This is a genomic window from Oleisolibacter albus (assembly GCF_003336875.1).
GTDB classification, from domain to species: Bacteria; Pseudomonadota; Alphaproteobacteria; order Azospirillales; family Azospirillaceae; genus Niveispirillum; species Niveispirillum album.
The window spans coordinates 1-56992 of the sequence record NZ_QGNJ01000012.1; the positions used below are offsets into that span (position 1 = coordinate 1).

Here is a 56992-nt window from a genome sequence, read left to right on the forward strand (position 1 = left end):
CGGCCTTCCTGGCCTATGTGGAGCAGGTGCTGGCGCCGACGCTGGCGCGGGGCGACGTGGTGGTGATGGACAATCTGCCGGCCCACAAGCTGGCCGGCGTGCGCGACATCATCGAGCGGACCGGGGCGGAACTGCGCTACCTGCCGCCCTACAGCCCCGACTTCAACCCCATCGAGATGGCCTTCTCCAAGCTCAAAAGCCTGCTGAAAAGGGCGGCAGCCAGAACCAAGGAGGACCTTTGGCAGGCCATCGCCACCAGCATCGATGCCTTCACCCCAACTGAATGCCAAAACTACTTTGCCGCTGCGGGATATGACCTCGATTGAAAGGAAAACGCTCTAGCGTATGCGCAAAATGTCAAATTCATATGGTTTTTACTTGTTATTTCTCACAGTAACTTTGAGTTCCGTTTTCTTGATATAGAAATCATTGATCCAGATCATCCACATCAATGCTGCATATTATAATTATTACATATAAATACATTTTCGGCAAAAACTTGATTTAATGTGGAGGCTCGATATGTCGGCCGACAAATAGAGTCGGATTGTTGGCATTTTCAAGCCTAAATTCTGAGCGCCTTGACCCGCTCAACTTTTCCCACGATAAAGGTAGCACCATCGATTTTGGTACTACCCAGAAGAGAGAATGCCATGAAGATCCGGGTGCTTTCGTCGATTGCAGCCGTTTTTCTGCTGAGCGCCTGCACCGATATGCCTCCTCTTAACTTCTCAGTACCCAATGTGGGCGTCTCTGAGACGAAGATCCCTGCCGAAGTGAAGGCAATCAACGTCAGCGTTGCGCGCCCCGATGAGAAGGCTGGTGAATTGGAGACCGGCGTCGAGACCATCGCACCGTACTGGCAAACTGCTTTGCAGGATGCACTTGGCCGCATGGCGATATTTAAAGACGACGCCCCCACAAAGATCAATATTTCTGTAAAAATTCTAAAACTAGACATGCCATCATTCGGCGCAGCAATGGATACAGATACGATCGCACGGTATGAAATCATCGACAGGTCCACTGGATCTATTGTCTATACGCAAGACATCTCTTCAAATGGCCATGTTCCCGGCGACTATGCTTTTGTCGGCGCCGTGCGGGCGCGTGAATCGGTCAATCGATCCGTCCAGAACAATATCCTGCAATTCTTGCAGGCCCTGGAGACGGTCGACATTAAAAAGCCCATGTTCCCGGTGAAGGACACCGGCAAGTCTTCCGCCACGCCCACCAGCTGAAACCCAAACATGGACGGAGAGAGCAAATGCTCAGGAAATCCGTTTCAGTTCTCATCTTCTGCATGGCAGCATCAGCCTGCACACCGAACGTATCGCCTGACAGCTATGCCGTTGGCTCTGTTGGACAGGTCAACCGGACCGTTATCGGAACCGTTGTTTCCGCAAGACCGGTTAAGATTGAAGGAACGTCGGGTGTAGGGACGGCTGCTGGCGCTGCGGCTGGCGGTGTTGCCGGATCGCAGATCAGCGGTGATGGTGCAGTTGCCGCTATCGGTGCCATCGGTGGCGCCGTCGCTGGCGGCATTGTCGGATCAATGGCCGAGAAATCCGCAACCGGCCAGAATGGTATCGAGTATGTGGTGGAAACGGCCAATGGCGCCCTGCTGACCGTGGTTCAGGGGGCCGAGCCAGCCATAGCTGTCAATGAGAAGGTCCTGGTTATCTACGGCCAGCGCTCCAGGATCATTCCGTACAAGGGGCAGCAGTAAGCCTGAGACGAGGCCTTTGACCATGTCATTGGCCTCGTCTCCTCCCCCTCACCCCTCCACACCGCCGGCCAGCACCTTCACGGCGAAGCCGCCCTTGCTGCGCAGGCAGTCGATGACGCGGGCGGCGTGGCGGGCGCTGCGGCATTCGATGGTCAGGTCCAGGTCGGTGGATTTCACCGTGGCCGTGGTGAACAGGCGCTGGTGCAGGGCCTCGATGATGTTGCCGCCGGCCTCGCCCACCAGGCTGGTGATCTTGCCCAGCGCGCCGGGGCGGTCGGGCACGACGACGCGGACCGAGATCAGCCGCCCGTCGCGCACCAGCTGGCGCATCAGCACCTGGGCCAGCATGCGGCTGTCGATATTGCCGCCACAGAGCACCAGCCCCGTGCGCTTGCCGCGGAACAGGTCGCCATGGTTCAGCACCGCGGCCAGACCGGCGGCGCCGGCCCCCTCCGCCACCGTCTTCTCGATATTGAGGAACAGGGCCACGGCCCGCTCCACCTCGGCATCGGGGACCAGCACCACCTCGTCCACCAGCCGGCGGCAGATCTCCAGCGGCAGGGTCCCCACATTCTTGACGGCGATGCCCTCGGCGATGGTGTCGCCGCCCACATCCAGCGGCTCGCCGCGCAGGCGCTGCCGCATGGCCGGATAGGCCTCCACCTCCACGCCCACCACGGTGATGCCGGGCTTCAGCGCCTTGGCCGCCGTGGCCATGCCGGCGATGAGGCCGCCGCCGCCCACCGGCACCACCAGCACCTCCAGATCCGGGCAGGCCTGCAGCATCTCCAGGGCGATGGTGCCCTGGCCGGCGATGACATCGGCATCGTCATAGGGGTGGACGAAGACCAGCCCCTCCTCGCGGCTCAGGCGCTCGGCCTCGGCCTGGGCCTCGACCAGCGTGGTGCCGGTCAGCACCACGCGGGCCCCGTGGCCCTCGGTCATCTCCACCTTGATGAAGGGCGTGCCCTCGGGCATGACGATGGTGGCCGGAATGCCCAGCCGGCCGGCGTGATAGGCCACGCCCTGGGCATGGTTGCCGGCCGACATGGCGACCACGCCGCGGCGCCGCTCCTCCGCCGTCAGTTTCCGCAGCTTGTTCAGCGCCCCGCGCTCCTTGAAGGCGGCGGTGAACTGCAGATTCTCGAACTTCACCCAGATCTCGGCCCCGGTGATCTGCGACAGCGTGCGCGACGGGATGCAGGGCGTCGCCACCAGATGGTCCTTCAGGGCGGCGGCGGCATCCTGGATATCGGCAAGCGTGACGGTCATGGCGGCTGTTCCAGATGAAACGGACAAGGCTCGTTCCATGCTGTAACCCATCGGCGCGGCTTTGACCACCGGCGCGGTGCGGCATCGGTCGCGGGTGGGCGGCGCGCCCCGCAGCGGGGCGGGCAGCGGGGCGGGCAGCGGGACGGGCAGCGGGGCGGGCAGCGGGGCGGGCAGCGGGGTGTCGGGGTTCGCTGGCGCTCACCCGCGACCTACGATATACAACCCTGATGGGATTTTCCGGGGGTGCGCATGGATTACCGGCGGAACCGGACCCCGGGAGCCATGTTCTTCTTCACCGTGGTCACGGCAGGGCGGCAGCCGGTCTTCGCCGATCCGGTGCAGGTGGCGCGGCTGCGGGCGGTGACGAAGGCCGTGCGGGCTCGGCTTCCCTTTGACATCGTGGCCGCCGTGGTGCTGCCGGACCATCTGCACAGTCTCTGGCAATTGCCGCCGGAGGACGGGAATTATGCGACGCGGTGGGGTCTGATCAAAGCCGGCTTCACACGGGGAAACGGCCTGCCCGATGCGGCACGTGGGCGCCCGGCGCGGGGAGAGCGGGGTGTCTGGCAGCCACGCTATTGGGAACACCGCATCCGGGACGACCGGGATCTGTCGAATCATCTGGATTACATCCACTTCAACCCGGTGCGGCATGGCTTGTGCGCGGCGCCATGGGAATGGCCGTGGTCCAGCTTCGGAAAATGGGTCCGGCTTGGAATGTATCCATCGCGGTGGGAGATGCCGACGCCCCCAACCGTGCCCCATTCACGCTTCGACCCGTAGGTCGACCCGTAGGTCGCGGGTGAGCGGAGCGAACCCCGACAGTGCAGAGCGGTGTGGCGTCTGGGTTCGCTGACGCCCCCCGTCCGCGCCCGCAGGTCCGTGTTGTCCGTGGTTCCGCCCCGCCACGGCGACGCCCGCCCCGGAATGGACAAAAGTCCTAGATCATGCTTTCCTGGACCGGGTCGCCCCGCGGCGGCCCGGATCTTGGACAGGGTGAAAGACAGACACCATGCGGCGTGCGCCCCGCTTGACGCAACCGGCGCGGCAAAGGCGACGGGTGGCGCAAAACCCGCCCCATGTCACTTTAAGGATATTATTCCTTAAAGAATCAACGGCTTGCGGCGCGACGTCCGTCACCTTTGCGTCACCTTAAGGTTACCTTAGTCGCCTTTACGTCGCCCTGGGGTCACCTTTGTCACCGTGACCGTCTCGTCCAGTACCGCGGGACTCAGACGAAGGGGAAGCGCGGCGGGCGCTTGTCCAGGAAGGCGTGCCAGCCCTCCTGGAAATCGGCTCCCTCCACCGTGTCCAGGAACATGGCCAGCGTCTCGGCATCGTCATGCCGCTGGCCGGCCAGGATCCGCCGGATCATGGCCTTGGTCTGGCGCACCGTCCATTGCGAGGCGGCGGTGATCTCGGCGGCATAGGCCAGCACCGCCGCCTCCAGCGCCGCCCTCGGGTGGACCCGGTCCACCAGCCGCAGGTCCCGCGCCTCGGCCGCGCCCAGCAGCCGGCCGGTGAACAGCAGGTCCTTGGCGGTGGCGGCGCCCACGGCCTCGACCAGCCGCCGCGTGTCGCCCAGCGGATAGAGCAGCCCCAGCCGCGCCGGGGTGATGCCCAGCCGGGCATCCTCGGCGGCGAAGCGCAGGTCGCAGGCCAGCGCCAGCCCCATGCCGCCGCCGACGCAGGCACCCTCGATCAGCGCCAGGGTCGGCTTGGGGAAATCGGCCAGACCGTCCATGGCCCGGGCGATGTCCCCCGCATAGGCTTCGGCGCCGGCGCGGTCGGCCAGGGCCGTGCGGAATTCGGCGATATCGGCCCCGGCGGCGAAGCAGCCGCCGGCCCCGCGCACCAGCAGGACCTTGACGGCGGGGTCGGCGGCGGCCTGCTCCAGCAGGCCGGGAATGGCGCCCCACATGGCCCGGGTCAGGGCGTTGCGCCGCTGCGGCCGGTCCAGCAAAAGGGTGGCGATGCCCTCGCGGGCCGGGGTCAGGGTAACGGGGGCGGGCTCGGTCATGCGCACGATATCCGGCGGGTCTGCTGAAAGAGCGCGATCCTAGCAGCAGGGCCGGACGGAGGCTGCGCGTAAAAAAGTCCCCTCCCCCGCGACGGCGGGAAAGGGGACAAGGAGCAACCGACTTGGGGGAGTAAGACCGGGGGCGGGCAAGCCCGCCTCCGGGAGATCCGTACCGGCCGCTGCGGGGCCGGTACGGGAGCCGGAGCCCTGTCAGGCTGGGCGGGGCTCCGGGAACCGGAAGGGATGGTGGAGCATCAGCCCAGCTTCACCGGCACGGCGATGAAGGCGGTGGCATCGCCGCGGCGGACCTGGACCAGGGCGTTCTTGCGCCCGGCCGCCTCCGCCGCCTTGATGTTCTTGGCCACGTCGGCAGGACGGGTGACCGGCTCGTTGTTGACGCTCTGGATCACGTCGCCCCGGCGGACACCGTCCAGGCGGCTGTCGACATCGACCACGACCACGCCGTTGACGGCGTCATCCAGGTTCAGCCGCTGCCGCCAGGCGTCGTCCAGGGCCGCCAGCTTCAGGCCGGAAACCTCCTCGCTGTGGTTGCCGCCGCCGGCATGGGCGACGCGCCCGCCCTTGCCCTCGCCCGGGGGAGCGGCCACGGTCACGGCGATATCGCGCTCGCGCCCATCGCGCCAGACGGCCAGATCGACCTTGGTGCCCGGCTTGACCGAGCCCACGGCGCGGGCCAGATCGCGGGTCTCCTTGACCGGCTTGCCATCGGTCTTCAGCACCACGTCACCGGCCTTCAGGCCGGCCTTGGCCGCCGGGCTGTCCGGCTGGACCGAGGCCAGCAGCGCCCCCTCTTCCGACTTCAGGCCCAGGCTGTCGGCCAGTTCCTTGGTCAGGGGCTGCAGCGACACGCCCAGCCAGCCGCGATCGACCTTGCCGCCGGCCTTCAACTGCTCCACTACCGGCTTGACGATGTTGGAGGGGATGGCGAAGCCGATGCCGACGGACCCGCCATTGGGCGAGAAGATGGCGGTGTTGATGCCGACCACCTGGCCGGCGGCATTGAAGGTCGGACCGCCGGAATTGCCGCGGTTGATGGCCGCATCGACCTGGATGAAATCGTCATAGGGGCCGGCGCCGATGGCGCGGCCACGGGCGGAGACGATGCCGGCGGTGACGGTGCCGCCCAGGCCGAAGGGGTTGCCGACGGCGATGACCACATCGCCGACACGCACCTTGTCGCTGTCGGCGAAGGGCAGGCTGGGCAGCGGCTTGTCGCTCTCCACCTTCAGCACGGCCAGATCGGTCTTGTCATCGTCACCGACGATGGTGGCCTTCAGCTCGCGGCCGTCCTGCAGGGTCACGGTGACGGCATCGGCCCCGTCGATGACATGCCGGTTGGTGACGACATAGCCGGTGGCGTCGAAGATGAAGCCGGAGCCCAGCGACCGGGCCTTCTGCGGCTGGGCCGGGCCGCCACGGAACGGCAGGCCGGGGCCGCCGAAACGGCGCAGGAACTCTTCCATGCCCGGCGGCAGCTCGCTCATCTGCACCGCTTCCGCCTCCTCCTTCTCCGCCATGATGGTGACCACGGCGGGGGAGATCTGCTCGACCAGATCGGCAAAGCCGCTGGCGGGCAAGGCGGACGGGGCGATGGCGGCGACGGCCGGGGCGGAATTGACGGTGAAACCGCCCACCAGGGCGGTGCCGGCCAGCAGAGCCGCGGCCAGACTGCGGCGGAGGCCAGCGATCGTGCGGTCGGTCATGGGGTCGTTCTCCATTGTCCTTCTTCCGGGCCGCATCAGGCCCGAACTGCCGCTCACTCTGCCGCGCCCTCCCCTGCGCGGCACTGACAGACAGATGAATTTCCTGTCATCCGGCAGGTGGCCCCGGACCGCCCCCCGGACCGCTCGGCCCGATGCATGACAGCGATTTCATGTTCTCGAAAGGGTTCGGTCACGCCCGTCCCCCTATGGTTCTGACACAGACCGCCGGGTATACGCCCCCCATCCCCGCCCGTCGGTCTGCGGCAGGGGTGCCCCCCATTCCCACCCCTGCCGCTTTCCTCTCTCATTCTCTTGAACCCCGCCTCACGGCCGGGCGGTCCCCCAACCGCCCGGCCGCCTTTTTTCCGGAGGCCACAGGGGGTAGGATCAGCGCCATGAAGATCCTGGTCATCGAAGACGACCGCGCCACCGCGGATTACCTGACCAAAGGCCTGCGCGAGGCGGGCCATGTGGTCGACCATGCCGACAATGGCCGCGACGGGCTGTTCCTGGCGGCGGCCGAACCCTATGACGCGCTGGTGGTGGACCGCATGCTGCCCGGCCGCGACGGCCTGTCGGTGCTGGAGGTGCTGCGCGCCACCGGCAACAGCACACCGGCCCTGATCCTGTCGGCGCTCGGCAGTGTCGATGACCGGGTCAAGGGGCTGCGGGCCGGCGCCGACGATTACCTGACCAAGCCCTTCGCCTTCGCCGAACTGCTGGCGCGGCTGGAGGTGCTGCAGCGCCGCGGCAAGGCCGGCGGCCCGCAGACCAAGCTGCAGGTGGCCGACCTGGAAATGGATCTGCTGGCCCGCACGGTGAAGCGTGCCGGCCGCGACGTCGATCTGCTGCCGCGGGAATTCCAGCTGCTGGAATATCTCATGCGCAATGCCGGCCATGTGGTGACCCGCACCATGCTGCTGGAAAATGTCTGGGATTATCATTTCGATCCCCAGACCAATGTCATCGACGTCCACATCGCCCGGCTGCGCCAGAAGATCGACAAGGACCATCCCGTGCCGCTGATCCAGACGGTGCGGGGAGCGGGATACGTGCTCCGTGCCCCGGATTGATCTCCTCCGCACCACCACCTTCCGTCTGGCGGCGTTCTATCTCGGCCTGTTCACCCTGTCGGTGATGGCGGTGCTGGCCGTGGTCTACTGGTTCACGGCCGGCTTCATCGAACGCCACACGGAGGAGACCATCCTCCGCGAGGTGAATGAGCTGCGCAACACCTGGGAGAACCGGGGCCGCGTCGGCCTGATGCAGCTGGTGTCGGAACGCAGCGAGAATCCGCGCACCGAGATGATCTATGCCGTGGCCACGCCGAACCTGGATGTGATCGCCGGAAATCTGGCCACCTGGCCCATGTCCACCGGTCAGGTCGGCTGGACGGCCTTCGATATCCGCTCGCTGCGCAAACCGGGACCGGTCCGCCCGGCGGTGGCCGTCGTCATATCCCTGGGCAGCAGCGGCTGGCTGCTGGTCGGCCATGACATGACCGAGCGCTACCTGCTGCGCGGCCAGATCCTGACCGGCCTGGTCTGGGCGGTGCTGCTCGCCGTCTGCATCGGCACGGCCGGTGCCCTGCTGATGGGACGACGGGTGGCCGTGCGCATCGAGACCGTCAACCGCACCATCGACCGCATCACCGCCGGCCATTTCGCCGACCGCATGCCCATCGCCGGCACCGGCGACGAGATCGACCGGCTGTCGCAGAATCTCAACCGCATGCTGGACGAGATCGGCCGCCTGATGCTGAGCATGCGGCAGGTCACCGACAATGTGGCCCATGACCTGCGGACCCCGCTGTCACGCCTGCGGGCCCGGCTGGAACTGGCCCTGCTGGAGGAGGAAATGACCTCGCCCCAGCGGGCGACGCTGGAGATGGCTATCGGGGAGATCGACCGGCTTCTGGGCGTCTTCGGTGCGCTGCTGACCATCGCCGCCGCCGAATCCGGGCGGGCCAGGACCGATTTCGCCGCCGTCGATCTCGGCGCCCTGGTGGCCGATGCCGCCGAGCTGTACGAGCCGGTGGCGGAGGAGCGCGGCCAGTCCCTGTCCGTCAGCGGACCATCCGGCATCCAGGTCCAGGGCAGCCGCCAGCTGCTGGCGCAGCTTCTGAGCAATCTGGTGGAGAATGCGGTCAAGTATACGCCGGAAGGCGGCACCGTCAGCATCGCCGCCGCGCAGCGCCCGGATGGTGCGGCCTGTCTGTCCGTGGCCGACACAGGTCCCGGCATTCCCGCGGGCGACAGGGAGCGCGTCCTCGACCGCTTCGTCCGGCTTGAGGAACATCGCGGCACGCCGGGGCACGGGCTGGGTTTGAGTCTGGTCGCCGCCGTGGCCCGGCTGCATGACGCGTCGCTGTCCCTGGAGGATAACGGCCCCGGCCTGCGGGTGGTGGTGGTCTTCCCCCGGGCGGTGGAACTACGGCCCTCGGGCCGTGCCGCACTGCCGGCTCCCGGTCCCCGCCCCGGACTCAAGCCTCCGCAGCCGACGTCCGCCGGCCGCTGACCCGGTCCGCCGGGAGGTCGAGAATGCAGACCAGGCCGGTGAGCCGCCAGTCCATGCGCGCCCGCCCGGACAGCTGTGTCTGGGCGTTGGTCTCGATCAGAAGCGAACCGAACCCCAGATGCGTCGGCGGATGCACCGGCGGCCCGCCGCTTTCCAGCCATTCCAGGCGCAGAAGACCGGCCGTCCGGTCCAGGTGCCAGGACACGGAAACACGCCCGTCGACACAGGAAAGGGCGCCGTACTTGGCGGCATTGGTCGCCAGCTCGTGCATGATCATGCCGATCGCCTGTGTGCTGTCCGGCTCCACCTCCAGCTCCGGACCGGAGAGGTGGACGCGATCGGTGTCGGCATAGGGAGCGATCTCGTCCCGCACCAGATCATGCAGAGCCACGCCCTCCCAGCGGTTGCGGGCCAGCAGGATATGGGTTCTGGCCAATGCGGCCACCCGCCCCTCCACCGCCTCGGCAAACGCCGCGGGACTATCGGCCCGTGTCACGCGGACCAGGGCCTGGACGACCGTGAGGGCGTTCTTGGCCCGGTGGTCCACCTCCCGCATCAGCAACCGCTGCCGGGCTTCCGCCTCCTTCGCGGCCGTGATGTCGCGGTTGACGCCGATCACCAATTCGGCGGCACCGGCCGCATTCCGGCGAATGGCCGAGTAGCTGGAGATCCAGCGGACCGGTTCGCCCGGCTGCCCGACCCGGAACTCCGCATGGAAGACGGATTTGCCGGCAATGGACGCCTCCAGTTCGGCGACGACGGCGGGGCGGTCTTCCGGATGGATGGCCTCGACATAGGCCGAGGCGGGCCAGTCCGTGTCCAGAGCCAGACCGAACAGCAGGGGAAGGGCGGGATCGCAGAGGACCCGGTCGCTGGCCAGATCAACCTCCCACAGCACCAGCTGCCCGGCATTCAAGGCCAGCCGCAGCTTCTGCTCGCTGTCGCGCAGCGCCTGTTCGGCCTGCTTCAGGTCGGTGATATCGACGGCAACGCCGTCCCAGACGATGCAATCCTCCGGAGTCCGCCTGGCATTGGCCCGGCTGCGGACCCAGCGCACGCTGCCATCGCTGCACTGGATGCGCCCTTCGACATCATAGGGTGTCAGGCCGCGGGCAGAGTCCGCAATCGCAGCCTCCCAGTAAGGCCGGTCCTCCGGAACCAGAACCCGGATCAGTGCGGCCTGATCTCCCGGTGCCGCGACCTCGCCGAAGCCGATCCCCAAGGCCGTTTCAATCGAAGGGCTGATATAGGGATAGGTGATGCGGCCATCGGGATGGAGGATGCGGCGGAAGATGACGCCGGGCAGATTGCCTGCGACCTCGGTAAGCCGGCGTTCCTGGACCCGCTCCATATCCAGCTCGGCCAGACGCCGCTCGGAATCCCGCTGCTCGACCAGCAGGCGCCCGATGGAGAAGGCCAGCAGAATGGCGGTCGCCAGCGCCATGCCGCCACCGCCGATGAGAAGCCAGCGCTGACGCCAGATCGGCGTTTCCACCAGATCGGCGGGTGCTCCGACGGCCACAGCCCAGCCGGTGCGGCTGGAGCGGTGGATGGCCGTGTAGACCCGTGCTCCGTCCTGGTCCAGTGCCAGGGACAGCGAATCATCGGGAACACGGGACAGTATCTCCGCCAGGGCTTGGGGCGCGGGCCGACCGATGAACCGGCCGGGTGCCGGCAGCCGGCCGGCGATGAGCGCGCTGCGGTCGAGAACGGCCACAGTCCAGCCCTCGGGCAGGCGCAGGCGGTGCAGGGCCGTCGTGAAGACCACGGGATCGACGGACGCCAGAATGATCCGGCGTCCGGGGACCTGCGGACCGCCGCCGTCAGGGGCCGGCCCCTCCTCCTCCGAGGCAGACGCATCCGGCACGGGGGCCGCCAGGACAATGGCGGACATCCCTTCGCAGCGCGACGGCGTATGGACACCCAGGATCATGGGCCGTTGCTGGACCAGGAGCGGGATCACCGGATCGGTGCCGGCCGGCGGTGCGGTCGGCTGCCCCGGCTCGCTCCGGCGTCGGCGCAGTTCCATCAGCCGGGAGCCGTCGGCCGCCATCAGGGCCAAACCGCACCAGTCGGGCCGGGTTTGCAGGACCCGGCGGCCGGGAACCAACATGATCTCGATACGTTGACTGCGCAGGCCCGGACTGGATGCCAGCGTTTCCAGCGTGGCCAGATGCCACCCCAGTTCCCCGTCGATAGCATCCATCGCCACCCGTGCGGTCTGCCGCAGGGAGTCTTCGACCGTCTCCTGACGACTTGCATCCAACTGAATGACAAGCACACCGGCGAAGGTGAGGATCGGCAGGGCAACGGCGGCAGCCAGACTGGCGATGCGCACACGGTGGAACATCCTGCTGGTGTACAGCAGCATCCCATCCCGCGGCGACTCCCCAAATGGTCGGGCATTCATCCGGATGCCATACCATTCATCGATGGCAACCTGGAATCATATGTCAAATCATGAACATGGTGATGGCGTGTCGTCTGCTGGACCACGGCTCGGATCTGCTCCATCCCGGCCGGATCAGGACATCACCTCTCTCTTGCCTTTTATCGAACCGCACCCAGGCCGGTCAGATGCCGGCATCTGTGTTTTATAAACACACTATGGCGTTCAGTCCGAAGATCCGCCGCGGCATCAGCCGTTGCCATAGGCCCGCACGATCGGCACATGCGCCGCCCGCCAGGCCGGGAACAGGCCCCCCAGAAGGCCAACGACCAGGGCCAGGACCACGCCCTGGAACACCAGCACCGGGCTGAGCCGGAAGGCGAAAACCACCTGGGTGAACCCGCTGCCGAGGGTGGAGGCGGTGACCCCATCGAACGCTGCCCAGGTCACCGCAGCCCCCAGAAGACCACCCAGCAGGGCAAGCAACAGGGACTCGATCAGAGTGCCGACGAAGCTGGGAATGCCGCCGAACCCCAGGCAGCGCAGGGTCGCAATCTCCTGCGCGCGGGCGGCAACCGCGCTGTACATGGTGTTCAGCGCCCCGGCCAGGGCCCCCACGGCCATGGCGATGGCCAGGGGCCAGCCGAGAAAGCGGATCAGAGTGATGGTGCTGGAGGCCTGATCGGCGAAATAGGCGACCTCGGACTTGGCGTCCAGCTTCAGGCGGGGATCGGCGTCCAGATAGGCCCGAAGCGCCGGCAGCCGGTCCGGCGCGTCCAGGCGCACGCGGATGCTCTGGAAGACATTGGTCCGGCGGAACAGGCTCTGCACCGTGGCGATATCGGCCCACAGCTCGGATTCGAAGACCGAACCGCCCATATCGAACACGCCGACCACGGTCCAGTCGGCATTGGCGATGCGGACACGGCTGCCCAGGTCGAACCCGGCGAACTCGCGGACCAGGCTCTGCCCCACCATCAGTTCGGCCGAACCGGGCTGCGCCATGCGGCCACCGACGATCCGGAATCCGGGGCGGATGGCGGCCCCTTCCGGCCCCATGCCCCGCAGCGTGACATTGGCCTTGCTGCCGCCGGCCCGCTTGCGCCCGTCCACCGTGACATAGAGCTCTGCCGACACCAGCGGGCGGCCATCGGCGCCGCGGGCGATGCCCGGCGCCTCCTCCACCAGCCGGACCTGATCGCGGCTGATGCTGCTGTTGATCTCCACACCGGCACCGCCGCGCAGCAGCACCGCCACCTCGGGCGAACCGGTGCCACGCAGGGTCTGCTCGAAACCGTTGGCCATGGCCAGGAAGGACAGGAGCACGGCCACCACCAGCGCCACGGCCACGACGGTGGAGGCCGACAGCCAGGCCCGCTGCGGCATGCTTTTGACATTGATGGCCGTCACGGCGGCGATCTGGGCCAGAAGGCGCGGCATGGTCTAATCCCGTCCCAGTCCGGTCACGATGTTCAGGCGCAGCGCGTTCAGCGCCGGCAGCGCCCCGGTGGCGAGGCCCAGCAGCAGCATCAGGCCGACCCCGGTCAGCGCCACCGGCGGCGCCAGCGCCAGGCCGGGGGCGAAGCCGGCCAGCAGGGGACGCAGGGCCGCCAATGCGGCCGCTGCCGCCAGCAGGCCGGGAATGCCGCCGAGAAAGGCCAGCAGCAGGCTTTCGCCCAGCACCAGACGGAAGATGCGCGGGCTGGGAAAGCCCAGCGTCTTCAGCACCGCCACCTCGCGCGTGCGTTCGCGGATGGCCATGACCATGGTGTTGCCGACGATCATCAGGATGGTGACGAAGGCGGCCCCGACCACCAGCCCGACGATCAGGGCGATGTTGCCGAACTGGGCCGCGAACTGCTTGTTGAAGGCGGCTTCGGTCACCGTCTCCGTTTCGGCGAAGGAGTTGGCGAACAGGGAATCGATGCGCGCCGCCACCGTCTCGTTCACGGCCGCATCCACGGTTTCCAGAACCACCACGCCGATGCTGTCGCGGGCCACGCCGCGCGTCTCGTTCAGGTAATCATAGTGGAAGACCACCAGATTGGTGTCGGACTGCGGCTTGCCCGGCCGCAGGATGCCGGCGATGGTGAAGTCCCAGCGCCGCCCGCCGGTGGAGCTGTTGGTCCAGATGTTGCTGGACAGGGGGATGCGGTCGCCGATTTTCCAGCCATATTTCGCCGCCACCACATCGCCGACCAGCAGGCTGCCCTGGTCGGCCAGGAACCGCGCCCGCTCCTCCGCCGTGACCCGCAGATCGTCACGGTAGATGTCGAGATAGCTGTCCGGCTCCACGGCGAAGGCGATCAGGAAGTTCCGCGGCTCCTGGTAATAGCCACCGAACCAGCTGAAATGGCTGGCCAGCCGCACCCCCTCGACCCCGCGCACCCGCCCCAGATAGGCCAGGGGCAGGGGCTGGGTGAAATTGATCTTGTTGTTGACGACCAGGCGGTTGGCGGCGGCCGTCGTCTCCCCGCTGCTGAAGGCGCGTTCGAAACTGGCCAGAACGCCGAAGATCAGGAAGGCGATGAAGATGGCCACGATCATCAGCATGGCCCGCAGCTTCCGCCGGAACAGGTTGGCGCGGACCAGGGTGAAATCGTTCATGACACCCTGGCCCCCGCCAGCTCGTTCTCGACGAACCGTCCCTTGTCCAGATGCAGGATACGCCCGGCATAGCGGGCGGCCTCCGGATCATGGGTCACCATGACGATGGTCTTGCCCATTTCGCGGTTCAGCAGCTGCAGCATGCGCAGGATCTCATCGGCCGTGCCGCGGTCGAGATCGCCGGTGGGCTCGTCGCAGAGCAGCATCTTCGGGTCGGACACGATGGCGCGGGCGATGGCGACGCGCTGCTGCTGTCCGCCGGACATTTCCCGGGGATAATGGCCCAGCCGGTCGGACAGGCCGACGATGCGCAGGGCGATCTCGGCCCGCTGCCGGCGCTCCGCCCGGCCCAGCGGGGTCAGCAGCAGCGGCAGCTCGACATTGCGCAGGGCCGTCAGGGTCGGCATGAGGTTGTAGAACTGGAAGATGAAGCCGACATTGTTGGCACGCCAGTCCGCCAGCCGTCCTTCCGGCAGCCGGTCGATACGGGCGCCGTCGAACCAGATCTCCCCGCCCGTGGGCTGGTCGATCCCCCCCAACAGGTTCAGCAGCGTGGTCTTGCCCGACCCGCTGGGTCCCATGATGGCGACGAAGTCCCCCCGCCCGATCCCCATGTCCAGATGGTCGAAGATGGTGATGCCCTGTCCGGCCTTGGTGAAGCGCTTGGCCACGCCGGACAGGCGGATCAGATCCGGCGCGGTCATGGTGTGCTCCGGGCGGTCCGGGCGGCATCGAGGAATGTCACCTTGGCCGCCATGTTGGGCAGGATGCGCGCATCGCGCAGCCCCAGCGCGATGCGCACCTTGATGGTGGCCTTGTCACGGTTGGCCGTGGGGATCACCGCGATGACCGAGGCGGGAATGGTCCAGTCGGGATAGGCGTCGAGCACCGCCTGCACCGGCTGCTCCGGCGAAACCCGGCCGATATTGGCCTCGTTCACATCCACCTCGATCTCCAGGCTGTCCATGTCCACCAGCGTGCAGATGCCGGTGCGGGTGAAGCCGCCGGAGGACATGGGACTGATGATCTCCCCGGGCTGGGCATTCTTCTCCGTCACCACGCCGGCGAAGGGGGCCCGGACCAGATGCCGGTCCACCGCCTCGACATTGCGGGCCACGGTCAGGCGGGCCGCCTCCAGCTCGGCACGGGCCGCCTGCAGCTGGGCCCGCAGCGACTCGGCCCGGGCCTTGGCGCGGATCAGGTCGGCATCGCTGGCCACCCGGTTGCCGGACAGGGCCGTGGTCCGGGTCAGGGTGCGTTCGGCATCCCGCAGATCTGCGGCCGTGCTGTCGATGGCCGCCGCGGCCGCGGTCACCTTGGCCCTGGACAGATCCAGGTCGATGCGGGCCAGACGGTCATCCAGCCGGGCCAGCAGGTCGCCCGCGGCGACGCTGACACCTTCCTGGACGCGCACCTCCTCGACTCGGCCGGTGATCTCGGCCGAGACCGTGGCCATGCGCCGGGCGACGATGAAGCCGGACGCCACCAGCGACCCGGCGGGCCGGGCCGCGGCAGCGGCGGGGGGTGCTGCCCCCTGCACCGGCGTCGGCTTGGTTTCCGCCGGGGGTTGTAGCGGCCGTTCCGCCATGGCGGCGGGCTTGGCCGCTTCGACTGTGGAGCGTGGCGGTGCCGATCCCCAGGCCAGATACGCTCCCGTCCCCGCCCCGGCAAGGGCAGAGACCGTCACCAGGACGGGCCAGACACGGTGCCGCGACCGCCGCTGCCAGTCGGCCCCACTCCGATCGATTTCCAGTGCCCGCAGAAGACGGGCGGTATCATCCTGCATGGTTCCCATTCCACCCACGCCGCCGCACAACCGCAGCGAGCGGCCGGCGTCTTAATCTTGGTCCGTGCCGGCAAATGGAAAGTGGCGGCACCCGACTTCTTTCCGCCCGCTCCAGCCGGCCCACACACACCGGGGCCACAGGCCCGGAACCGCGATCACAGGCGCGGGTAACGGTTTCGACTCCACCGGGCTCCCCTAGGTGGGGTACTTTCCTTTCACCGGCCGCTGTGGCACACGGGGACAAACCAGCCGGAATGCGATACGAATTGGAATCGTGAACCCGGGTTGCCGGACAGGTCAGCGGATGCGGACAGTTTATCACCACCCTTTGTCGCCTTACGCGCGGAAAGTCCGGGTGGCTCTTGCGGAAAAGCGGCTGGAGTTCAGTCTGGAACTGGAAAAGCCCTGGGACCGGCGGGAGGATTTCCTGCTGCTGAACCCGGCTGGCGAGGTGCCGGTTCTGGTCGAGGAGGATGGCGCGGTCATCGCCGACCACGCCGCCATCTGCGAATATCTGGAAGACGCCTATCCCGACACCACCCTGCTGGGCGCCCAGGTGGTGCAGCGGGCCGAGGTGCGCCGGCTGACCTCGTGGTTCGACGTCAAGTTCGTGCGCGAGGTGACGGACCTGCTGCTGGGGGAGAAGCTGTTCAAGCGCCTGTCCGGCCAGGGCACGCCCCACGCCGCGGCCATCCGGGCCGGCCACGCCAACATCCATTACCATCTCGACTATATCGGCTGGCTGACCGAGCGGCGGACCTGGCTGGCGGGGGATGATTTCTCCCTGGCCGACGTGGCCTGCGCCGCCCAGCTGTCGGCCATCGACTACCTGGGCGACGTGCCCTGGGACGATCACCAGGACGCCCGCGATTACTACGCCCGCGTCAAGAGCCGCCCCAGCTTCCGGCCGCTGCTGGCCGACCACATCGCCGGCGTGCCGCCGCCCAAGCATTACGCCGATCTGGATTTCTGACCGCCTCCGCGATCGGGCCAAGAGACTGACGCAATTCCGCCAAGAGCGGGGGCGATAAGGGGCAGACCACCGGCCGCGTCGCCCCCTTGGCGGCTGCCGGATCGTTTCAAGGAGACCACCTGATGCGCCGCACGCTTCTCCCCCTGGCCCTGGTGGCCGGCCTGACCGTCTCGGTGCCGGCCCTGGCACAGATGGCCCCGCCCGTCCTCGACACGGTGTCGCTGACCCTGTCGGCAGAGGATTGGGTGAAGTCGGAAACGGCCCTGGTGACGCTGGTGGTGGACGCAGCCGGCAACGGCACGGATGCCGGGACCCTGCGCGGTGACCTTGTGAAGGTGGCGGGCGCGGTCGCCGACAAGGCCGACTGGCGCATCGTGCGGCTGGACCGGGTGCCGGATCAGGCCGGCCTGGACCGCTGGCAGGCGGGATTGCAGGCACGCCTGCCGGAAGCCCAATTGTCGAACCTGGCCGAGCGGACCAAGAAGGCCAGCCGGCCGGGGCTGCAGGTCCGGGTGGGTGCTGTCGCCTTCGACCCCACCCTGGCCGAAATGGAAGCCGCCAAGGGCGCCCTGCGCGATCAGCTCTACCGCCGCGTCAACGAGGAACTGGCCAAACTGAAAACGGCCTTCCCCGACCGCGACTTCCGCGTGGGCGGTGTCGACTTCATGGAGTACGAGCCGCCGCAGCCCGTGCCGGCCCCCATGATGCGCGCCACGGCGGTGGAGAGTTTCGCCAAGGCTGATGCGGTACAAGGCGGCGTGCAGGAGAAGCTGCGCATCACCGCCCGCGTGACGCTGAGCGCCTTCGCCAAGGCGCCGGCCCCCTGAGGCCCTCATCCGGCTCCGCCCCTCTCGGCCCGCAGCTGGGCCGAGAGGCCGGCGCGGTAGTTGGGATAGCGCAGCCGCACCCCCAGATCCCGCTTGATGCGGCCATTGCCGACCCGCTTGCTTTCGCCGTAGAAGCTGGCGGCCATGGGCGACAGGGTGGCCGGATCGAACGGCTCCAGCGGCGGCGGCGGCATGCCGAGCAGGCCGGCCGCATAGGCGACGACATCGGCGGAGGACGCAGGCTCGTCATCCGCCACCGTGTAGATGGCACCGGGATCGGGCCTGTGCATGGACGCCCGCAGGGTCCCGGCGATGTCCTCCACATGGATACGGCTGAACAGATGGCCCGGCTTGTCGATGCGGCGGGCGGTGCCGGCCCGCAGCGCATCGAGGGCACTGCGGCCCGGCCCGTAGATTCCGGGCAGGCGGAAGATGTGCAGCGGCAGGCCCAGGCGGCGCCAGCCGGCCTCCGCCGACACACGCCGCCGCCCCCGCTCCGTCTTCGGCGCCAGGGGCGAGTCTTCGTCCACCCAGGCGCCGCCGACATCGCCATAGACGCCGGTGGTGGAGACATAGCCGGTCCAGACCAGACCGGTCAGGGCCGCCAGCGCGTCGCCATGCGCATCAAGCACCGGGTCGCCCGCCGCATCCGGCGGCACCGTGGACAGAAGATGGGTCGTTCCGGACAGGATTGCCGCCGCATCCTCCAATGGGCGCCCCCTGTCGAACAGATGGGCCGCGATGCCCTGGGCCCGCAGCTGTGCCGCCTTGTCCGGACTGCGGGTGGTGCCGGCGACGCTCCAGCCCTCCGCGGCCAGGGCGCGGGCCAGAGCCAGGGCCGTGAAGCCGAGGCCGAACACGAACAGGCGGCCGGGCACCGGATGAGGCATGGGAAACCTGCTGCTTTTGTCGTGGACTCTCACCATCGGATCAGGACTCTAGGCATCATGATGCTGCGCCTCAACCGTCTCGCCGTCCTTGTGGCGGTTCCGCTGCTGTCCGCCCTGCCGGCCAGCGCCGCCCCCTTCGCCAACCGGGCCGCCTGTCTGGCCCGCGCCGAACAGCTTCCCGATTTCGCCTATGAGGAGGCGCGCCTCTGGGAAAAGCAGGGTGGCGGGCTGGATGCCCGCCTGTGCCAGGGCGTGGCGCTGCTGCTGCGGGCGGACTGGCGTCCGGCGGCGGAGACGCTGGAAAGCGTGATCGGCCAGATGGACAAGGAACCGGCCGAACTCCGCGGCAATCTCTGGGGCCGGATCGGTCTGGCCTGGCAGAAGGCCAAGGAACCGGCCCGGGCGGAGAAAGCCTATGATCAGGCCCTCACCCTGCTGCCCGGCGATGCGCAGCTGCGGATGGACCGCGCCTATCTGCGGGCGGAACAGGAACGCTGGTGGGAGGTGATCCAGGATCTGGATCTGGTGATCAAGGCCCGCCCGAAACAGGCCGAGCCGTTCATCATGCGGGCCGAAGCCCATCGCAAGCTGGCCCTGTCCGGCGAGGCGCGGGCCGACATCGATCAGGCGCTGACACTCCAGCCCGAAAGCGCCGACGCCCTGCTTCTGCGCGGCAACCTGCGGGCCGATGCCGGCGATTATGCCGGGGCCAAGGCGGACTGGACCAAGGTGCAGCAGGTGGCGAAGACCGAGTCGTCCGCGGCCCGCAGTGCCGTCGATAATCTCAATGCCCTGATGCTCATGGAAGCCAAAGGCAAGTCCGAAGCCAAAGAGACGCGGTGACGACGCACGCGAAAGTGGCGCCCCGCCGCCGGAATTGCCCGATTTTGCCATAATCCGTCCCAACCGGTGCCCCACCGTGCCGGTCTTCTGATCCCGTCCTGCCGTTCAGGACAGGTCAGGAGAGACTGCCATGACACACCGGACCGACCTGCTGGTCATTCCCGCCATGCCCGCCTATCGCCGGGCCATGCTGGCGTTCGCCATCACCGCTGCCTGCATCATCGGCGGTGTCAGTGTTCTGGCCGTCGTCACCCGTCCCTCCGTTCACAGTGCCGCGGCCGGCACCGGCGCACAGGTCGCCATGGCCGACGTCAGAGCCTCCGGCCACCCCGGTTCCTGACGGCAGGCCCGTCGAATCCGCAGTCCATCGCCCCGCAGTCCCTGGGGTCGGGCTGCGGTGGGCGTGCCGGATCATGCCCCCCGGCGCGTCCTCTGCCATGAACGGTTCCGGCCGCCCCGCCGGGGCCGTTCATGGTTCCAGCCCACCGACGGCATCAGCGGGACACGACCTCCCGCTGTTCCCGGACCCCCAGCAACAGCAGCAGCCCGGCCAGGAACAGGACCAGCACCGTCGCCATGCCGCCACGCTGGCTGCCGCTGGCCGCCGTGGCGATGCCATAGGCGAAGGGGCCGATCATGCCGACGGCCCGTCCGGTCAGCCCGTACAGCCCGAAGATCTCCGCCTCCATGCCCGGCGGGGCCAGACGGACCACCATGGTCCGGGCCGAGGCCTGGGCCGGCCCGAAGAAGATGCCCAGCAGCAGCCCGAACAGCAGCAGCCATTGCTGCTCCTGTGTCCAGCCGGCCAGCGGCAGGGCCAGAGACGGCGCCCAGCCCCACCAGGGCGTCCCCACCAGCAGCAGGCCGGTGCTGGCGGCGATCAGGCCCAGGATGCTGATGATCAGGGTCGGCTTGGCCCCGGCCAGATCATCGACCCAGGCGAAGCCGATGGCGCCGATGCCGGCGGCCACATTCAGCAGGATGGCGAACAGGATGATCTGCGCCGTGTCCATGCCGAACAGGGCACCGGCCACGATGCCGCCGAAGGCGGTGATGGTGTTGATGCCATCGCGCCAGAAGGCGCTGGCCACCAGATAGCGCACCAGATTGCCATAGCGCCGGACCTGCCGGATGCTGTTGCCCAGCGCCGACAGCCCTTCGCGGATGACCGCCCCGGCCGGGCGCGCCACCGGCGGACGATCCGGGCAGAGCAGGAACAGCGGCAGCGCGAACACGGCATACCACAGGGCCACCAGCACCGCCGTGGCCCGGATATGCGCGGCGTCGGTCTTGTCCAGCAGCCCGAACAGCGGCGCATCCGTCTGCACCAGCAGCACCAGGCACACCACCAGCGCACCCAGCCCGCCGAAATAGCCGAGGCCCCAGCCCCAGCCGGAGACGCGGCCCGCCCAGCCCTGCGGCGCCACCCGCACCAGCAGGGCATTGTAGAAGACATAGGACAGTTCGAACGCCGTCGTCGCCACGCCCAGGGCGATCAGGGCCAGCAGCACCGAATCGGGCTGCGGGGTGACGAACCAGAGCAGGGCCGTCCCCAGCACGCTGATGGCCGTCATCAGCCCCAGCCAGGGCTTGGCCCGGCCGCCATGGTCGCCGATGGCGCCCAGGATCGGCGACAGGATGGCGACGACGATGCCGGACAGGCCCAGGGCCAGGCCCCATTGCTGGGTCCCCTGTTCCGGATTGATCGCCACCGCCTCGGTGAAGTAGCGGCTGAAGACGAAGGTGCCGATCACGGTATTGAAGGCCGACATGGCCCAGTCATAAAGGCACCAGCCGGCAATTCCCCGCCGGTACCCCCGCAGATCACCGCTCACCGGAATACCCTCCGTCCGTTGCGGCGCGAAGGTGGCACGACAGCGGCGGCTGGACAAGCCGCGCACGCAAGAGCCGGCCAGACACAGCCGCGGCAGAGTGGCTGAGGACCCGTGGCTGGGGGCTACCGCAGCAGAAACGACAGCAGGCGATCCATCCGCGGGCCATAGGGCGGCCGGCTCAGCCACGCGCCATTGACACGGGATTGCAGGAACACCGATTTGGCGTGGCTGAAACTGCGGAAGCCGGCCTCGCCATGATAGGCGCCCATGCCGCTCGCCCCGACACCGCCGAACGGCAGTTCCTCCTGCACACAGTGCAACAGCGTGTCGTTGACGGTGACACCGCCGGAGATGGTGCGCTCCAGCGTCCGCTCCACCGTGCCGGCATCATCGCTGAACACATAGAGGGCCAGGGGTCGCGGCCCGCTGTTGATGGCCTGCCAGGCCTGCTCCAGCCCGTCATAGGCGAGGACGGGGAGGAGCGGTCCGAAGATCTCTTCCGACCGGATGGCCGCCGTCTCCGGAACATCCGTCAGCAGAGTCGGGGCCATCCGCCGTCTGGCCGGGTCGGGCAGGTCTCCATCGGGGGTAATGACATGCAGTGTCGCCCCCTTGCCCGCCGCATCGTCCAGCAGATGGCGCAGACGCTGCATATGCCGGTCGCTGATGATGGCGCTGTAATCGGGATTGCCGGCCAGGGTCGGATAAAGACGGGTGGCCGCGCTGCGGAAGGCCGCGACGAAGGCCTGCTCCCGTCCCCGCGGCACCAGCACATAGTCCGGCGCGATACAGGTCTGACCGGCATTGAACAGCTTGCCGGCGGCGATGCTGGCCGCCGCCCGGTCCAGCGGATAGTCCGGCGCGATCAGGGCGGGCGACTTGCCGCCCAGCTCCAGCGTCACCGGCACCAGATTGTCGGCCGCCGCCCGCATGACCTGCCGCCCCACGCTCGTCGAGCCCGTGAACAGCAGATGGTCGAAGGGCAGCCGCACGAAGGCCTGGGCCACATCCGCCCCCCCCTGGATCACGGCCACCTCCGCCGGCTCGAACACTTCCGCCAACAGGCGCTCCAGCACGTCGGCTGTACGCGGGGTCAGTTCGGAAGGCTTAAGCAGGACCCTGTTGCCGGCGGCGATGGCCGCCGTCAGGGGGGCCAGCGCCAGCTGCACCGGATAATTCCAGGGGCTGACGATCCCCACCACCCCCAACGGCTGATACAGCACCCGCCCCCGCCCGGGGCGGAACAGCAGATCGATAGGCCGGCGGCGCGGCCGCATCCAGCGGCGGAAATGGCGGCGGGCATGGCGGATGCCCGCCAGCACGGGGAACAGGTCGGCCAGCTTCGTCTCGTGCGAGGACCGGTGGCCGAAATCCTGACGGACGGCATCGACCAGAGCCTCCTGGTACTTCCGCAGGGCGGCGGCCAGACCCGCCAGTCCCTCGTCACGACGGGCGGGGGACAGGGGGCCGCGTTCCAGCCAGGCCTTGCGCTGAAGCGCGAGCATGGGATGCAGGCGCTGATCGATATCGGGGAAGCGGCCGGGCAGCGGAAACTCGACCACCGCATCGTTCATGGACAATCTCCCCCTCGGATACACCTCCATCGGAGGCGTTGCCGAGATATGGTCCCGGAGCGGGGCGGAACAACCTCCAGCCCCGTCACCCGCCGCGGAAACGCCCGATCTTCAGGATGCGATAGCCTTGGCTGACCGGAAATCGTGATTCCACACGATGCCGGGCATCGCGGTCCAGGGCCGCGCCGAGCAGATAGATGCGGCCAGCCGCCCAGTCGGCCAGGGCCTCGGCGTTCCACGACGACTCGATGCGCGTGTTGATGACCGTGACTTCCCACAACTTGGCATGGGCCAATGTCGGCTTGTCGAAGAGATGAAGTCGCTGCTTCGGCGTGGCCTGAATGACCGCAAGCTCCGCCTCCGCCGTCTGGCGTTCCTCGATGGTCCGCCGCATCTCGGTCCTGATCCGGAGCATGTCACGGTCCGCAGCCGCGACCATGCTGTCCAGCGTCGAACAGGCCACACTGCCGCGGTGATGCTCGTCTTCGCTCCGCCGATGCTCGAGCTGGTACAGGCGTCCGTCCGCCTCGATGCCACGCAGGGTGGCGCCGACAAAGGCGATGGCCGAGACGATGAGGAGCAGACACGCGACGGCGACGATCATGGCCCCTACTCCGCCGCCGCCAGCGTGCCGCCCTGGACTGTCAGCCGCCCGACCACATATCCCGCGGACTCGGGGTAGATGCCCTGAGCCAGACGCTGGGCCTCGTTCCTGTCGGTGGCCCAGACCTCCAGGATATGACGGACACCGCGGAGCCGGCTGTCGCGGACCGACAGGGACGAATGGATGGCGAACAGCGGCCCCAGCGTCAGTATGCCGGCGAAAAGGCTCTGCCCCTGTCCCGCCTCGCCGACCTCATGGACGATCACATAATTCTCCTCGGCGGCCTGCCGCATCCGCCGCCGCAGATCGGCCAGTTGGGCAAGCTGGGTCGCCTGCTCCCGCTCCGCCTGGCGCACCGCCTCGAGCTTCTGCCGATAGGTATGAGTCTTCTCCTCCTGCTGGCGTTGAAGCCGCCGGATCTGGTCGCGCAGCCTGCGCAGGCGTCCCTGTCGCACCACCCGAAGACTCTGCCGGACCAGCGCGGCGCTGACGGCAGCGATCGCGGCCAGCAGGCTGCATACAAACAGCGTCAGATCCATTCCCTGTCCCTGCCGTGCGGCGGTCGTTTCCGACCAACGATCCCGAGGCCCCGACGCGCAGGTGCAAGACCGCACCCCTTCACGCCCAGGAATTGCACAGAGAGACAAAGTGGCAAACACCCTGTTGTGTCCAGAGAATTTACAGCCGATCCACAGGAGGAGTGAGCAATGGCAGAGCGCAAACGGCACGACCGTGTTGTGGTCATCACCGGCGCGTCCAGCGGCATCGGCCGCGCGACCGCCATCGCCTTTGCCGAACAGGGCGCCGCCGTCGTCCTGGCCGCCCGCCGTGAAGCTGCCTTGCATCAGGTGGCGGAGGATGTCCACCGGGCCGGCGGGCGGGCCATGGTGATCGCCACCGATGTGCGCGACGAGGGGCAGGTCCAGACCCTGGCCCGGCGGGCGACGGACGCCTTCGACCGGATCGACATCTGGATCAACAATGCCGGGATCGGAGCGTTCGGCAGTTTCGCCGACATTCCCGGTGAAGCCTTCAAAGCCGTCATCGACACCACCTTTTACGGATCGGTCCATGGCTTCCGGGCGGCGCTGCCCCAGATGAAGCGGCAGGGCTACGGCATCATCATCACCACCGCCAGTGTGGCCGGCCGCATCCCCACCCCCTATCAGGCCCCCTATAACGCGGCCAAGCATGCGCTGCTGGGCTTCGTCGAGACGGTGCGGCAGGAGCTGGACCTCGATGGCGAGGGGGACATCCATGTCTGCTCGGTCCTGCCCGGCCCGGTGGACACGCCGTTCTGGCAGCACAGCGCCAACTATTCCGGCCGGGATGTGCAGGCGCTGCCGAACCCGTCAGCCCCCGAGGATGTGGCCGCAGCCATGCTGCGGCTGGCCGATCATCCCAAGCGGGAGGTCGGGGTCGGTGCCCCGCCCTGGCTGCTGGAGATCGGCATGGGACTGGCCGGCGGCACGCTGGAACGGCGCATGGCCAGGAGCACCCGCCGGCATCTGTTCCAGGAGCGGTTCCATGGCCGCACCGATGGGGCATTGCTGCGCCCGATGCCCGAGGGCACGGGAACCTCTGGCGGCTGGCGGCCGCAGAAGAACGGCGATGGCGGCCGGCACAGCGGTATCGGCATCGGCAGCATTCTGGCCCTGGCGGTCCCCATCGGGGCCGCGGCCCTGTACCGCTACCAGCGCCACGGCAAGCTGTTCTGACCCCCGGGCGGCCCGGTCGGCTCAGTGCAGGGCCAGAACCGCGATGATGGCGGCCATCAGGATCAGCACGGCCCAGACGGGGCGCAGCTGGTGGTCGGTGCGGACCAGAAGACGTTGGACCAGATCGTGGATCGAGGCGGGATGGATGGGAACACCGCCCTGGGCGACCAGAGCGGCCGTCTGTTCCAGATCCCGCACCAGGGTCGGAAGCCGCACGGCGATGCTGGTCATGGCGGAGGCTGCCTCGGCCAGGCGGGCCTCGGGTCCGCGGTTCTCCCGCATCCATTGCTCGATCAGCGGACGGGCCAGCTCCCACATGTTGATGGCGGGGTTGAGGACGCGCCCCACGCCTTCCGCCGTCAGCATGCTCTTCTGCAGCAGCAGCAATTGCGGCTGCGTCTCCATCTGGAACTTCTCGGTCACGGCGAACAGCTGGGCCAGCAGCCGGCCGATGGAGATCTCGTTCAGCGGACGCCCGTGCAGCGGTTCGCCGATGGCGCGGCAGGCCTGCATGAACAGGTCCTGGTTCTGCGTCTTGGGGACGAACCCCGCATCGAAATGCACACGGGCGACCAGCCGGTAATCCCGGTTCAGGAAGCCGATCAGCATGTCGGCCAGATAAAGCCGGGTCTGCCGGTCGATCCGCCCCATGATGCCGAAATCGACGGCCACCAGACTGCCGGCGGCATCGACGAACATGTTGCCGGGGTGCAGGTCCGCATGGAAGAAGCCGTCGCGGAACACCTGGTTGAAGAAGGCGTTGGCCGCATGCTGCAGCAGGCGGTCCGGGTCGATACCGGCGTCGCGGATGGCATCGGTCCGGTCGACGGGAAGACCATCGACCCGGGCCAGGGTCAGCACGCGCTGGCTGGTGCGGTCCCAGTCGATGGCCGGTACCTTGAACGTCTCATCCCCCTGGAAGTTCTCGGCCAGCTCGGAGGCGGCGGCAGCCTCCATGCGCAGATCCATTTCCAGTGCCACCGTCTCGGCGAAGGTCTCCACCACGGCGACGGGCTTGAGGCGCTTCAAGCGCGGCTGCACCCGCAGCATCAGCCGGGCCAGCCAGAACATCAGGTCCAGGTCGCGTCGGAAAGCCAGCTCGATACCCGGCCGCAGCACCTTGACCGCGACCTGCCGCCCGTCCGGCGTTTCCGCGAAATGCACCTGGGCGATGCTGGCCGCCGCGACCGCCGCATCGTCGAAACGGCTGAACAGCAGACTGATCGGCCGTTCCAGCTCGGCCTCGATGATGGCCCGGGCCGCCGTGCCCGGAAAGGGCGGCAGCCGGTCGCGCAGCTGAGCCAGATCCGCCGCGATCTCATCCCCGACCAGATCGGCCCGGATCGACAGCACCTGCCCCAGCTTGATGAAACTTGGCCCCAACTCCTGCAGCGCACTGGCCAGGCGCTGGCCCGGCCGCCCCGGCGCCCGGTTGTTGTTGAGACGGCGCAGCACCCAGGCCAGGCCGGGAGCCGCATCCCGGAACGGGTCGGACAGCAGCGCACCATGCCGCCCCAGCGTCCGGGCGATGGCGACCAGACGCAACAGGTTGCGCAGGAGTCGGATCATGATGGACCCTTCAGATCCGCCAGCCGGAATGGATGCAGGCGATCCCGCCGGTCAGGTTGCGGGCGCGGGCCTTGACGAAGCCGGCGGCTTCGATGCGGCGGCAGAGCGCCTGTTGTTCGGGGAAGCGGCGGATGCTCTCGACCAGATATTGATAGCTGTCACGGTCCCCCGCCACCATCTGTCCCACCCAGGGCAGCACGCTGAAGGAGTAGCGGTCGTAGATTTCCCGGAAGACGGGGATGCTGACGTGGCTGAACTCCAGACAGAAGAAGCGCCCGCCCGGCTTCAACACCCGCCGCGCCTCGGCCAGGGCCTTGTCCATGTTGGTGACGTTGCGCAGACCGAAGGCGATGGTGTAGGCATCCATCGACCGGCTGGCGAAAGGCAGGTCCTCGGCATTGCCGACCGTCCATTCGATCCCGGTCAGCCGGCCCTGGTCGACGCCCCGATCCCGCCCGACCCGGACCATGGCCTCCGTCAGGTCGCACACGACGACGGCGGCGCCCGGCGCCTTGCGCTTCATGCGGAAGGCGATATCGCCGGTGCCGCCGGCCACATCCAGGATCGCCTCGCCATCACGGGGGCGCACCAGATCGACGAACGTGTCCTTCCACAGCCGATGGATACCGGCCGACATCAGATCGTTCATCAGGTCATAGCGGCTGGCAACGCTGGAGAAGACGCCACGGACCAGCGGCGTCTTCTCGCGCGGATCAACCTCACGGAAGCCGAAGAATCGGCCTTCCTCTCCGGGGGCGGGCTTGGGGGGGGCTTCGTTCGTCATGGTTCGGCACCATAGCGCCCGCCGCGCCCCAGTGAAAGCGGGCGCGGCATAGCGGCATGCAAATCTCTCCGTCCATGAACGAAAAGGGGGGCCGATGGCCCCCTTCCCTCACGGCCCCTTCTCGTCGAGGGCGTAGCCGGCCGAGCGCACGGTGCGGATCACATCCTGTTCATCCGTCTCGTTCAGCGCCTTGCGCAGCCGGCGGATATGCACATCGACGGTGCGCGGCTCGACATAGACATCGTGGCCCCAGACCACGTCCAGCAGCTGCTCGCGCGAGAAGACGCGGCCGGGATGCTGCATGAAATGCCGCAGCAGCCGGAACTCCGTCGGCCCCAGATGGATGTCGCGGCCGCCGCGGCGGACCCGGTGGGCCGCCAGATCCATGCTGATATCGGCGAAGCGCAGCAACTCGTCGGACAGGCCGGGCGCCGCCCGCCGCAACACGGCGCGGATACGGGCCACCAGCTCCGTCGGGCTGAAGGGCTTGGAGATATAGTCGTCGGCACCGCTGTTGAGACCGCGGACCCGGTCCGCCTCTTCCCCACGTGCCGTCAGCATGATGACGGGGACATCGCGGGTCTTGGGGCTGCGACGCAGCTGGCGGCAGACCTCCAGCCCGCTCATCAGCGGCAACATCCAGTCCAGCAGAACGAGATGCGGCGTCTGTTCCTCCGCCAGCAACAACGCTTCTTCGCCGTCGTTGGCGGTCAGAACCCGGAACCCTTCCTTTTCCAGGTTGTACTTCAGCAGAGTGACCAGGTCGACTTCGTCATCGACCACCAGGATCAAAGGCTTCAGGGCAGAGTTCATGATACCTGTTCTTGGTGGTGGCGACGCGAGACTTACTCGACGTCCTGCAGGTCGGGACCGACGGCGAAGCTGGTGGTATCGCCCTTGGGCCGGGCCCCGGTCAGCGGCTGACCCACGACCAGGAAATGCACGGTCTCGGCGATGTTGGTGGCGTGATCGCCAGCCCGCTCGAGATTCTTGGCGATGAACAGCAGATGCGTACACGGCGTGATGTTGCGCGGGTCCTCCATCATGTAGGTCAGGACTTCGCGGAACAGGCTGGTGTAGAGATCGTCGAGTTCTGCATCGCGATGCCAGGCGACGATCGCCTTCTCGACATCACGGTCGACATAGGCATCCAGCACATCCTTCAGCATCTCCTGCACCAGCCGCCCCATGCGGGGAATGGCGGTGGCCGGACGCACGGCCGGCAGCTGGGCCAGGGCGATCGACCGCTTGGCGATGTTGGCGGCATAATCGCCGGTCCGCTCCAGATCGGCCGACACCTTCAGCGCCGCCAGGATCTCGCGCAGATCGACACCCATGGGCTGGCGCAGGGCCAGCATGCGGATGGCTTCCTGCTCGATCTGGCGCTCGAACTCATCCAGCTGACTGTCGCTCTGCATGACCCGGCCGGCGAGATCCGTATCGCGGCGGGACACGGCCTGGACGGACGCCTCGACCTGGGCCTCGGCCACGCCCCCCATCTGGGCGATGAGGTTGGACAGGCGGCGCAGCTCCTGCTCGAAGGCCTTGACGGTATGCTCGGTGGCCATGGGCCAACTCCCTGAAACTAAACAATGATCGACGGATTGGAGCGGATCAGCCGTACCGGCCGGTGATATAGCCCTGTGTCCGCTCGTCGCGTGGGTTGGTGAAGATCTCCTCGGTCGCCCCGACCTCCACCAGATCACCCAGATGGAAGAAGGCCGTGCGCTGTGACACGCGGGCAGCCTGCTGCATGTTGTGGGTGACGATGACGATGGTGAAGTTCGCCCGCAGCTCGTCGATCAGCTCTTCGATATGAGCGGTGGCGATGGGGTCCAGGGCCGAGCAGGGCTCGTCCATGAGGATCACTTCCGGGCTGACGGCCACGGCACGCGCGATGCAGAGGCGCTGCTGCTGCCCACCGGACAGGCCGGTTCCCGGTTCGTTGAGGCGGTCTTTGACCTCGGTCCACAGGCCGGCACGCTTCAGCGACTGCTCGACAATGGCATCGAACTCGTCCTTGCGCGTGGCGAGACCATGCAGCTTCGGACCATAGACGATGTTGTCATAGATCGACTTGGGGAAGGGGTTGGGCTTCTGGAACACCATACCCACCCGGGCCCGCAGCTGCACCACGTCCAGCTTCGGGTCATAGATGTCCTGGCCGTCCAGGGTGATCTTCCCTTCGACCCGGCAGATGTCGATGGTGTCGTTCATGCGGTTCAGCGTCCGCAGGAACGTGGACTTGCCGCAGCCCGAGGGGCCGATCAGGGCCAGCACCTCGTTCTGGTAGATGTCCACATCGATGCCGTGGAGGGCGCGCTTTTCGCCGTAGAACACCTTCACGCCACGGCCGGCCATCTTGGCGCGCTTGGTCCCGGCCTCGCCGGAGGTCTTGGTCATGGTCTGGGTATCCATCGTCTTACCACCGACGTTCGAATTTCTTGCGGAGCCAGATGGCCGTGCCGTTCATGGCCACCAGGAAGACCAGCAGCACCATGATGGCGGCCGAGGTCAGTTCAACGAAGCCGCGCTCGGGCGCATCGGCCCAGATATAGACCTGCACCGGCAGCACCGAGGCGCTGTCGAGGAAGCCCGACGGCGCGCTGGTCACGAAGGCGTTCATGCCAACCATCAGCAGCGGGGCCGTCTCGCCCAGCGCATGGGCCATGGCGATGATGGTGCCGGTCAGGATGCCTGGCATGGCCAGAGGCAGCACATGGTGGGCCACGGTCTGGAGCCTCGATGCCCCCATGCCCAACGCCGCCTCGCGGATCGAGGGCGGCACCGCCTTCAGGGCCGCCCGGGCCGAGATGATGATGGTGGGCAGGCTCATGAGGGCGATGACCATGCCGCCGACCAGCGGCGAGGACCGGGGCAGGCCGAAGAACTGCAGGAACACCGCCAGGCCCAGCAGACCGAAGACGATGGACGGCACCGCCGCCAGATTGTTGATATTGACCTCGATGAGATCGGTCAGCCGGTTCTTCGGCGCGAACTCCTCAAGATAGACCGCCGTGGCGATGCCGATGGGCAGGGCCAGGGACAGGGTCACGATCAGGGTCAACACCGATCCCACCACCGCGCCGAACAGGCCGGCAAGCTCGGGATAGTTGCTGTCGGACGAGGTGAAGAAGGTGGAGTTGAAGATTGGGCCGCTGTCGCCGTCCTTCTTCAACTGGTCGAACCAGGCCAGCTGGCGATCATTGATCGGCCGGTTCGCCTCTTCTTCGTTGCGGTCGATGCGACCCTTTTCAATCTGGTTGATGGCATCGGACGCCGGAATCCAGACCTGGATGGTGCGGCCCAGCATGGCCGCATCGTCACCAACCTCCTTGGCCAGGAAGACGCCGGCGACCGGACTGATCAGGCCGCGCAACTCCTTGCGCGCGATCCGCCCCTCCGCCTGCGGGAAGCGCGTATAGAGCGCCTCGTGGATGACATCCTGGAAAGCGGCCCGGTCGAAGTCCGCGGGATTGCGTGTCCCCTTCGGATCGATCTTGGCCGGGTCGATGGTGACCTCAAGCCGGATCGCCGTCTGCCAGAACGCCGTCATCCCCTCGCGGGTGATGGTGAACAGCAGAACGACAAGCATGAGGCAGGCCACGGCAATGGCCAGGATGCCATAGATCTTGAATCGCTGTTCAGCCGCATAGCGGGCACGCAGCCGCTTCTCGGCCTCGACAGAGGTGTGGAACGAATGGGTCGCCGTCATCGGAGCTGCGATCTCAGTCATACTTTTCCCGATACTTCTGGACGACGCGCAGGGCGACGACGTTGAGCAGAAGGGTGGCGAAGAACAGCACCAGCCCCAGGGCGAAGGCGGACAAGGTCTTGGCGCTGTCGAATTCCTGGTCCCCGACCAGAAGCGCGGCGATCTGCACGGTCACGGTGGTCACCGCTTCCAGCGGGTTGGCCGTGATCTTGGCGGCCATGCCGGCGGCCATGACCACGATCATGGTCTCGCCGATGGCGCGGCTGATGGCCAGCAGGAAGGCCCCGACGATCCCCGGCAGCGCGGCCGGCAGGATGACCTGACGCACCGTCTCCGACCGGGTCGCGCCCAGCCCCAGGGACCCGTCGCGCAGGCTCTGTGGCACAGCGTTGATGACATCGTCCGAAAGCGAGGAGACGAAGGGAACGATCATCACCCCCATGACGACACCCGCCGCCAGGGCACTGTTGGAGGAGACACTGAGGCCCAGCAAGGACCCGACATCGCGGATCACGGGGGCCACGGTCAGAATGGCGAAAAACCCGTAGACCACGGTGGGGATGCCCGCCAGGATCTCCAGCACCGGCTTCACCGTGTTGCGAACGCCCCGCGGCGCATATTCGGACAGGTAGATGGCCGACAGCAGCCCCACCGGCCCGGCCACCATCATGGCCACGACCGCGATCAGCAGGGTGCCGGAGAAGAGCGGGACGGCCCCGAAGGCCCCGGATGATCCGGCCTGATCGGCGCGCAGTGCCGTCTGCGGGCTCCAATGCGTACCGAACAGGAACTCGACGGGCGACACACGGGCGAAGAAGCGCACACTCTCGAACAGCAGCGACAGGACGATGCCCAAGGTGGTGAAGATGGCGATCAGCGAACAGACGATCAGAAGCGCATTGACCACCTTTTCGACGCCGTTGCGCGCCCGGAGATCCGGCGAGATGCGCGCGCGGGTATAAACCAGACCGCCCACGGCCAGCACCGCGGAAATGGCGAAGAGCGACCAGTTGGCCAGAGACAGCAGCGTGCTGTAATGCGCCGCTGCCGGCTTGAGAATTCCCAGGACATCCGGATTGACATACTGGGACTGGCCGGCCGCAATGTTACGGATATTGATCAGAAGCAGCTGCTTCTGGTTGTCGCTGAGGAGATCGCTGCCCCCGGCGGCCAGACGCTCCATCAACTGGGCCAGATCCTGCGGCGGCAGCATCTGCTGCCCCCAGGCACGGATGGTGTCCACATCGAGCCCGGCCAGGACCAGCGCCTCGGTCACCGGGAACTTCAGGGCCAGCCAGAACAGCACCAGCACCAGCGCCGGCAACCCGGCCCAGATCGCAACGAACGAGCCGTAATAGTTGGGAACGGAATGCAGCGAGGCGATGCGCCCGCCGGACACGGCGACCGCACGGCTGCGCCCCATCCAGAAGCCGATGAGGGAAAGCAGCAGGATCAAGGCAACGGTGACCGATGCGGACATCGCCGGACTCACGACAATTGAGGCAATATCAAAGAAAACTATCAAACCGATACCGGCAGGCGCGAACGGCGGCGCCCTTGTGGGGCACCGCCGCCGCAGGCACCGGAGTGCCAGCCTTACGACGCCGGCTTGGCCATCGGCTGCAGCTTGGCCGCCGCGGCACTGACCTTGGCGTACTCATCCTTCGGCAGGGCGATCAGGCCCTTGTCGACCAGATAGCCATCCGCACCCATGGCGCGCTCGGAGGTGTACTCGGCGATGAATTCCTTCAGGCCGGGGATCACACCCACATGCTGCGCCTTGACATAGACGAACAGCGGACGGGAGATCGGGTACTTGCCCGAGGCGATGCTCTCGTAGCTGGGGGTCACGCCGCTGACGGAGTTGCCGGCGATCTTGTCCAGGTTCTCTTCCAGGTAGCTGTAGCCGAAGATGCCGAAGGAATTCGGATTGGCCTGCAGCCGCTGAACGATCAGGTTGTCGTTCTCGCCAGCCTCGATGAAGGCACCATCCTCACGCATGGTCTTGCAGACCACGCCGTGACGGGTGGCGTCCAGCGCCTTAATGGCCGGGAATTCCTTGCAGCCCGTCTCCATCACCAGCTCGACCCAGGCGTCGCGGGTGCCGGAGGTCGGGGGCGGACCCAGAACCTCGATCTCGACCTTCGGGAACTTCGGGTTGATCTGGTCCCAGGTCTTGTAGGGGTTGGCGACGATCTGGCCGTTCACCTCGACCTCCTTGGCCAGGGCCTGGAACAGCTCGGCCTTGGTCAGATCGAAGGAGGGGCGGGCCTTGGAATGGGCGAAGGCAATGCCGTCATAGCCGATGCGGATCTCGGCGATCGACTCCACGCCGTTCTTCTGGCAGGTGTCGAACTCGCTGGCCTTCATCGGGCGGGAGGCGCCGGTGATGTCCGGGGTCTCGGAACCGATACCGGTGCAGAACAGCTTCATGCCGCCGCCGGTGCCGGTGGACTCCAGGATCGGGGCCGGGAACTTGGAGGTCTGGCCGAAGCGTTCCACGACCGTGGAGGTGAAGGGGAACACGGTGGAGGACCCGACGATGCGGATCTGCTCACGGGCCTGGGCAATGCCGGTCATCGCCACGGCAGACACGGCGCAGAGCATGGCGGCGAGGGCAAGCTTCTTGGTGGTCACGACTGTGCCTCCGGTTTTTGGCTTACGATCACGGGGGGTGGCACCAGCCACCACCCATGCGGGTGGGGTCCCGACAGGGTGACCGGACGATAGCGCTCCCGCGCTACTCAAATACTACAGCTGCATGACAGTTCGATGACAGCGGCCAACTTTGTTCCCGCCGCCGGTCACAGCGGCCGGGAGGCCCGGTCCCACCTACCGAAAACCCCGCTGCGGCGGACTGTCACTGGGCCGCCGCCCGTGCCGCAGCCACCACCTCCTCCGTGGCGACAGGCAGGTGGACGGCAAAGGTGCTGCCCTTGCCGACCTCGCTGTCGATGGTCAGCCGCCCCCGATGGCGGTTGATGATGTGCTTGACGATGGCAAGCCCCAGGCCGGTTCCCCCCAGGGCACGGGACCGGGCCGGATCCACGCGATAGAACCGCTCGGTCAGGCGGGGCAGATGCGTGCGCGCAATCCCCTCGCCCCGGTCGGTGACGGAGACACGGAGCATGCGCTCGGCGCGATGGCGGCCGGGCAGGAGCGGCAGGGCGGCGGCGGCACTGCCCGGCGCCGGCTCGCACAGGGCAAGGGACACCGTCACCTCGGTCTGCTCCTTGCCATACTTGATGGCGTTGTCGATCAGGTTCTGGAACACCTGGGCCAACTGATCCTCATCGCCCTGAACCGGCGGCAGGCCCCCCGGACCGTCAATCTTCAGCTTCACCTTGCGCGCCGCCGCCCGCAGTTCCAGCCCGGTGACGACGGTGCGCACAATCGTGCCCAGATCGGCCAGACCGGTCGGCGGCGTATGCTCATCCATCTCGATCCGCGACAGGGACAGCAGGTCATTGACCAGGCGGGACATGCGGTTGGACTGCTCGAACATGATGCCGAGGAAGCGATCCCGCGCCTCGGCATCGTCGCGCGCCGGCCCGCGCAGCGTTTCGATGAACCCGATCAGCGCCGCCAGCGGGGTGCGCAGCTCATGGCTGGCATTGGCGACGAAGTCGGCCCGCATCTGCTCCGACCGCTTCAGCAGCGTGATGTCGTGCAATGTCAGCAGGACGGCGGGTCCCTCCACCGTATCCAGGCGGAACGGCTTCACGCGCGCCTGCAGGGTGCGCTCCACCGGAACGGGCAGCACCATCTCGACACTGCGGGAGGCGCCCCCGGCCAGAACCCCGGCGACCGCATCCAGAAGTGTCGGATTGCGCAAACTGACCGCCAGTTCGCGGCCGACCATGCGCTCGCCGAACAGGCTGCGGGCGGCACTGTTGGCCCGGACCACCCGCCGCCCCGAATCGATCAGCATCAGCGGATCATGCAGGGCATCGATCACGGCGATCGAGGCCGCGGCATCGGCACCCGCAGCCTGTTCGCGGATCAGCCAGCGCTGCTGCGCCCGCGCAATGGCGCCTGCGATCACCTCGGCTGAGGTCGACCGCACCTCCGGTGGGGGGACGAGGCCGCCGGCATCCGCAACCCGGTCGGCATAATCCGCCAGCGTGCGGGAGTCCGCCATGATCATGCGGAGCACCACCACAACCGCAGCCGTGACCAGCGCAAAGCCCGCCAGGGCAAAACCGGGGTCGAGCAGGCCCGGCAGGACCAACGAGAGCAGCAGCACCGCTGTGGGAGCCAGCAGCAGCACCCCGATCATGATGAACCGCACCGGCCTGATGTCACGCCAACTCATGAACCCCTGTCCCGTTCGGCAAAGGGGGTGGAATGCCCGGCAGCGGGCTGTCCCCCTTGGCTTCCCTCCCTGGATCGCTTCAGCGCACGCCCCGCCCAGATCCCTCCCGACGGGAGCAGAAACAACGGCACGGGCAGAGGCCGCGGCTGACCGGCGGAGATAGCATTCCCCGCCAGCCGCCGCATCCACTTCATGGAAACTTCATGCAAGGCATGGGGACATCAGCGGGTGAGCGCGTCATGCGCGGCCATGACGGCGGCCGTCACCAGATCATTGGTCGTCGCCCCCATCTGCACCACCTGCACCGGGCGGTCGAGACCGAGCAGCAGCGGCCCGATCATGGTGCCGCCACCGAACTTGTGCAGCAGCTTCGACCCGATATTGGCCGCGTGCAGCGCCGGCATGATCAGGACATTGGCCGGCCCCGACAGACGGCAGAAGGGATAAAGCCGCCGCATCAGCTCATGATCCAACGCCACATCGGCCGACAGTTCCCCATCGAACTCGAAATCGGGACGGCGCGCCGCCAGCAGGGCCACGGCCTCGCGCACATGCTGGGCACGGCTGCGCATGGGCTGGCCGAAATTGCTGAAGGACAGGAAGGCGACGCGCGGCTCATGCCCCATCTGGCGCGCCGCGCGCGCCGCCTGGATGGCAATGTCCACCAGCTGTTCCGGCTCCGGCCGCTCATGCACCGTGGTGTCGGCAATGAAGACGGTGCGGCTGCGGGTCGCCAGCACCGACAGGCCGAACACCAGATGATCCGGCTGCGGATCGATGACCCGCTGGATGTCCTCGAAGCTCACGGTGAAGCTGCGGGTCAGGCCGGTGACCATGGCGTCGGCGTCGCCGCAGGCCACCATGCAGGCGGCAAAGACATTGCGGTTCTGATTGACCATGCGCTGGCAGTCGCGGTGCAGATGCCCGCGGCGTTGCAGGCGGCCATAGAGAAACTCGGTGTAACGCTCGTTCTGGCGCGACAGCCGGGCATTATGCACTTCCAGCGGCTCGATCCCGGTCAGCCCCATCTCGGTCATGCGCTCGCCCACCACCTCCTCGCGGGCGACAAGGACAGGCGTGCCGAACCCGGCCTGGCGATAGGCGATGGCGGCCCGGATCACCACCTCTTCCTCGCCCTCGGCGAAGACAACGCGCTTGGGGGCCGCCTTCACCTTTTCATGGATCAGCTGCAGGCTGTCCGCCGTCGGATCGAGACGCAGGCGCAGGCAGCGGCGATAGGCCTCCAGATCGACGATCGGCTTGCGCGCCACCCCCGTCTCCATGGCCGCCTGGGCCACCGCCGCCGGAATGGTGACGATCAGGCGGGGATCGAACGGCACCGGGATGATATAGTCCGGCCCGTAGCGCAGCCGCCGGCCGGCATAGGCGGCGCCCACCTCGTCCGGAACCTCCTGGCGCGCCAGAGCGGCCAGGGCGCGGGCGGCGGCGATCTTCATGGCGTCGTTGATGGTGCTGGCCCGCACATCCAGCGCGCCGCGGAAGATGTAGGGAAAGCCCAGGACATTGTTGACCTGGTTGGGGTAGTCGCTGCGGCCGGTCGCCACGATGGCATCCCCGCGCACGGCGCGCACCTCCTCCGGCGTCACTTCCGGATCGGGATTGGCCAGGGCGAAAATGATGGGGTTGGCCGCCATCGAGCGCACCATGTCGGCCGTGACCGCCCCCTTCACCGACAGGCCGACGAAAACGTCGGCGCCCTTCATGGCATCGGCCAGACTGCGGGCCTCGGTGGTGACGGCATGGGCCGACTTCCACTGGTTCATGCCCTCGGACCGGCCCTTGTAGATCACGCCCTTGGTGTCGCAGAGCGTGACATTGTCATGGGGGATGCCCATGGCCTTGAACAGTTCGGCACAGGCGATGGCGGCGGCCCCGGCGCCGTTGACGACCAGCCGGGCGGACTTGATGTCCCGCCCCGTCAGTTCCAGGGCATTGAACAGGCCAGCGGCGGCGATGATGGCGGTGCCGTGCTGGTCGTCATGGAAGACGGGAATGTCCATCAGCTCGCGCAGGCGCTGCTCGATGATGAAGCAGTCCGGCGCCTTGATGTCCTCCAGATTGATGCCGCCGAAGCTGGGGCCGAGATAGCGCACGGCATTGATGAACTCGTCCACGTCGCGGGTATCGACCTCCAGGTCGATGCCGTCCACGTCGGCGAAGCGCTTGAACAGCACCGCCTTGCCTTCCATCACCGGCTTCGAGGCCAGCGCGCCCAGATCCCCCAGCCCCAGCACCGCCGTACCGTTGCTGATCACCGCCACAAGATTGCCCTTGGCCGTGTAGTCATAGGCCGTGCTGGGGTCCTGGTGGATACGCAGGCAGGGGGCGGCCACGCCGGGCGAGTAGGCCAGGGACAGATCGCGCTGTGTTCCCATCGGCTTGGTGGGCGTGATCTCCAGCTTGCCCGGCCGACCGCTGCAATGCAGCAGCAACGCTTCTTCATCCGTGACGCGACGATCCTTGCCCGACATATCCAACAATCCCCTTCGCCTTGATATGCAACTTTCTTAGCGCTGCATCTTAGCCGACGCCGTCACATCAAGGCCAGTGCCGACACCCCGACCCGTCCCCAGTCCGGAACGGCAGAGACGGCACTCTCAGGAGGTGGGAGGATTCAGGGCACCCGCCATGGCGGCGGCCCAGCTTCCGGAGGGATCGCTGCTGGCCTGCCATCCCATCATGCCGCCGAAGCTGCCGATCTCCTGCTGCAGCGGCTGGATGATCCGATGCACAATATCGTCGGGCGGGAGATAGCCGCTGCCCGCATCGTTTGGACCGACAGGCTTGCCCACGACCACCTTCTCGGCCGGAACGCCGATGGCCATGATCCCCTGGACAGCTCCCTGCGACGGACCGGTGATGTAGCTGGGGTCCTGGAAATCCGGGTTGTTGTAGTACTGCACATTGAGCCAGGCAATGGCGTCGCCGCATTCCTGCATGATGGTCTTATAGGCATAGTCCCATCCTGAATAGAAATAGGGCGGCTGCGGAGCGTGGCTGATGATTTTCTTACCCGATGGCAAGGCCCCATAGAGTTTCCGTGTCAGGCCGATCAGGAATTGCGTGCCGTCGAAGGTTGCACCTGCCTGGAAGGCGCCGCTGTCCTCGAAATCAATGTCGATACCATCCAGGCCGTACTGCTGCACATAACCGACCAACTGACTGACCACATTATCCAGGTCCTCGGACATTGCCTGCCAGTCGCTATTGGAACAGGCGCCGCCGCCCAGGGAGAGCAGAACCGCCTTTCCGGCCTGCTGGACCGTGGGAATCTGGGACATGACGGTCGAGGTCAGGTTGCCATCGAGGACCAGCGTGACGGGCTGACCAGGAATCGTCCCCGACTTCGGCTCGGTGAACGAGAGTATGATCTGGGTGTAGTCGGTGTCGGCGTAGTTACGCAGGGGAATCGTGTTGGCGTTGTAGTAGATGACGACGCGGGAACCAGCGGCGGGGTTTCCGGGCTGGCGGCTTCCGATCTGCATGGCTCGCTCCTTCTGCGGGAAATATAACGATACAATACACCATATAAATGCACAGCCGCTCCACCAAAAAGGCCGCCCGGCGAAGGCAAGGATACGCTGCGGCCCCAGGCGTCGGGACCTGTCCGGTTTGCGTCCGAACAGTTGCACCCTTCCCCCGCCCCCCGCCTTGGCCTACAAAGCTGTCGATAAGCCGGGCGGTCGTCTCGGCGGCAGCAACCACTACCCCAGGGAGGTCCCAACCCCATGCCCATACCGACTGTGTTCAAGGGCCGTCTCGCCCTGCCCGTCATCGCCTCGCCCATGTTCATCGTCAGCTATCCCGAGCTGGTGCTGGCGGAGTGCAAGGCCGGCATCATCGGCACCTTCCCCAGCCTCAATGCCCGGCCGCTGGAGGTGCTGGACGAATGGCTGGGCCGCATCACCAGCGAGCTGGCCAGCTATGCCGCCGCCAATCCGGACAAGCCTGTGGCGCCCTTCGGCGTCAATCTGATCGTCCACAAGTCGAACCCGCGGCTGCTGGACGATCTGGCGCTGGTGGTGAAGCACAAGGTTCCGCTGATCATCACCTCCGTCGGCGCACCGACCCAGATCGTGGAGGCGGTACACAGCTATGGCGGGCTGGTGTTCCATGATGTGACCAATATCAAGCACGCGAAGAAGGCGCTGGAAGCCGGCGTCGACGGGTTGATCCTGGTCTGCGCCGGGGCCGGCGGCCATGCCGGGACCCTGTCGCCCTTCGCCCTGCTGCCGGAAGTGCGCCAGTTCTTTGACGGTCCGATCGTGCTGGCCGGGTCCATGTCATCCGGGGCCGCCATCCGCGCCGCCGAGGCACTGGGCGCGGATTTCGCCTATATGGGCACGCGCTTCATCGCCACCGAGGAAGCCCATGCCAGCCCGGCCTACAAGCAGATGATCGTGGATGGCAGCGCCGCCGACATCGTCTATACGCCGGTCTTCAGCGGCATTCCCGGCAACTATCTGGCCCAGAGCGTCGTGGCCAACGGCATCGATCCGACCCAGATCAGCGCCACCATCGGCCAGCCCAATGTGGCCGACTGGAATGAAGGCTCGGCAAAGAAGGCCTGGAAGGACATCTGGTCGGCGGGCCAGGGCATCGGCACCATCCACGATGTTCCCACCGTGTCCGATCTGGTGCAGCGGCTTGTGCGTGAATATCAGGCGGCTGCGTCCAAGCCGGTCTTCGGTCGCTGATCCGCGGACCGCGGGGAGGACAGCGTTCCTCCCCACACCGCCGGCGGACTCACGATATGAGACTCACGACATGACCAGCAGGGAGGCGATCAGGACCTCCTGCACCGTGTCGGGACCCAGCACTTGGCGGGCAGCGCGCAGGATGCGCTCCTTGATGGCTTTTGCCCCATCGGAATCGATCCGCCCATTGCGCGAGACCGGGCTGGCCCAGGCCTCGTCGACGATCCGGCTGAGGATGGCCGGCTGCTGCAGCTTGGCTGCATCGCGCTGCAGCGGGTCTTTCAGGACCAGATCCGCTTCGATGCGCGCATAGGCGTAAGGCCCACGCTCCGGCACCGGCAGAACGATGGGCGACAGCCGCATGAAATTGTCGGGCGGGCGCACCGGCTTGGGCGGCTTCGGTTTCGCCGGCTTCGGCGGCGCCTCGCCATGCCCCTCCTCGGCCAGGGCCTGACCGGACAGAAGCAGCGGGGCGGCCATCAACCCGGCCAGCAATTGGCGACGATGCAGCACCGGCTCAATCCTCGGCCGTGGTCAGGCGCTGCCACCGCCACCAGGCGAAGGCAGCCAGAAGCACGGCGAACAGGACGCTGCCATGCAGCAGCACCAGGACGGCCATGGCGATCAGACAGGACAGGGACGTGATGTCCCAGAGGGGGCGCTGACCCGACCGGACCAGCATGCCGCCAGCCGCCGCGCTGGCGGCAAGGCCGACCAGCAGGGCCAGAACCACGGCTTCCGCCTGCGCGTCCGGTGGCAGATCCGCCGCCCGCAGCAGGGCCGAGGCCAGGATGCCGTCGCCGATGATCTTCAGCGCCACAGGCTGGTACGGGAAGGAAGCCGGATGATCGTGGTCTGACAAACTCATCATCGTCCAGGATGCAGGGAAGTACCTCATACGAAAATATGGCCACGGACCCTCGGCGGGCAACCAGACGGAGGGATACATTGAAACATGGCTGTGGCGGCAAACTGTCTGTACCAGACGGGCCATGGCATACCACCGCTCGTCTTCGGCTGTATGACGGCTGCCGGCGTGGCCCCGCGGTGACGCACAGGCCGGATGCTCCATCCTCCTCCGCACAGGGGGCATGGCCGGGTGTCTGTCCCCCTACCACCCGCCGGTTCCCGTTCGGAGCGGCCGGCTCGTCCCCTTGGACACTCTCTCCCTCGCCTTGGATTCGCCGCGGCCACTGCCCTACTCTTCCCGGACGGGCCGCGCCGGGCGGCATCCGTGACACCGGGATCGACGCATCCGTGATCCGCTTGCGCACCAAACCCCTGCCGCCGCCTGTCGATTGGCCGTCCATCAATGGACGCCCGGCCCGGATCCCGGCCGGACAGCGCCTCTATGTCATCGGTGACATCCATGGCCGCCTCGACCTGCTGCAATGCCTGCTCGACCGCATCCAGGCCGACATGGCGGCCAGCGGCGCAGATCTGCACCACACGCTGATTTTCCTTGGCGACTATGTGGATCGCGGCCCGGACAGCAGCGGGGTCCTGTCCCTGCTGTCCGGCGCCCCGCCTCCCGGGTTCGGCGCCGTGCATCTGAAGGGCAACCATGAAGAAGCCATGCTGGCCTTTCTCGATGACCCGCAGCAGGGGGAAGACTGGGTGCGGTTCGGCGGACAGACCACTCTGGCCAGCTACGGGATCGTGCGTCCCCCGGCCATGACCGTCAGCAGTTTCCTGGCCAAAGCCCGGCCGCATCTGGTCCGGACGATCCCCGGTCGGCATCTGGCGTTCCTGCGGGGGCTTCGCACCAGCCTGCGGTTCGGTGACTATCTGTTCGTCCATGCCGGCATCCGGCCGGGTCTTCCCTTGGCGCAGCAGGACAGCAACGACCTGCTCTGGATCCGGGAGCCCTTCCTGAAATCAGGCACGGACCATGGCGTCGTCGTTGTCCATGGCCACACCATCGTCGACAAGCCCGATATCCGGACCAACCGCATCGGCATCGACACCGGCGCCTATGCCACGGGGTGTCTGACCTGTCTGGTGCTGGAAGGCGCCTCGCACCGGTTCCTGAACAGCGGCTGATCCCCTGAGGGTTTGCCTTCACCGACCTTTCGCCTCTAAGCTGCCGCCTCACCGTCGCCGCAGACGACCGGACCATCGGACGGCCGTCTGCCCGGTCCAAATCCCTGTCGAACGGATCCGAACGTTGCGGGATCTTCTCCGTACCCTCCTTGGCTCCTCCGCCGCTGCACCGGGTGGGCCAAGCGGTGACCGCCTGCTGCGGGAGCAGATGGAGAATGCCGCACGCCGGGAGGCGGCCCTGTCCGCCGCCGCGGCACAGGCCGGGCTTGTCCTGTTCGAGCTGGATTCCCTGCTGCGCCCCCTCTGGGTCCTGGGGCCGGACACGGCGCTTCCGGCAGCGACATCTCCCGACCGCCGCCGGCTTGACGACGCGGCACAGCAGGTCCTGTCCGCCGGCCAGGAACGGAGCCTGTCCCTGGCACAGGGCCGGCGCGTCGTCTTGAGCCCCGTGCGTGATGCCGGCGGGGCCGTGACGGGGGTCGCCGGTGTCGTGCTCCCTTCACCGGCCCTGCCGATGGAGACGCCGCCCGCCCCGCGATCGACCCGTCCTGGACCGGCTTACGGAATGGCGAGCGCGGATATCCTGGCCCGGGCCAACCATGACCTGCGCCAGCCGATCCAGGCCATGCGCCTTTATCTGCACCTGCTGGAGACGAAGCTGGACAGCCCGCAGCAGCGGGATCTGGCCCAGCGCTTGGGCGAAGCGCTGGAAACCGGTGCGGAACAGTTGAGCGCGGTTCTCGATCTGGCCTGCCTCGATGCCGGCCGGACCAAGGTGTCGGCCACCAGCGTTCCCCTCGGACCGGCCCTGGCCCGGATCGCCGATGCGCTCCATCCCGATGCCGCGCGCAAGGGGCTCCGGCTCCGGACCGTGCCGAGCCGGCTCGTGGCCTATACCGACCCGGTTCTGTTGGACCGGATGCTGCGGGCGCTGACAGAGAACGCCGTCCGTTTCACCCGTGCGGGCCGGGTGTTGCTGGGGGTCCGGCCGATCGGCAACCGGGTTTCCATCCAGGTCTGGGACAGCGGCCCCGGCATCCCGGTCGAGCGACAGGTCGATATCTTCGAACCGTTCGTCCAGATGACGCCGCCGTACGAGGGGCGCCGGGGCCTCGGCCTGGGCCTGTCCCTGGTGGAACGGACCGCGCGCCTGCTGGGTGCCGACATCGCCGTCCGCTCCTGGCCGGGCCGGGGCAGCTGCTTCAGTCTGGTGCTGCCCACCACCCCACCGGCGGCCGTAACGGTCCCCAGCCCGCCCACCGCCATCCCCCCCTTGGCTGGCCGTGTCATCGCTCTGGCCGAGGATGACCGGCTGCAACTGGCCGCGTTGGAAGCGACGGTGCAGGATTGGGGATGTGACACCGTGATCGGCGGCAGCCTGCCCGAACTTCTGGCCGCCTTGCGGCAGGCCGGGCGTGCGCCCGATCTCATCATCAGCGATTTCCGCCTGCCCGGCGGGGAAACCGGCCTGTCCCTGGTCGAAACCCTGCGGCGGGATTATGGGCGGCCCATCGCCGGCCTGCTGCTGACCGGTGATGCCCATCCCGACCTCCAGGCCCAGGCCAGGGCGGCAGGCCTGGGCATCCTGCACAAGCCGGTGCATCCCGCCCGCCTGCGCCGTGCGGTGGAGCAGGCGCTGGCCGGCGGGTGACCGCGGTCAGTCGCGGAAGTTCACATACTGCAGGGGCTGCTCGATCTTCAGTCCCTTGACCAGGGCGATGGCCGCCTGCAGATCGTCGATCTTCTTGCCGGTGATCCGCAGCTCGTCCCCCTGGATGGCGGCCTGGACCTTCATCTTGCTGTCCTTGATGGCCTTGACGATCTGCTTCGACAGGGCCTGGTCCAGCCCCTGCTTGACCTTGACCACCTGACGCAGCGTGCCGCCGGCCGCATTCTCGGCCTTGGCCCAGTCCAGGGCGCCGGGGTCCAGCTTACGGCGGACGAAATAGGCCTTCAGCATCTCCGTCAGCTGGGTCAGCTTGGTCTGATCCTCGGTCTGGATGGTGATCTCGCCCTCGGCATGGACCAGCGTGCTCTTGGACCCCTTGAAGTCGAACCGGTTTTCCAGCTCGCGCATGACGCCGTTGACGGCGTTGGTGACCTCGGCCAGGTCGGTTTTGGAGACGATATCGAAGGACGGCATGGCAATCCGTGTCTGCAATCGGAAAGGGAAGGCCCGATCCTAGCACCGTCGGGCCGGGGCGGGGCAAGGGGGGAACCAAGGCCGGAGCACCCGGTTGAGAGGAACGCACCCGGGTTCCCCCGGGGACAGCCCGATGCCAGGGAGAGGGATGCATGCAGATCCGGGACATCATGACCAAGGATGTGGAGCTGGTCAGCCCCACCACCTCCTTGCAGGAAGCGGCGCGGAAGATGCGTGACGCCGATACCGGCTTCCTGCCGGTCGGGGAGGACGACCGGCTGGTCGGGACGGTCACCGACCGCGACATCACCGTGCGCTGCGTGGCCGAAGGGGCCAATCCGGGCCAGGCCACCGTGCGCGACGCCATGAGCGAGGCGCTGGTCTATGTCTTCGACGACCAGGACAGTGTCGAAGCCGCCCAGATCATGGCGGAAAAGGCGGTGAAACGCCTGCCCGTGCTGAACCGCGACAAGCGGCTGGTGGGGGTCGTCAGCCTGGGCGACGTCTCGCAGTCGGACGACGACATTGCCGGCCTGACCCAGAGCGACATCGCCCAGTCCAAACCCAATTCCTGAAACGGCGGCACCGCGGCCGGGGCCTGGAAACGCCCCGGCCAGGAGCCGGTCGCTTACTGGAACGCGGCCTCGGCGAAGCTGCGCAGCTTGCGGCTATGCAGCCGCTCCAGCCCGTAGTCGCGCATGATCTCCATGGCGCGCATGCCGATGGCCAGATGCTGGTCCACCCGGGCCCGGTAGAAGCTGTTGGCCATGCCGGGCAGCTTGATCTCTCCGTGCAGCGGCTTGTCCGAGACGCAGAGCAGCGTGCCGTAGGGAACGCGGAAGCGGAAGCCGTTGGCGGCGATGGTGGCCGATTCCATGTCCAGGGCGATGGCCCGGCTCTGGCTGAAGCGCATCACCGGCTCCCGGTGGTCGCGCAGTTCCCAGTTGCGGTTGTCGATGGTGGCCACGGTGCCGGTGCGCATCAGGCTCTTCAGTTCCCAGCCCTGCAAGCCGGTGACCTGCTCCACCGCCCGTTCCAGCGCCACCTGCACCTCGGCCAGGGCCGGGACCGGAACCCAGACCGGCAGGTCGGCATCCAGCACCTTGTCCTCGCGCACATAGCCGTGGGCCAGCACATAGTCACCCAGGCGCTGGGTGTCGCGCAGACCGGCGCAGTGGCCCAGCATCAGCCAGACATGGGGCCGCAGCACGGCGATGTGGTCGGTGATGGTCTTGGCGTTGGACGGGCCGACGCCGATATTGACGATGGTGATGCCGTTGCCATCGGCCCGCATCAGGTGATAGGCCGGCATCTGCGGCAGCCGCGCCGCCCGCTCCCCCTCCGGCGCCCGGCCGGGGAACAGGGCCTGGTTCCAGGTGATGCGGTCGCCGGGCTCGACGAAGCCCACATACTGGTTGCGGTAATCCTGCACCGCCGGATCGTCGCTGGGCTGCATCATCTCCAGCCCCTTGCGCACGAACTCGTCGATATAAAACTGGTAATTGGTGAACAGCACGTAGTTCTGAAACAGCTCCGGCTTGGTGGCGCAATAGTGCTTCAGCCGGTGCAGGCTGTAGTCCACGCGCGGCGCCGTGAACAGGGCCAGCGGCTTCGGCTCGCCCTGGGCCACCTGATAGGTGCCGTTGACGATGCTGTCATCCATCAGCGCCAGATCGGGCAGATCGAAATAGTCGCGCAGCTGATAGAGCCGCGACGGATCGAGATCGCCCTCCACATGCATGCCTTCGGGATAGGCGAACTGAATGGGGATCGGCGTCTCCGACACGCCCACCTCCAGCGGCACGCCGTGGGTGCGCAGCAGCAGGCCGAGCTGGTAGCGGTAATAATAGTCGAACAGGTCCGGCCGGGTCAGGGTGATGCGGTGCGTGCCCATGCCATGGACGAAGCCATAGGCCAGACGGCCATCAATCCGCGGCTCCGTCTCCATCCGCAGCTGGACGAACGGGTAGAAGGCGCGGACACGGCCGGGAAGATGCTCGCCCCGGGCAAAGGCCTGAAAGCGTTCGCGGAGATAACCGGTCGCCTCGTCATAGAGGGCCCGCACACGGGCCAGGGCGGCATCGGCATCGGAAAAAAGCTCCACAGCCGGGAGAGAGACCGGGGAGGAGGAAAGAACCGGCGCGGCGCCGGGTACAACTGTCGTCACGGTATCACCTTCTCCAATTTCCGACTTTATAGGGCCGTGACAGGGGGATGGGAAAAGGAAAATGCGGTGACAGCCGGCATGCCCCGGTCAACGAGCACGCAGATCTCGGCCATCAGGCCATGCGGCAGTCGCGTAAGTCAGGGGGGGCAGTGCCCCCCCACAGCGGATCTCACTCCAGCCCGACCAGGGCGCGGGCGAAGCTCTTGGCTTCGAAGGGACGGAGATCATAGACCCCCTCGCCCACGCCGATGGCGTGGACCGGCAGCTTGAACTTCTCGGCCAGGGCCACCAGCACGCCACCGCGGGCGGAGCCGTCCAGCTTGGTCAGGATCAGGCCGTTGACGTCCACCATCTCCTTGAACACCTCCACCTGGGAATGGGCGTTCTGGCCGGTGGTGGCGTCCAGGGTCAGCAATGTGGTGTGCGGGGCCGTGGGGTCGATCTTCTTGATGACGCGCACGATCTTGCGCAGCTCGTCCATCAGCCCGGCCTTGTTCTGCAAGCGGCCGGCCGTGTCGATCAGCAGCACGTCGGCCTTGGCGGCGCGGGCGCGCTCCAGCGCGTCATAGGCCAGACCGGCGGCATCGGCCCCGGTATCCTTGGCAACCACGGGGCAGCCGGTGCGCTCGCCCCAGATCTTCAGCTGGCTGACGGCGGCGGCGCGGAAGGTGTCGCCGGCCGCCATCCACACCGTCTTGCCCTCGGCCGTCAGCTGGCGGGCCAGCTTGCCGATGGTGGTGGTCTTGCCGGTGCCGTTGACCCCCACCAGCAGAATGACATGGGGCTTGGCCGCAGCGTCGATGACCAGCGGCCTGGCCGCCGGTTCCACCAGCCGGGTCACCTCTCCCGCCAGATATTCGCGCACCTCCTGCGGGCTGACCTCCTTGCCGAAGCGGGTCTTGGCCAGTCCGGCGGCCAGACGGGCGGCGGTGCCGGGTCCAAGATCGGCCCGGATCAGCAGCTCCTCCAGCTCCTCCAGCGCCTCGTCATCCAGCTTCTTCTTGGTGAAGATGCCGGAGATGCCCTCGGTCAGGCGCGAGGTGGATTTCGACAGCCCGTCGCGCAGACGCGCGAACCAGCTTTTCTTCTCCGGCTGGTCCTCCAGCTCGGGCAGGAGAGCGGCCTCGGGTGCCACGGCGGCGGCCGGCACCAGCGGCTCCGGGTCGGCGGCAACGGCGGCCTCTCCCGCTGTGACCTCGGGCGTGACTTCGCCCTCCCCGGCATCGTCCCCGCGCAGGCGGGGATCCAGGGCCACAGGCTCTTCCGACGGAGCGGCGGTCGCGGGGGAGGTATCCTGGACCGTCTCCGGCACGGCCGCCGCATCCGTCTCCGGAGGCGCGGTGTCTGGAGACATGGTGTCCGCAGCCGTGCTGTCCGGCGCCGTGTCCTCGGCCTTTGCGGTATCGGCGGGCTTCTTCTTGCGGAACCAGTCGAACATCAGTCCAGCACCGTTGCGGTCAGGGTCTCGCCGTCAACACCGTCGATGCGGCAGCGGACGATCATTCCGGGTTCGAAATTCTTGGCGGCATCCACGGCGGACAGGCGCACGGGCGCGAAGCCCGGTGTGCGGCCCAGATCCGGCTTTTCCAGCAGCACATCGCAGGTCCGGCCCAGCTGGCCGTGCAGATGGCGTTCCACCTGCGCGGCCCCGGCGGCGCGCAGGCGGGCGGCGCGCTCCTTGCGCACGGGGCCGGGCACCTGGGGCATGCGGGCGGCGGGCGTGCCGGGGCGCGGGCTGTAGGGGAAGACATGCAGCCAGGTCAGGCCGCAGCGCTCCACGATGTCCAGACTGTTCTGGAACATGGCCTCGGTCTCGGTGGGGAACCCGGCGATGATGTCGGCCCCGAACACCATGTCGGGGCGCAGGGACCGGGCCTTGTCGCAGAAGGCGATGGCATCCTGGCGCAGATGGCGGCGCTTCATGCGCTTCAGGACCATGTCGTCGCCGGCCTGCAGCGACAGGTGCAGATGCGGCATCAGCCGCTCCTCCTCCGCCACCAGCCGCCAGAGATCGTCGTCCATCTCCACCGCGTCCAGCGAGGACAGGCGCAGCCGCGGCAGCTCCGGCACCGCCGCCAGCAGGCGGCGCACCATCTGGCCCAGGGTCGGCTGGCCCGGCAGGTCGGGTCCGTAGCTGGTGACATCCACCCCGGTCAGCACCACCTCGCGGTAGCCGGCGGCCACCAGGGTGCGGACCTGGGTCACGATCTCGCCCATGGGCACCGAGCGGGAATTGCCGCGGCCGAAGGGGATGATGCAGAAGGTGCAGCGGTGGTCGCAGCCATTCTGGACCTGGACGAAGGCGCGGGCACGCCCCTCCATGCCCTGGATCAGATGCCCCGCCGTCTCCCGCACCGACATGATGTCGTTGACGCGCACCCGCTCGGCGGCGTTGGCGCCGAAATCGGCCCAGGGCGCGGCGGTGAGCTTGGCATCGTTGCCCAGCACATGGTCGACCTCGGCCATGGCGGCGAAGCGGTCCGGATTGACCTGCGCGGCGCAGCCGGTGACGATGATCTTGGCGGCCGGCCGGTCGCGGCGCAGCTTGCGGATGGTCTGGCGGGCCTGGCGCTCGGCCTCGGAGGTCACGGCGCAGGTGTTGACGATGACAACATCGTCCAGCCCGGCGGCGCGGGCGTGGGTGCGCATGACCTCGGATTCATAGGTGTTCAGCCGGCAGCCGAAGGTGACCAGGGTCGGCCCCTCCCCCTCGCTGATCACCGGCGGCCCGGCCTCCCCCTCCTCATGCACATGGGCGGCGTCAGGCAGGGCCGCGTCGGCCAGGGCCGGATCATGCGGGATGGCGTCATGACGGGGGCTGTCGGGGAGGACGGGGTCACGCATGCCCGGCCCCCAGCAGCGCCGGGCTCAGCACGCCCTCGAACGACATGGACACCGGCCCGGTCATCAGCACATGGCCATCGTCGCGCCAGACGATATGCAGGTCGCCGCCATCCAGCGTGACCGTGGCGGCGCGGCCGGTCAGCCCACGACGGGCCGCCGCCACCAGCACGGCACAGGCGCCGGACCCGCAGGCGCGGGTGATGCCGGCGCCCCGCTCCCACACCCGCATGCGGATATGATCGGGAGCCAGGATCTGCGCCACCTCGATGTTGCAGCGCTGGGGGAACAGCGGGTGGTGCTCCAGCACGGGGCCGTGGGTCTCAAGCGCCACGGCGGCCACATCGGCCACGAAGAAGACGGCGTGGGGATTGCCCATGCTGACCCCCACCGCATCGGCCAATGGACCGGCGGCGGCCGACAGGTGCAGCGTATCCTCCGCCTGCGCCAGGGGAATGTCCCGCCAGTCCAGCCGCGCCGGCCCCATATCCACGGTCACCAGCCCGTCCGGATGCACGGTGGCGTGCAGCAGGCCGGCGGCGGTGCGGATACCGAGGGCGTCCTTGCCCAGGCCCGCGGCCACCAGGCTGGCGACGCAGCGGGTGGCGTTGCCGCAGGCACCGCTTTCGCTGCCGTCGGGGTTCAGGATGCGCATGGCGATGTCGGCCCCGTCCCGCCCCGGTTCGATCAGGATCAGCTGGTCGAAGCCGACACCGGTGCGCCGGTCGCCGATGGCGCGCACCTGCGCGCCCGTCAACGCGACAGGGGTGGAGCGGGCGTCGATGACGACGAAGTCGTTGCCCAGCCCGTGCATCTTGAGGAATCGAAGCGCCATGATGGCTGCTTATATGGCGAGGCGGGCCTGCAGGTAAACGGGTGCTGCGGGCGGGGCGGGAATGCGCGGCGGGACGGGCGTCCCCGCCGCCGCGATCAGGCCTTGCGGAACACCAGGAACTTCGAGGCGAAGAAGTTGAAGACCATGCCGGACAGGCTGCCCGCGGCCTTGGCCAGATAGGGCAGCAGCGGCAGGGTCAGGGCCGGCCAGGGCACCAGCGGCGGGCCGAGCGTGACCACGGCGGCATAGACGGCATAGTTGACCGCCGCCCCCACCCCGTTGGCGGCCAGGAACTTGGCCCATTGCAGCCAGGCGCGGCGGCGGCTGACGCCGCGGAAGGTGAAGGTGCGGTTCAGGTACCAGGTGCAGGTGGCGGCAATGAGATAGCTGAACAGGCCGCCGGCATAGACGCCGAGATGCAGCAGGTTCAGCGCCACCCACAGCGCGCCCATATCGACGAACAGCGCCAGCCCGCCGATGACGGCGAAGCTCAACAGCTCCCGCGACAGGCCGGGGCCGGCCGGGCTGCTGGCAGGGGGATCGGTCCGGGCCGCGCCGCGCATGCTGTCCGCCCGGCCGCTCAGTCGGGACGGACCGGGGTGGAGAAGTCCGGAGCCGGGATTTCCAGATATTTCAGCCGCTTCATCTCACGCCGGCCGCGGGTGACCGTATCCAGGATCAGGCCGCAGGTCAGGGCCAGGAAGGACAGGAGCCCCAGCCCCGTGGCCAGCACGGCCGTGGGGAAGCGCGGCACCAGCCCCGTCTCGTAATAGGTGATGAAGACGGGAATGGCGATGAGGATGGAGACCAGCGCCAGCACCAGGCTGGCCAGACCGAAGGACTGCATGGGCCGCTCCTCCTTGATCAGCTTGCCGATCATCCACAGGATGCGGAAGCCGTCGCGGAAGGTGCTGAGCTTGGACACGCTGCCGGGGGCACGGTCCTTGTAGGGGGTCTCCACCTCGCCGATCGGCATGCGCATCTCCAGCGCATGCACCACCAGTTCCGTTTCGATCTCGAAACCACCGGCCAGGACCGGGAAGCTCTTGACGAAACGGCGGGAGAAGACGCGATAGCCGGACAGCATGTCCTGGGTGCGCTTGCCGAAGACCATGGTGACCATGGTGGTCAGCAGCACATTGCCGAAGCGGTGGCCGGCCCGGTAATTCTCCCAGTCGGTGACACGGGCGCCATTGACCATGTCCAGCTTCTCGTCGATCAGCTTGGTCACCAGGTCCGGCGCCTTGGTGGCGTCATAGGTGTCGTCGCCATCGACCATGACATACACGTCCGCCTCGATGTCGGCGAACATGCGGCGGACCACATTGCCCTTACCCTGCAGCGGCTCGCGGCGGACCACGGCACCGGCGGCGCGGGCGATCTCCACCGTCCGGTCCTTGGAGTTGTTGTCATAGACATAGACCGTGGCCGTGGGCAGCGCGGCCTTGAAGTCCTTCACCACCTTCTCGATGGAGGCTTCCTCGTTGTAGCAGGGCACCAGCACGGCGATGCGCGGCTGGGCCGGGGCGGCGCTGCTGGCGAGGGCGGAAAGGGACAGGGCGGCGGGCGTGGACATGGGATCAAGCATCCAGAGAGGACCGTACAGGTCGAACAGATAACACGGAACGCACGAGGGAAGGCGGCGAAAGCATGGTCTTTCCGGGGCCTTTCGTCACCGCAGCGGATCGGCCAAGCGGGTCGGACAACGGATCAGCCGGGGGAAAGGGTCCGCGTCTCCCGCCGCACGGGGCAGAGCTTCATCGGCTCGTCCAGGGTGGATGTCACGGGCTTGCAGGCCATCAGGTCCGCCTTCAGCCCGTAATAGGGCAGGATATGCTGGTCGGTCCATTCCTCCCAGTGGGCCAGCAGCACATAGATGTCGCCCTGGTGGGCGGCGATGCGCTCGGCCATGCGCCGGTTGAGAAGGATGTCCTTCTGGTCGGGATGGATGAAATAGCTGTGTATCCGGTAGAAGGGGATCTGCGGCGGGAACCCGCTGATGAGGAAGGCCGTCGGCGCGTAGCCCGTCTGCAGGATGATGGTGTGGTCCGGGTCGGGAATGGGCGGGATGTCCACGGCGACGAAGCGGTCGGTCCAGTCGATGCGGTGCCAGTTGCCCGGCCGGATGGTGACACTCACCAGCAGCAGCAGCGTCAGCGCGATGGCGGTACGGGCCTTGCCCGGCAGCGGCCACAGCATGACCGCCGCCACGATCAGCACCGGAGCCAGCATCTCCAGCGGAATCAGATAGCGGTAGATGGAGAACAGCTTCAGCCAGACCAGATAGGTCAGCGCCCCGGCCACCAGCAGATAGAGCGCCGGGCGCCGGGCCGGCAGCGCCGGGTCGGGCCTCCGCCCCTTGATCCGGCCCCAGAGCAGCAGCAGCGGCGTCGCCAGCAGCACCACATAGGCCACGGGCACCCGCAGATCGCGGAACAGGATCTCCCCCACCAGCTTCGGGTTCAGCACCCAGGCGAAGGGGAACAGCAGGGCCTGGATCAGGCCCGGCGGGATGAACTTGTCGTCGCGGTAGGCCTCGGGCACGCCCCAGGGCGACTTGAAGATGTGGTTGAAATAGGGGAACAGCGGGTTCCGGTACTCCGTCCACAGATGCCACATCCAATGGCCGGAGAAGAGGGCCATGCCGGCGATGACGCCCAGCCCGAAAAAGAAGGACAGCAGCACCCGGCGCCAGAAGCCGCCGCCCACGACCAGGAAGGCGAAGCAGAGGCCCACGGCATAGGGCAGCGTCGGCTGCTTCAGGCCCACGGCGCTGCCCACCAGCAGGCCGGCCAGGGCCACGGCGGCGAAGGCCGGGCCGGAGACGGCCGACGGCCCGCCCCAGATCACCGCGGCCCGCGCCAGCACCACCCAGGCGGACCCCAGCACGAACAGGCTGATGACATTGTCATAGAAGGTGGTGCCCAACAGCCCCAGCTGGCCGCCGCCGAAGAAGCCGATCAGCGCCAGGGCCAGGGCGGCGGCGCTGCGCCGCGTCGGCTCCAGCCCGGCCAGCAGCGCCCAGGACAGGCCGAACAGCGGCAACACGTTGAGTCCCTGCACCGCCCCCATGAGGAAGCCGACGGCCCGCGCCGGCAGCGCCTGGGCCAGCAGATAGAAGGGCAGGTCCAGCGTGGGATTGTAGAAGGTCGCCACCTGGGCCGGGGCCACGTCCAGGTCGCCGCGCCCGGTCCACCAGGCATAGGCGTTGTACCAATGGTAGTTCCGCAGATCCCAGTTGGCATCCTGGCCCAGCGCCAGGGACAGCAGCCCGGCCAGCAGCGGGAACAGGGCGAGGGACAGCAGGGCGAAGCGGGCGACGGGGCCGGTGGTGGGGCGCATGGGAGCCGCAGTCAAGGGTGGCATTCCGCCTTCCTAGGCCCCGGCCGGGGCAAGATCAAGGCGGCGATGCGACGGAACCGGGGAACGTGCGACGGCCGCCCCGGGTTTCCGCCCGCACGCCCTTGTTTCACCATCCAGCGGCGACGGGACGGCGCACTATCGCCGGACAGGGCCGACCAGGACCGGCCGGGTCAGGCCGGAATCGGCACCGACAGCTGGACGGCGGCATCCTCGCCGTCGGTGATGTCGAGCGTGCGGAATTCGAACTCCCGCGCGTCGCTGCGATAGACGTCGTACTGCAGCACCCGGTCCACGCTGTTGTCCGGCTTGAAGGTCAGAACCCGCGGCTTCACGGTGTAGAGGTCCCGCGGCTCGATGCTGGCCGAGGCAGCGATGATGATCTCGTCGCCCTTCTGGCAGGTGCGCGCGGCGGCCCCGTTCAGCACGCAGCAGCGCGAGCCCGGCTCGCCGAAGATGACATAGGTGCTGATGCGGGCACCGGAATTCTTGTTCCAGATCTCCACGAACTCCAGCGGATAGAACCCGGCCTGGGCACACTGCTCCGGGTCGAGGGTGATGGAACCGTGATAGTCCAGGTCGGCGCCGGTGACGCGGATGCCGTGGAACTTGGCGCGGACAATCTTGATCATCGCAACGGGTGCCTTTGCTGCCGGGGCGCGGCCGAGAAATTGGTGTGGCGTCTACCGCGCTGCAATACGGCCCGCAACGGGATTCTGCGGGACACCGGCCTGCGACCCGATGACCGGCCCGACGACAACGGCCCGGCGCACCGCGGCTTCCGCCGCATCCGCCGCCGCCGCATCACGGGCATGCACAAGGCACAGCGGTGCCGCGTCCGGTCCCACCGCCGTGCCGATGGCTGCCACCGCGGACAGCCCCACCGCGGGGTCCACCGGATCGGTCGGGCGGGTGCGGCCGCCGCCCAGCGCCACCACGGCCAGCCCCAGCGCCCGCACATCCTGGGCCGTGACCATGCCCGGCCGCTCCGCCTTCACCGCCCGCACCACCGGTGCCGCCGCCAGATGGGCGCCGGGCCGGTCCAGCAGGTCGGCCGGCCCGCCCAGGGCCACCACCATGCGGGCGAACTGCTCGGCGGCACGTCCGCTGTCCAGGGCGTCATCGACCTTGGCCCGCGCCTGATCCAGGTCCGCCGCCAGACCGCCCAGCAGCAGCAGCTCGGCCGTCTGTTCCCGCGTCACCGCCCACAGGCGCGCCTCACGCGGGCCGCCGGCGAGGATGTCCAGACATTCCCGCACCTCCAGCGCATTGCCGGCGCTGTGGCCCAGCACCTGGTCCATGTCGGTCAGCAGGGCCAGCGTCGGCAGGCCGGCGCCGTTGGCCGCTTCCACCAAGGCCTCGGCCAGGGCGCGGGCGCGGTCCGGCTGGGGCATGAAGGCGCCGCTGCCGAACTTCACATCCAGCACCAGCCCCTGCAGCCCCGCCGCCAGCTTCTTCGACAGGATGGAGCAGGTGATGAGGTCGATGCTCTCCACCGTCGCCGTCACATCGCGGATGGCATAGAGGCGGCGGTCGGCGGGGGCGATGTCGCCGGTGGCGCCGACGATGGCGCAGCCCACCTCCCGCACCACCCGGCGCAGACGCGGCGTGTCGGGCTGCGAGACATAACCGGGAATGGCATCCATCTTGTCCAGCGTGCCGCCGGTATGGCCCAGGCCACGCCCGGAGATCATCGGCACATAGCCGCCGCAGGCCGCCATGATCGGCGCCAGGATCAGGCTGACCTTGTCCCCCACGCCGCCGGTGGAATGCTTGTCCAGCACCGGGCCGGGCAGCCGCTCCGGCGCCCAGTCCAGCACGCTGCCGGACCGGGTCATGGCCTGCAGCAGCGCCACCCGCTCGCCCCGGTCCAGACCGCGGAAGAACACGGCCATGGCGAAGGCCGCCGCCTGGCCCTCGCTGACGCGGCCATCGGTGATGCCGGCCACGAAGGCGGCGATCTCGTCCGCGTCGAGACGGCCGCCGTCACGCTTGGTCCGGATGATTTCCTGCGGCAGGAACAGGGGCGAGGAAAACTGCGACATGGAGGGACGACGTCCTTCTTCTTGAACGCGATACGGGGCTGGCACGGCCATGCTGCCGGCCCCCGTGCCAGTCGGGCACAGGCGGGACGGTCGGCGCAACGGATAAATCGGCCGCAGCGGGTCTCAGCTGGCGTGGGGCGCCGGACAGGGCATGACGGCCGCATCCTGGCCATAGGCGGCGGCGGCCCCGGCATGAAGCGGCAGCGCCAGACGCGGCAGCAGCGCCTCGGCCAGCGAAAGATCGGACTGTTCCGCGGCCAGCCGGTCACGGTTGGCGGGCTGCGCCAGGGCGGCGGCGAGATTGCGCACCAGGGCGGGGTCGGCATCGGCGCGGGCGATCCAGACCACCGGCTGCATCACCGTCTCGATCGGCATGGCGGCGCCATAGCTGCCCGCGGGCAGCGTGCCCGCCCCGCTGAAGGGATAGAGATCGAGCAGACGGCGGGCGCCCTCCCCCGTCACCGGCAAGAGCACGCCCTGACCGGCGGCGGCAAGATCGGCCACGGCGGCATCGGGCCAGACGGCCAGACGGAACAAGGCGTCGACGCGGCCTTCCCTCAACGCCGCCAGCGCCTCCGCCCCGCCCAGCGGCACGGTGCGCACATCGGTGCGGCGCAGACCGTAGGCATCCAGGACACGCTCGGCCAGCCGGCGCTCCTCACTGCCCGGCTCCCCCATGGCAACGCGCCGGCCCTTCAGCGCGGCGGGGCCGGCCAGATCGAGGCCCGGACGCACCAGCACATGCAGGGCTTCCTGGTAAACCCCGCCGACCACGGCGATATCGGCCCCGCTGCGCCGGGACTGGCAGCGGGCAGCGAGGGCGGCGCCGGCCGGAACCAGCCCCGTCTCCACCGCGCCACTGGCGACGGCGGCGATGATATCGTCACGCAGCGGCAGGCTCTGGGCCAGGGCGATCAGGCCGGGCACCCCGCAGGGCCGGTCCGGCGGACAGGCGGGCAGGCCCGGCGGCCGCGACATCAGCCCGGCCAGGCTGGTGGCGGCCTGGAAGCCCGGCGTGCTGGTCGGCCCCACGGCGATGCGGAGATAGCGCACCTCCGCCGCCGGCACGGTCGGCACGGACCACAGGGCGCCCACAGTGGCGGCCAGCAGCAGCAGGGGAAGGAGACGCCAGAGCAACGGAGCCATGGG

The 56992-nt window shown here is 67.8% G+C and carries 52 protein-coding genes; 15 read left to right on the forward strand and 37 right to left on the reverse strand.

Annotated features, from left to right (window positions below):
• The 3 genes from DK368_RS15580 to DK368_RS15590 form a co-directional block, all read left to right on the forward strand.
• A partial coding sequence (locus DK368_RS15580) for a transposase (RefSeq protein WP_162305932.1) occupies positions 1–326 on the forward strand: 326 nt, incomplete at its 5' end.
• A 327-nt stretch (positions 327–653) separates the two neighbouring features.
• A complete protein-coding gene (locus DK368_RS15585; protein WP_205028260.1) occupies positions 654–1241 on the forward strand; it encodes a hypothetical protein in 588 nt (195 codons plus the stop codon).
• A 26-nt stretch (positions 1242–1267) separates the two neighbouring features.
• Positions 1268–1729 carry a glycine zipper 2TM domain-containing protein gene (locus DK368_RS15590; RefSeq protein ID WP_114394900.1) on the forward strand — a complete coding sequence of 154 codons (462 nt, stop codon included), beginning with the start codon at positions 1268–1270 and terminating at the stop codon, positions 1727–1729.
• Positions 1730–1777: 48 nt separating this feature from the next.
• Here the strand turns inward: DK368_RS15590 and DK368_RS15595 are convergent, their stop codons facing one another.
• The gene (locus DK368_RS15595; RefSeq protein ID WP_114394901.1) at positions 1778–3001 is read right to left on the reverse strand and encodes a threonine ammonia-lyase; all 1224 of its coding nucleotides are present in this window, start codon (positions 2999–3001) and stop codon (positions 1778–1780) included.
• Positions 3002–3250: 249 nt separating this feature from the next.
• Between DK368_RS15595 and DK368_RS15600 the strand changes: the two genes are divergently transcribed.
• Complete coding sequence (locus DK368_RS15600; protein WP_114394902.1) at positions 3251–3784, forward strand: REP-associated tyrosine transposase; 534 nt, start codon at positions 3251–3253, stop codon at positions 3782–3784.
• 448 nt (positions 3785–4232) lie between these two features.
• Here DK368_RS15600 and DK368_RS15605 read toward each other — a convergent pair whose 3' ends face one another.
• Positions 4233–5021, reverse strand: a complete 789-nt coding sequence (locus tag DK368_RS15605; RefSeq protein ID WP_114394903.1) for an enoyl-CoA hydratase/isomerase family protein — start codon at positions 5019–5021, stop codon at positions 4233–4235.
• Between the two features lie 254 nt (positions 5022–5275).
• Positions 5276–6745, reverse strand: coding sequence for a DegQ family serine endoprotease (locus DK368_RS15610; protein ID WP_114395019.1), 1470 nt, complete (start codon positions 6743–6745; stop codon positions 5276–5278).
• A 395-nt stretch (positions 6746–7140) separates the two neighbouring features.
• On the opposite strand from DK368_RS15610, the gene DK368_RS15615 reads away from it, so the two are divergent.
• Together DK368_RS15615 and DK368_RS15620 are read left to right on the forward strand one after the other, a co-directional pair.
• Entirely contained in the window at positions 7141–7818 is a 678-nt protein-coding gene (locus DK368_RS15615) for a response regulator transcription factor (protein ID WP_114394904.1), read from the forward strand.
• Positions 7805–9262 carry a sensor histidine kinase gene (locus tag DK368_RS15620; RefSeq protein ID WP_240002526.1) on the forward strand — a complete coding sequence of 486 codons (1458 nt, stop codon included), beginning with the start codon at positions 7805–7807 and terminating at the stop codon, positions 9260–9262. The genes DK368_RS15615 and DK368_RS15620 overlap by 14 nt, the downstream gene beginning before the upstream one ends.
• Here the strand turns inward: DK368_RS15620 and DK368_RS15625 are convergent.
• From DK368_RS15625 to DK368_RS15645, 5 genes are all read right to left on the reverse strand, one after another.
• Positions 9228–11633 (reverse strand): HWE histidine kinase domain-containing protein, encoded by a 2406-nt coding sequence (locus DK368_RS15625; RefSeq protein WP_162306055.1) that lies wholly within the window; start codon positions 11631–11633, stop codon positions 9228–9230. The genes DK368_RS15620 and DK368_RS15625 overlap by 35 nt on opposite strands.
• A gap of 267 nt (positions 11634–11900) precedes the next feature.
• Entirely contained in the window at positions 11901–13091 is a 1191-nt protein-coding gene (locus DK368_RS15630; RefSeq protein WP_114394906.1) for an ABC transporter permease, read from the reverse strand.
• Between the two features lie 3 nt (positions 13092–13094).
• Positions 13095–14258 carry an ABC transporter permease gene (locus tag DK368_RS15635; RefSeq protein WP_114394907.1) on the reverse strand — a complete coding sequence of 388 codons (1164 nt, stop codon included), beginning with the start codon at positions 14256–14258 and terminating at the stop codon, positions 13095–13097.
• On the reverse strand, positions 14255–14962 hold the full coding sequence (locus DK368_RS15640; RefSeq protein ID WP_114394908.1) for an ABC transporter ATP-binding protein: 708 nt from the start codon (positions 14960–14962) through the stop codon (positions 14255–14257). The genes DK368_RS15635 and DK368_RS15640 overlap by 4 nt, the downstream gene beginning before the upstream one ends.
• Complete coding sequence (locus DK368_RS15645) at positions 14959–16044, reverse strand: efflux RND transporter periplasmic adaptor subunit (RefSeq protein ID WP_114394909.1); 1086 nt, start codon at positions 16042–16044, stop codon at positions 14959–14961. The genes DK368_RS15640 and DK368_RS15645 overlap by 4 nt, the downstream gene beginning before the upstream one ends.
• A 304-nt stretch (positions 16045–16348) precedes the next feature.
• Between DK368_RS15645 and DK368_RS15650 the strand changes: the two genes are divergently transcribed.
• Both DK368_RS15650 and DK368_RS15655 read left to right on the forward strand, forming a co-directional pair.
• Positions 16349–17017 carry a glutathione S-transferase family protein gene (locus DK368_RS15650; protein WP_114394910.1) on the forward strand — a complete coding sequence of 223 codons (669 nt, stop codon included), beginning with the start codon at positions 16349–16351 and terminating at the stop codon, positions 17015–17017.
• 122 nt (positions 17018–17139) lie between these two features.
• On the forward strand, positions 17140–17844 hold the full coding sequence (locus tag DK368_RS15655; RefSeq protein WP_114394911.1) for a hypothetical protein: 705 nt from the start codon (positions 17140–17142) through the stop codon (positions 17842–17844).
• A 5-nt stretch (positions 17845–17849) separates the two neighbouring features.
• On the opposite strand, the gene DK368_RS15660 is transcribed toward DK368_RS15655, so the two are convergent.
• Positions 17850–18734: an SDR family oxidoreductase gene (locus tag DK368_RS15660; RefSeq protein WP_114394912.1), complete on the reverse strand. Its 885-nt coding sequence runs from the start codon at positions 18732–18734 to the stop codon at positions 17850–17852.
• 57 nt (positions 18735–18791) lie between these two features.
• On the opposite strand from DK368_RS15660, the gene DK368_RS15665 reads away from it, so the two are divergent.
• Entirely contained in the window at positions 18792–19577 is a 786-nt protein-coding gene (locus tag DK368_RS15665) for a tetratricopeptide repeat protein (RefSeq protein WP_114394913.1), read from the forward strand.
• A gap of 130 nt (positions 19578–19707) precedes the next feature.
• The gene (locus DK368_RS15670; protein WP_114394914.1) at positions 19708–19917 is read left to right on the forward strand and encodes a hypothetical protein; all 210 of its coding nucleotides are present in this window, start codon (positions 19708–19710) and stop codon (positions 19915–19917) included.
• Between the two features lie 154 nt (positions 19918–20071).
• On the opposite strand, the gene DK368_RS15675 is transcribed toward DK368_RS15670, so the two are convergent.
• The 4 genes from DK368_RS15675 to DK368_RS15690 all read right to left on the reverse strand — a co-directional run bounded on the left by DK368_RS15675 (position 20072) and on the right by DK368_RS15690 (position 24129).
• A complete protein-coding gene (locus DK368_RS15675; protein WP_114394915.1) occupies positions 20072–21412 on the reverse strand; it encodes an MFS transporter in 1341 nt (446 codons plus the stop codon).
• 122 nt (positions 21413–21534) lie between these two features.
• On the reverse strand, positions 21535–22986 hold the full coding sequence (locus DK368_RS15680; protein WP_114394916.1) for a coniferyl aldehyde dehydrogenase: 1452 nt from the start codon (positions 22984–22986) through the stop codon (positions 21535–21537).
• An 85-nt stretch (positions 22987–23071) separates the two neighbouring features.
• Positions 23072–23590: a hypothetical protein gene (locus DK368_RS15685; protein WP_114394917.1), complete on the reverse strand. Its 519-nt coding sequence runs from the start codon at positions 23588–23590 to the stop codon at positions 23072–23074.
• Between the two features lie 5 nt (positions 23591–23595).
• Positions 23596–24129, reverse strand: a complete 534-nt coding sequence (locus tag DK368_RS15690) for a molecular chaperone Skp (protein WP_114394918.1) — start codon at positions 24127–24129, stop codon at positions 23596–23598.
• A 168-nt stretch (positions 24130–24297) separates the two neighbouring features.
• Here DK368_RS15690 and DK368_RS15695 point away from each other — a divergent pair, with 168 nt between their 5' ends.
• Complete coding sequence (locus DK368_RS15695) at positions 24298–25308, forward strand: SDR family oxidoreductase (protein ID WP_114394919.1); 1011 nt, start codon at positions 24298–24300, stop codon at positions 25306–25308.
• A gap of 21 nt (positions 25309–25329) precedes the next feature.
• Here the strand turns inward: DK368_RS15695 and ubiB are convergent, their stop codons facing one another.
• The 11 genes from ubiB to DK368_RS15750 all read right to left on the reverse strand — a co-directional run bounded on the left by ubiB (position 25330) and on the right by DK368_RS15750 (position 39197).
• A complete protein-coding gene (gene ubiB / locus DK368_RS15700; protein WP_114394920.1) occupies positions 25330–26877 on the reverse strand; it encodes a 2-polyprenylphenol 6-hydroxylase in 1548 nt (515 codons plus the stop codon).
• Between the two features lie 10 nt (positions 26878–26887).
• On the reverse strand, positions 26888–27661 hold the full coding sequence (locus DK368_RS15705; RefSeq protein WP_114394921.1) for a class I SAM-dependent methyltransferase: 774 nt from the start codon (positions 27659–27661) through the stop codon (positions 26888–26890).
• A gap of 108 nt (positions 27662–27769) precedes the next feature.
• Entirely contained in the window at positions 27770–28474 is a 705-nt protein-coding gene (gene phoB / locus DK368_RS15710) for a phosphate regulon transcriptional regulator PhoB (RefSeq protein WP_114394922.1), read from the reverse strand.
• A 32-nt stretch (positions 28475–28506) separates the two neighbouring features.
• Positions 28507–29229: a phosphate signaling complex protein PhoU gene (phoU, locus tag DK368_RS15715; protein WP_114394923.1), complete on the reverse strand. Its 723-nt coding sequence runs from the start codon at positions 29227–29229 to the stop codon at positions 28507–28509.
• Positions 29230–29275: 46 nt separating this feature from the next.
• Positions 29276–30064, reverse strand: a complete 789-nt coding sequence (gene pstB / locus DK368_RS15720; RefSeq protein ID WP_114395021.1) for a phosphate ABC transporter ATP-binding protein PstB — start codon at positions 30062–30064, stop codon at positions 29276–29278.
• Positions 30065–30083: 19 nt separating this feature from the next.
• Positions 30084–31397 carry a phosphate ABC transporter permease PstA gene (pstA, locus tag DK368_RS15725; protein ID WP_114394924.1) on the reverse strand — a complete coding sequence of 438 codons (1314 nt, stop codon included), beginning with the start codon at positions 31395–31397 and terminating at the stop codon, positions 30084–30086.
• Entirely contained in the window at positions 31390–32856 is a 1467-nt protein-coding gene (gene pstC, locus DK368_RS15730; protein ID WP_114394925.1) for a phosphate ABC transporter permease subunit PstC, read from the reverse strand. The genes pstA and pstC overlap by 8 nt, the downstream gene beginning before the upstream one ends.
• 116 nt (positions 32857–32972) lie before the next feature.
• Positions 32973–34013, reverse strand: coding sequence for a substrate-binding domain-containing protein (locus DK368_RS15735; RefSeq protein ID WP_114394926.1), 1041 nt, complete (start codon positions 34011–34013; stop codon positions 32973–32975).
• A 223-nt stretch (positions 34014–34236) separates the two neighbouring features.
• Positions 34237–35691 (reverse strand): ATP-binding protein, encoded by a 1455-nt coding sequence (locus DK368_RS15740; RefSeq protein WP_114394927.1) that lies wholly within the window; start codon positions 35689–35691, stop codon positions 34237–34239.
• A 221-nt stretch (positions 35692–35912) separates the two neighbouring features.
• Positions 35913–38183, reverse strand: coding sequence for an NADP-dependent malic enzyme (locus tag DK368_RS15745; RefSeq protein WP_114394928.1), 2271 nt, complete (start codon positions 38181–38183; stop codon positions 35913–35915).
• 126 nt (positions 38184–38309) lie between these two features.
• Positions 38310–39197, reverse strand: coding sequence for a glycosyl hydrolase family 18 protein (locus DK368_RS15750; RefSeq protein ID WP_114394929.1), 888 nt, complete (start codon positions 39195–39197; stop codon positions 38310–38312).
• A gap of 243 nt (positions 39198–39440) precedes the next feature.
• Between DK368_RS15750 and DK368_RS15755 the strand changes: the two genes are divergently transcribed.
• Positions 39441–40409 (forward strand): NAD(P)H-dependent flavin oxidoreductase, encoded by a 969-nt coding sequence (locus DK368_RS15755; RefSeq protein ID WP_114394930.1) that lies wholly within the window; start codon positions 39441–39443, stop codon positions 40407–40409.
• Positions 40410–40472: 63 nt separating this feature from the next.
• On the opposite strand, the gene DK368_RS15760 is transcribed toward DK368_RS15755, so the two are convergent.
• Both DK368_RS15760 and DK368_RS15765 read right to left on the reverse strand, forming a co-directional pair.
• Complete coding sequence (locus DK368_RS15760) at positions 40473–40922, reverse strand: hypothetical protein (RefSeq protein ID WP_155524597.1); 450 nt, start codon at positions 40920–40922, stop codon at positions 40473–40475.
• 4 nt (positions 40923–40926) lie between these two features.
• Positions 40927–41280 (reverse strand): hypothetical protein, encoded by a 354-nt coding sequence (locus DK368_RS15765; protein WP_162306056.1) that lies wholly within the window; start codon positions 41278–41280, stop codon positions 40927–40929.
• A gap of 386 nt (positions 41281–41666) precedes the next feature.
• On the opposite strand from DK368_RS15765, the gene DK368_RS15770 reads away from it, so the two are divergent.
• Both DK368_RS15770 and DK368_RS15775 read left to right on the forward strand, forming a co-directional pair.
• On the forward strand, positions 41667–42452 hold the full coding sequence (locus DK368_RS15770; protein WP_338045704.1) for a metallophosphoesterase family protein: 786 nt from the start codon (positions 41667–41669) through the stop codon (positions 42450–42452).
• A gap of 208 nt (positions 42453–42660) precedes the next feature.
• Positions 42661–44103 (forward strand): ATP-binding response regulator, encoded by a 1443-nt coding sequence (locus DK368_RS15775; RefSeq protein WP_114394934.1) that lies wholly within the window; start codon positions 42661–42663, stop codon positions 44101–44103.
• A 6-nt stretch (positions 44104–44109) separates the two neighbouring features.
• Here DK368_RS15775 and DK368_RS15780 read toward each other — a convergent pair whose 3' ends face one another.
• Positions 44110–44595 carry a YajQ family cyclic di-GMP-binding protein gene (locus tag DK368_RS15780; protein ID WP_114394935.1) on the reverse strand — a complete coding sequence of 162 codons (486 nt, stop codon included), beginning with the start codon at positions 44593–44595 and terminating at the stop codon, positions 44110–44112.
• Between the two features lie 152 nt (positions 44596–44747).
• On the opposite strand from DK368_RS15780, the gene DK368_RS15785 reads away from it, so the two are divergent.
• Positions 44748–45170 carry a CBS domain-containing protein gene (locus DK368_RS15785; protein ID WP_114394936.1) on the forward strand — a complete coding sequence of 141 codons (423 nt, stop codon included), beginning with the start codon at positions 44748–44750 and terminating at the stop codon, positions 45168–45170.
• A gap of 53 nt (positions 45171–45223) precedes the next feature.
• Here the strand turns inward: DK368_RS15785 and DK368_RS15790 are convergent, their stop codons facing one another.
• The 10 genes from DK368_RS15790 to DK368_RS15835 form a co-directional block, all read right to left on the reverse strand.
• A complete protein-coding gene (locus DK368_RS15790; protein WP_205028265.1) occupies positions 45224–46699 on the reverse strand; it encodes an AMP nucleosidase in 1476 nt (491 codons plus the stop codon).
• 232 nt (positions 46700–46931) lie between these two features.
• Positions 46932–48200 (reverse strand): signal recognition particle-docking protein FtsY, encoded by a 1269-nt coding sequence (gene ftsY / locus DK368_RS15795; RefSeq protein WP_114394938.1) that lies wholly within the window; start codon positions 48198–48200, stop codon positions 46932–46934.
• Complete coding sequence (gene mtaB / locus DK368_RS15800; protein ID WP_114394939.1) at positions 48200–49606, reverse strand: tRNA (N(6)-L-threonylcarbamoyladenosine(37)-C(2))-methylthiotransferase MtaB; 1407 nt, start codon at positions 49604–49606, stop codon at positions 48200–48202. Before mtaB ends, ftsY begins: the two co-directional genes overlap by 1 nt.
• Positions 49599–50438, reverse strand: coding sequence for a diaminopimelate epimerase (gene dapF, locus DK368_RS15805; protein ID WP_114394940.1), 840 nt, complete (start codon positions 50436–50438; stop codon positions 49599–49601). The genes mtaB and dapF overlap by 8 nt, the downstream gene beginning before the upstream one ends.
• A gap of 95 nt (positions 50439–50533) precedes the next feature.
• Entirely contained in the window at positions 50534–51001 is a 468-nt protein-coding gene (locus tag DK368_RS15810; protein WP_114394941.1) for a GtrA family protein, read from the reverse strand.
• 17 nt (positions 51002–51018) lie between these two features.
• Complete coding sequence (locus tag DK368_RS15815) at positions 51019–52014, reverse strand: glycosyltransferase family 2 protein (RefSeq protein ID WP_114394942.1); 996 nt, start codon at positions 52012–52014, stop codon at positions 51019–51021.
• 134 nt (positions 52015–52148) lie between these two features.
• Positions 52149–53804, reverse strand: coding sequence for a hypothetical protein (locus DK368_RS15820; RefSeq protein ID WP_240002527.1), 1656 nt, complete (start codon positions 53802–53804; stop codon positions 52149–52151).
• 167 nt (positions 53805–53971) lie between these two features.
• A complete protein-coding gene (locus DK368_RS15825) occupies positions 53972–54430 on the reverse strand; it encodes an aspartate 1-decarboxylase (protein ID WP_114394943.1) in 459 nt (152 codons plus the stop codon).
• A gap of 51 nt (positions 54431–54481) precedes the next feature.
• A complete protein-coding gene (gene deoA / locus DK368_RS15830) occupies positions 54482–55843 on the reverse strand; it encodes a thymidine phosphorylase (protein WP_114394944.1) in 1362 nt (453 codons plus the stop codon).
• A 123-nt stretch (positions 55844–55966) separates the two neighbouring features.
• Positions 55967–56989: a TAXI family TRAP transporter solute-binding subunit gene (locus DK368_RS15835; protein ID WP_114394945.1), complete on the reverse strand. Its 1023-nt coding sequence runs from the start codon at positions 56987–56989 to the stop codon at positions 55967–55969.
• Positions 56990–56992: the final 3 nt, after the last annotated feature.

Bases quoted from the DNA above. Each gene is read 5' to 3' on its own strand.
- pstA (WP_114394924.1), bottom strand. From the start codon at position 31,397: ATGACTGAGATCGCAGCTCCGATGACGGCGACCCATTCGTTCCACACC.
- DK368_RS15685 (WP_114394917.1), bottom strand. From the start codon at position 23,590: ATGATCGTCGCCGTCGCGTGTCTGCTCCTCATCGTCTCGGCCATCGCC.
- DK368_RS15665 (WP_114394913.1), top strand. From the start codon at position 18,792: ATGATGCTGCGCCTCAACCGTCTCGCCGTCCTTGTGGCGGTTCCGCTG.
- DK368_RS15645 (WP_114394909.1), bottom strand. From the start codon at position 16,044: ATGCAGGATGATACCGCCCGTCTTCTGCGGGCACTGGAAATCGATCGG.
- ftsY (WP_114394938.1), bottom strand. From the start codon at position 48,200: ATGTTCGACTGGTTCCGCAAGAAGAAGCCCGCCGATACCGCAAAGGCC.
- pstC (WP_114394925.1), bottom strand. From the start codon at position 32,856: ATGTCCGCATCGGTCACCGTTGCCTTGATCCTGCTGCTTTCCCTCATC.
- DK368_RS15780 (WP_114394935.1), bottom strand. From the start codon at position 44,595: ATGCCGTCCTTCGATATCGTCTCCAAAACCGACCTGGCCGAGGTCACC.
- DK368_RS15630 (WP_114394906.1), bottom strand. From the start codon at position 13,091: ATGCCGCGCCTTCTGGCCCAGATCGCCGCCGTGACGGCCATCAATGTC.
- DK368_RS15775 (WP_114394934.1), top strand. From the start codon at position 42,661: ATGGAGAATGCCGCACGCCGGGAGGCGGCCCTGTCCGCCGCCGCGGCA.
- DK368_RS15660 (WP_114394912.1), bottom strand. From the start codon at position 18,734: ATGCCTCATCCGGTGCCCGGCCGCCTGTTCGTGTTCGGCCTCGGCTTC.
- DK368_RS15810 (WP_114394941.1), bottom strand. From the start codon at position 51,001: ATGCGCGGCGCGGCCCGGACCGATCCCCCTGCCAGCAGCCCGGCCGGC.
- DK368_RS15695 (WP_114394919.1), top strand. From the start codon at position 24,298: ATGGCAGAGCGCAAACGGCACGACCGTGTTGTGGTCATCACCGGCGCG.
- DK368_RS15740 (WP_114394927.1), bottom strand. From the start codon at position 35,691: ATGAGTTGGCGTGACATCAGGCCGGTGCGGTTCATCATGATCGGGGTG.
- deoA (WP_114394944.1), bottom strand. From the start codon at position 55,843: ATGTCGCAGTTTTCCTCGCCCCTGTTCCTGCCGCAGGAAATCATCCGG.
- DK368_RS15655 (WP_114394911.1), top strand. From the start codon at position 17,140: ATGCGCCGCACGCTTCTCCCCCTGGCCCTGGTGGCCGGCCTGACCGTC.
- DK368_RS15825 (WP_114394943.1), bottom strand. From the start codon at position 54,430: ATGATCAAGATTGTCCGCGCCAAGTTCCACGGCATCCGCGTCACCGGC.
- DK368_RS15750 (WP_114394929.1), bottom strand. From the start codon at position 39,197: ATGCAGATCGGAAGCCGCCAGCCCGGAAACCCCGCCGCTGGTTCCCGC.
- DK368_RS15600 (WP_114394902.1), top strand. From the start codon at position 3,251: ATGGATTACCGGCGGAACCGGACCCCGGGAGCCATGTTCTTCTTCACC.
- DK368_RS15670 (WP_114394914.1), top strand. From the start codon at position 19,708: ATGACACACCGGACCGACCTGCTGGTCATTCCCGCCATGCCCGCCTAT.
- DK368_RS15745 (WP_114394928.1), bottom strand. From the start codon at position 38,183: ATGTCGGGCAAGGATCGTCGCGTCACGGATGAAGAAGCGTTGCTGCTG.
- ubiB (WP_114394920.1), bottom strand. From the start codon at position 26,877: ATGATCCGACTCCTGCGCAACCTGTTGCGTCTGGTCGCCATCGCCCGG.
- mtaB (WP_114394939.1), bottom strand. From the start codon at position 49,606: ATGCGTGACCCCGTCCTCCCCGACAGCCCCCGTCATGACGCCATCCCG.
- dapF (WP_114394940.1), bottom strand. From the start codon at position 50,438: ATGGCGCTTCGATTCCTCAAGATGCACGGGCTGGGCAACGACTTCGTC.
- DK368_RS15835 (WP_114394945.1), bottom strand. From the start codon at position 56,989: ATGGCTCCGTTGCTCTGGCGTCTCCTTCCCCTGCTGCTGCTGGCCGCC.
- DK368_RS15610 (WP_114395019.1), bottom strand. From the start codon at position 6,745: ATGACCGACCGCACGATCGCTGGCCTCCGCCGCAGTCTGGCCGCGGCT.
- DK368_RS15590 (WP_114394900.1), top strand. From the start codon at position 1,268: ATGCTCAGGAAATCCGTTTCAGTTCTCATCTTCTGCATGGCAGCATCA.
- DK368_RS15635 (WP_114394907.1), bottom strand. From the start codon at position 14,258: ATGAACGATTTCACCCTGGTCCGCGCCAACCTGTTCCGGCGGAAGCTG.
- phoU (WP_114394923.1), bottom strand. From the start codon at position 29,229: ATGGCCACCGAGCATACCGTCAAGGCCTTCGAGCAGGAGCTGCGCCGC.
- DK368_RS15680 (WP_114394916.1), bottom strand. From the start codon at position 22,986: ATGAACGATGCGGTGGTCGAGTTTCCGCTGCCCGGCCGCTTCCCCGAT.
- DK368_RS15585 (WP_205028260.1), top strand. From the start codon at position 654: ATGAAGATCCGGGTGCTTTCGTCGATTGCAGCCGTTTTTCTGCTGAGC.
- DK368_RS15815 (WP_114394942.1), bottom strand. From the start codon at position 52,014: ATGTCCACGCCCGCCGCCCTGTCCCTTTCCGCCCTCGCCAGCAGCGCC.
- DK368_RS15595 (WP_114394901.1), bottom strand. From the start codon at position 3,001: ATGACCGTCACGCTTGCCGATATCCAGGATGCCGCCGCCGCCCTGAAG.
- DK368_RS15640 (WP_114394908.1), bottom strand. From the start codon at position 14,962: ATGACCGCGCCGGATCTGATCCGCCTGTCCGGCGTGGCCAAGCGCTTC.
- DK368_RS15690 (WP_114394918.1), bottom strand. From the start codon at position 24,129: ATGGATCTGACGCTGTTTGTATGCAGCCTGCTGGCCGCGATCGCTGCC.
- DK368_RS15755 (WP_114394930.1), top strand. From the start codon at position 39,441: ATGCCCATACCGACTGTGTTCAAGGGCCGTCTCGCCCTGCCCGTCATC.
- DK368_RS15615 (WP_114394904.1), top strand. From the start codon at position 7,141: ATGAAGATCCTGGTCATCGAAGACGACCGCGCCACCGCGGATTACCTG.
- phoB (WP_114394922.1), bottom strand. From the start codon at position 28,474: ATGAACTCTGCCCTGAAGCCTTTGATCCTGGTGGTCGATGACGAAGTC.
- DK368_RS15625 (WP_162306055.1), bottom strand. From the start codon at position 11,633: ATGCTGCTGTACACCAGCAGGATGTTCCACCGTGTGCGCATCGCCAGT.
- DK368_RS15765 (WP_162306056.1), bottom strand. From the start codon at position 41,280: ATGATGAGTTTGTCAGACCACGATCATCCGGCTTCCTTCCCGTACCAG.
- DK368_RS15785 (WP_114394936.1), top strand. From the start codon at position 44,748: ATGCAGATCCGGGACATCATGACCAAGGATGTGGAGCTGGTCAGCCCC.
- DK368_RS15605 (WP_114394903.1), bottom strand. From the start codon at position 5,021: ATGACCGAGCCCGCCCCCGTTACCCTGACCCCGGCCCGCGAGGGCATC.
- DK368_RS15650 (WP_114394910.1), top strand. From the start codon at position 16,349: ATGCGGACAGTTTATCACCACCCTTTGTCGCCTTACGCGCGGAAAGTC.
- DK368_RS15820 (WP_240002527.1), bottom strand. From the start codon at position 53,804: ATGCCACCCTTGACTGCGGCTCCCATGCGCCCCACCACCGGCCCCGTC.
- pstB (WP_114395021.1), bottom strand. From the start codon at position 30,064: ATGACCAAGACCTCCGGCGAGGCCGGGACCAAGCGCGCCAAGATGGCC.
- DK368_RS15705 (WP_114394921.1), bottom strand. From the start codon at position 27,661: ATGACGAACGAAGCCCCCCCCAAGCCCGCCCCCGGAGAGGAAGGCCGA.